Here is a 57,671-nt window from a genome sequence, read left to right as displayed (position 1 = left end):
GCACTTGTGGCGTGTCTTGCGGAATCGGCTCTTCTTCAGCAGCAGGCGCTGCAGCGGCAGTTTCTTCAGACGCGGCCCCATCTACTGGTACAGCAGCAGCTGGCGCATTGCCTTCTGTCGTATCTGCAGCAGCTTTGGTCTCATCACCCACTTTTTGAGGAACATTTTCTACCACTTCCTGCGCTTCTGCGACATCAGTAACGGTTACGGAAGTAACTGCAACATCTTCAGCTTGGCTCACCGCGATACTAGCGATTCCTAGAATGGCAGCTGCCGATAACATAACTACTTTTCTCATTCGTCACGTTCTCTTATTACGTATACAAAGGCTTGCACGGCTCAGACATTCTGTCTGTCCTCCTTCGATGACCTCTCATCATCAATAGCAAACAGCCATGCCGCGTGCCAGCACACTTGTAATCGGTGATTATAAATATGAATTCTCCCTGACATTATAAGGGAAAAGGCAGGTAAATTGCCATGCCTGTTTAATGACTATCCTGTTTTTTCTTAAAAAACATCAATCATAGCCTTCATCCATTGGCTTTATGACTTTTATTTGTTAGACTAAGCGGTCTTTATTTTTCGATACTCATACTGCTTACAACGCTCGTTTAAGCACGGTATTGATTAATAAGGTATGCAATCAATTGTCATAACGCGCTCGTAGCTCAGTTGGATAGAGTATCGGTCTCCGAAGCCGAGGGTCGTGGGTTCGATTCCCGCCGAGCGCACCAATCATCGTATTTTGCCGTCTCTTCGCATTACCCAAAACTTCTAACGCCTTCTACAGTTCTTATGCCTGTTTCTAACCAATTAACCAAACTGAAAAGCGGATAATTGCGTTTTGAGCACTTGCTGAGAATAAACTCTCTTACCTTGATCATTTCCTGCGGCGCCTACTGCAACCATCAACGGCAGTAAATGCTCTTCTGCGCCTAGTGGGTGCGCATCCGAAGCATGGGGTGCTTGTGACCAATCAGTAAGAGCTGCCAGACGCTCCTCGGGATCGGCGTTGATGGTTTTGGTTAACCATTCGTCAAATTTCTTTGAAGGAGCCGTAAAGTTTGCATCACCATAGCCGCGCATATTGTGAAAACTCATGCCGCTACCAATGATCAACACGCCTTCTTCACGCAAAGATGCCAGTGTTTTGCCTGCCATTAGATGGGTTTTAGGGTCTAGATCTCGACGTAATGACAACTGTACTACCGGAATATCCGCATTAGGAAACAACACTTTTAGCGGAATAAATACCCCATGATCAAAACCTCTTATCGCATCCTGCTCATTGTCTAAACCTGCATTCGTCAGCAACTCACTGATTTGTTCAGCCAATACTGGTGCGCCTAGTGCTGGATAAGTCAGTTCGTAAGTATGCTTAGGAAATCCAGAATAATCATAAATCAGCTCTGGTTGCTTGGCAGCAGTGATACTAAACACAGGTGTTTGCCAATGCGCGCTGATTATCAAAATAGCCTTGGGTTGCTGTGGTAAACGACTGGAAATGCTTTGTAAAAACTCTGCCATTTTTTCCCAAGTATCAGCAGGCTGCCAATCCATAAAAAAGCAAGGTCCGGCACCATGAGGTACAAAGAATACGGGCTGCGTGGTTGAAGTTGATTCAGAATTCATGGGCTTTTACCTCATTATTTATAATAAGAGCAACAGATAGGATGACGATAGACATCGCTATTTGGTATCAAAAGACAGTCTACTAAGCGCTTGTCGCCTTTGTTAAATGTGGTTTGATTTTTCTGATAACGCTTTATCTATACTCAAGTAACCGCCACCTTGTATCGCTAAAGAAACCAAAGCCACCATCAAAGTCAATGCATATTCATAGCCACCATTGTCAGCGAATAGTCCGTTACTGATATGAACAGAAAAAATAGCAACCAACATCGTAAAAGCGGCAACCAGTGCGGCAGGACGAGTCAGCAGACCCAATACTAAAGCGATGCCACCAAAGAACTCTGCGCTGCCTGCCAATATAGCCATCAAATAACCAGGTTCCATACCAATACTGCTTAACCAACCAGCAGTGCCTGCTAAGCCACCACCGTCAAACCAACCAAACAGCTTCTGAGCACCATGAGCCATTAAAATAAGACCTACTGGCACACGAAGGATTAAGGCTGCATAGCCTGTTTTTGATTCTAGAATTTTATTTAACAATGAGGTGTTCATTTGCGATTACTCCATAACGTTGGATTCAAGTAAAGGGATTAGCCATCGGGCATAAACCTACTTTACTATCAACGGTAAGAAAGAGTAAGACAGTTTATATTGAATGATTAACAACATATCATTGATAATAATGATTGAGAATAGTGTTGAGTCGCAGGATAGACTATGGTCGATACTGAATAAAATGGATATACGCTATTATAGGGCGAGACTGGGACAAATCGGAATAAGACGTTATGCCTTAACCCTACTCCATATCTTGCAAATTGGCCATTAATTGTGCGCGACTGGGTACGCGGTGATAATTAATTACAGGCACATTCCCAAGACGACGCTGACCGATGGCAAGCTTTTTATCTATGGTAATCATCGCAATTTTTTTGTCTTGCTGACTGAGCAGTAAATGATTGGGTTTACGTGTGACTCGATAATTTGGGAAGTACTGTTTTAGCAACGCTGAAGTTTTTTGCAGGCCATCATGAACAGGGGCTTTTGTGTTTTTTGATGACACATTCTGAGATATCTCATCCGTTTTTACGCCGCGCGATTTTGCTAATAGCCATAAGGCTGCAATAACCACGAACAGTATGACAAGCCACCAAATTCCGTCTATCATAAGAAAGATATCCATTATTAACAAGGGTTGGCTCATGTTAGCAGAATTATCACCAGCGTTAATAGCAGAAGTGCAGGGTGCCGCCAAACTATTGGCCTCGAAACAGCGTATTTGTATTTTAACGGGTGCAGGGATTTCAGCAGAAAGTGGCATTCCAACTTTTCGGGATAAACAAACAGGCTTATGGCAAAATTATAGGGCGGAAGATTTGGCCACACCAGATGCTTTTGCTCGTGATCCAAAACTGGTTTGGTCGTGGTATCAGTGGCGCAGAAAGTTGGTCGCGGATAAAACACCGAATCCAGCACACGATGCCTTAGCGCAGTGGCAGCAACATGCAGAATCAACCTACCAGCAGTTAACGCTCATTACTCAAAATGTCGATAACTTACATGAGCAAGCTGGCAGTACGGTGATTCATCTGCATGGCAATCTGTGGCACAACCGTTGTAGTCAATGTGAGGCGCCCTACCAAGACAAATCAGAAGGCGCATCTAGTAGCAAAGATGTTACTAATTTTGATGAAGCATTACTCACTTGTCAGCACTGCGCTGGGTATATTCGACCGGATATCGTTTGGTTTGGGGAGACGTTGCCATTACAAGCATGGCAAACGGCAGAAGAGGCAGCTGCTCATTGTGAGGTATTTATCAGTATTGGCACATCGAGCCTCGTTTATCCTGCCGCAGGACTGGCACAGTTAGCCAAGCAAAATGGTGCCAAAATTATTGAAATAAACCCTGATCCCACACCAAATACCATCGTTAATATCACGTTAGCAGCGAAAGCGGGAGTGGTCATGCCAGCACTCATAAAGCAAGTCATGACCTTATACTCATGACATTATCATTATGAGTATGACAGACAACAATATTGAGTATCAGCTATATAGTCGATACTCAATAAAATGGATACACGACATTATAACGCGAGACTGGCACAAATTTTTCTTGCTTGCTGTGCCTATGCTAACGGAGGCTGCGAAACTTCTTGTTTAAAGATAAGCATTCCAATCCCGCTGACTCATTTTTATCATGAACGCACTATAGTTAGATTAGGGGATGACACAAAAAAAGCTTAACGGTTTATCTCAACCATTAAGCCTTAGCTACTAAACCACGATCTGATCAAGGCTTATTGCAATGCAAGATCAACTTTTGCCAAATAGGCTTCTTTTAACTCATCATCTATAAATGCTGATCTAAAAGAGTTTTTTACCAATGTAATGATGTCATCTTCCGTTATCGGCAGATTTTCATGTAAGTTAATAAAATTTTGATTTATATAGCCTTTAAAATACGCCGGATCATCTGAATTGACGCTGATATTGAGACCATAATCCAAAAGCTCTTTAATATTGTGTTCTTTGTAATTCTCAAAAACCTTGAGTTCAATATTTGAGTTCGGGCAAACCGTCAGCGGCATTTGCTCTATCTTGAGCCTTTGCATGAGCTCTGGGCTTTTTATGGATTGCACGCCATGATCTATTCTATTGATATTCAATAAATCTAACGCTTCGTAAATATACGAAAAATCGGCCTCTTCGCCAGCATGGGCAACCAATTTAAAGCCTTCTTCTTTGGCTTTTTTAAACACTTCTTTGAACTTCGACGGCGGATTGCCCAATTCTGATGAATCAAGACCGACCCCAATAATATCGTTTTTAAATTTTAACGCTTCTTCCAAAGTATCAAACGCTTCTTCTTGTGACAAGTGACGCAAAAAACACATAATGATGCAAGAAGTGATGCCGTACTTTTCTTTAGCATCCGCGAGTGCTTCTTTGATACCTGTTATCACAGCCTCAAAAGGTACGCCTCGTTCGGTATGCGTCTGTGGATCAAAAAATATCTCCGTATGAATGACATTGTCTTCGACACATTTAAGAATGTATTCCCATGTCAAATCATAAAAATCCTCTTTGGTAATCAGGACATTGGCACCCGCATAGTAAATATCTAAAAAGGTTTGCAGATTGGTAAAATTATAAGCATTGCGTACATCTTCTATGCTTTTATAAGGAATCTCCACCTGATTCTTTTTAGCCAATCTAAACATCAGCTCTGGCTCTAATGAGCCTTCGATGTGTAGGTGAAGCTCAGCTTTCGGTAGTTTCTTTATCAAATCAATCATAATGTTCCAACGATAGTTTTTATCAGACATGCTGTCATAGACGAGATTTATGCTTAACTGTTATAGATAACGCGCTATTTCTAGGAGCGCTATTATATTTGAATTTACGCCAAAACCCCATAGCCTAAAAGCAAACCATTTAATACGATTACGTCGTGTCCTCATAATGCGCCTTACTTATCAGTAATGCTTTTTATACAAACGCATGGACATCAACTCTACTTTAGAAACACCAACGTATCCGACAATTCATTGCCTTCTGGATTGTTTTCAAGATGATAATACTGCCGCAATACTTGCCCCACCTCATCTAACAGCTCAGCCAAACTTTCTTCTGTTTTTTTATGGGCAATGCCCGATACGGCTTTTTCGCACATCGCGCGCCAAACCGTTGGGCTGACGTGAGCGCTGATACCGCGATCAGCCACGATCTCTAACTGATGCTCACAAATATTGACATATACCAAGACACCCGTGTTTTCTTCGGTATCCCAGACTCGATATTCGCTAAATAAGTCAATCGCGCGGTCACGGCAGCCGACGTGATAGGCTTCTTGAATAGGGAGATGGTTTTCTATAATCAAAAACACCTCTCCTTGATGTCCGCGCTCAGCACTTGTTACTTTATCTGTCAGACGTGCCCTTGCTTCTGTTGTCAGCCATTTACTATGTAATAAAGGGACAAATAAAACTTGACGCCACCAGCGGGCAAAACTGGAATGTGAAGCGTTATTTTCTGCCATTGTATATTTCCTCAAATACGTCATTGCTGACGGTCAGTTAGTGAATAAGTCTACCAAGAGCCACCAGCACCGCCGCCACCAAAGCCGCCACCACCACCGCCAAAGCCGCCGCCACCGAAACCACCTCCACCAAAGCCGCCACTACCACCCATGCCAGGAAGGAAAATCATGCCGCCACCTCTGCGTCCACCGCCTTTACCACCCCCGCCTTTACCGCCACCACCGCCGCGTGAAATCAAAAACAACCAGACGAATATCGCCATAATCAATGTCATAAAGAAGCCGCCGCCCAATGCCAATGCACCAGCAAAGAAACCACCAGAGGCAAGGAGAGAACCAAACACACGACCAAAGATACTGGTAATAAAGCTACCGAATATCATCGCCATGACAAATAAGAAAATAGGCAATGGCAGCTCATCTGATCCTTGCTGGGCACTACTACTACGTTCAGCCGCTTGGGCATCAGCACGTGCTAAAACCTCAGGATCAGCGGTCAGGCGCGCTTTTAGTGCGTTTACCCCTGCCAAAATCCCAGCGCCATAGTTGTCTTGTTTAAATAAAGGAGTGATATCTTCACGAATGATACGATTGACGGCAGCATCTGGTAACACGCCTTCCAATCCATAACCTGTCAAGATATACATATCACGATCATTGACCGCGACGACTATCAACAGACCGTCATCGATGGCATCATCACCGAGCTGCCATTTTTCCGCCACTTGCAAGGCGTAATCAAATATGGGCAAACCATTGGTCGTCGGTACGATAACGACAGCAGCTTGGGCTAAGCCTTGCTGATAAATGCTCCTAAGCTGCGCTTCCAAACGTTGTTTTTCTTGAGGATTTAATATATTGGCCTGATCGACAACTGGTTCATTCAATATCAGCTTGTCCGCATCAACACTAGGCGCGCTTGACTGTACAGAAGGTTGGCTTGGTGCTGATGGCTCAGTTGTGGCTTCATCATTAGCCGCATTAGGGTTGATGGCATCATTGCCCAGTATGGCGCCATTGATGGCATCGTTACCCAACACCGTATCATTAATGGCTTCGTTGGACTCACCTGCTTTGGCAATAGCCACCAAATCCTCAACGCTACGATTTTGCATGCTCGAAGTGTTATCTGTAGACACCGCCGCATCTTCAGACGCAGCATGCAGCACAGACGTACCACTCATGCTTAGAGTGACCAATAATGCTGATAAGATTGCTTTTGAATTATTCATCTAATCTATACCACCTCAAGTGACATCTATACTAAATTAATAAGCATTTGCATCCATCAATGCCTTTAAAAAAGTTTGGCAAGGTAATCCAAACCAGTAACGCGGCAAATATAGCGCGCTACTTTTATACTGGTTCAACTATACTGATTCAATATTACTCAGCTGGCGCTGCATTGTCGTCACCGAAGTCAACACTTGGCGCCGTTGAGATAGCCTCTTCATTTGCCACGCTAAAGTTCGGTTTGGCATCCATACCAAATACTTTTGCGGTGATGTTGGTTGGGAACTGGCGCACCGTCGTATTATAGCTTTGTACTTCTTGAATATAACGGTTACGAGCGACAGCAATACGGTTTTCAGTACCCTCTAGCTGTGCTTGCAAATCTTGGAACAACGCATCTGACTTTAGCTCAGGATAACGCTCAGACACTGCCATTAGACGTGATAATGCACCCGTCATTTGCTCTTGGGCAGCCGCAAAACGCTCCATCGCTTCTGGATCATTGAGCACCTCAGGCGTCACTGTGATACCGCCAGCACGTGAACGCGCTTCGGCCACTTGAGTAAACACCTCTTGCTCCTGCTCCGCATACTGCTGTACCACCTTAACAAGGTTTGGTACCAAATCAGAACGGCGCTGATATTGGTTGACCACTTCTGACCATGAGGCAGTTACCTGCTCGTCTTGTGCTTGTAGGTTGTTATAACCACAACCGCTCAGACCAACAGTAGAAGTCGCTAATACTGCTGCCAGCAACAGGGGTTTTGCTATTGATTGACGCGTCATCGTTGTCTCTCCTGATAATGATAAATAACAAATAGCCAGTAACACATTTTTTAATAATTTTTTAAATGTATATTAAAAATTATCTCTAGCGAGATATCTTGACAATAATGGCGCTATCACCGTGTTTTTACAATTCATCGTTACCAAAACACAACCGCAAAACATTATCCTTATTCTATTTCTGGCTTTTGATGTTCATAGATTGTGCGTTGTAGACTTGGTTAACGCATCAGCGTGCGCCTTGACTAGCAAATGCTGTAAATAAACTCGCTGCTATCATCAAAGCTATTTATAAATCGCCTTACCTATCATCTTGCATCAACTTAATACATCTGATTTGTTAGTACATATAAGGTTTTACCGATAGTTATCACTGCCTTCATCTCATCAAAAGCAAATATATATGGTTATATACAAAGAAAATTCTAGTAATTGGTACAAAAATATGGCAAATTGCAGTTACGTAGCCGTACGGTTTGAATACATTTGGTAGTGGACTTATCGTTTGATTAGTATTAGAGAATTATCGATTCCTATATAAACATATCAAGCACCACGCCAAGCATGTCGTCACTCAGTACTGCTCATAGCAAGTTAAACGCTATTGGCATGATCCGTATTTAATTACATAATCGACTATTTTATCCATTGGCCTAGTTATAGTGTATCTCATTTATAACGTGATAATAGGATATCGCAGTAATTGAGACAGCACAGGCATATTGACTGCAACTAGATCGTCAATATTGCTGATAAGCCAAGTGGATAAATACAGACAACTACAGTCCATTCTTAGTGGCTAAGCACGTATGAGACTTAACTTATATACATGAGTCGATGTAGCTAATTTAACTGCTTAACTTAAATAAGTAAGTTAACCAGTTAGCTTACTCCTAGCATACAGAGCCACTTTGAGACAGTACTAGGGATATACATATGGAAGGTTTAGTTAACGTAGTAAACGGAATTATCTGGAGCCCCGCGCTGATCTATCTATGCTTGGGTGCGGGCCTGTTCTATTCCATTATGACGCGCTTCGTGCAAGTGCGTTTATTCGGTGAAATGATCAGATTACTATTCACTGGTAAATCCAGTGCAGATGGTATTTCTTCATTCCAAGCACTGGCAGTAGCCTTAGCTGGGCGTGTGGGTATGGGTAACATCGCAGGTGTTGCTGCGGCTATCGGTTTCGGTGGTCCAGGTGCGGTATTTTGGATGTGGGTCGTGGCGTTCTTAGGTGCATCTACTGCCTATGTTGAATCAACACTCGCACAGATTTATAAAGAAAGAGACGTCATCACTGGCGAATATCGCGGTGGCCCTGCTTATTACTTCGAGCGGGCGCTTGGTCAAAAATGGTACGGTATCCTTTTTGCCATCGCTTCTATCTTAGCTTGTGGTATGTTCTTACCAGGTGTACAGGCAAATGGCGTTCTCAGTGCTTTCACGCAACTTATGGGTGAAGGTACTACCATGAACGTTGCAGGCCTAGAAGTCGGCTCTATGCGTCTGGTCGGCTTAGCCATCATCTTAGTCGTACTAGGTATCATCATTTTTGGTGGTATTAAGCGTATTGCAACCTTTACTGAATTTGCCGTTCCTTTTATGGCAGCCGGTTATATTGTCTTAGCTTTAATTATCATGTTCAGCAACTTCAGTTTGATTCCAGATGTATTTGGTATGATCGTTGGTGATGCATTCACTGCCCAAGCAGGTTTTGGTGCTGCTATCGGTTGGGGTGTAAAACGTGGTATTTACTCTAACGAAGCAGGTCAAGGTACTGGCCCTCACGCTGCTGCTGCTGCTGAAGTTCAGCATCCATCACAGCAAGGCCTAGTACAGGCTTTCTCAGTATATGTTGATACACTACTGGTTTGTTCTGCTACTGCCTTTATGATCTTGTCTACTGGCATGTACAACATCCAAGGTACATTACCAGAGGGTCAATTCATCGTACAGAACGTTGCCGCTACTACTGAAATCAATGCCCCTGCCTTTACGCAAATGGCAATGGAATCAGTATACGGCTCATTTGGTAATGTCTTTATCGCCATCGCTGTATTCTTCTTTGCCTTTACCACCATTTTGGCTTACTACTACATCGCTGAAGTAAACGTTGCTTACTTGACACGTTTTCTTGGTCGCGGTGCTAATAAGACAGGTTTGTTCTTAGTTAAAATCTTAATCATGGCAATGGTTGCTTACGGTGCTCTAAACTCAGCTGGTTACATCTGGGCGATTGGTGATATCGGTGTTGGCCTCATGGCTTGGCTCAATATTGTTGGTATCTTGGTCATCTTCTTTGTGGCTCGTCCAACCCTTACCATGCTCAAAGATTATGAAGCACAGCTTAAAGCGGGTGTTGAGCACTATAGTTTTGATCCTGCAAAATTCGGTATCAAAAACGCACCTTATTGGGAAGAGCGTCATCTAAAAGAGCAACAAAGATTGGCAGCTGATCCATTACGCAAAGAACACAAATAGTTGTCTTTACAGTCGTCAATACTTACTCCCTTAAGCAAAAGCCCGAGACCACCGTCTCGGGCTTTTCTGTTTAGGTGCTTTATTAAACACCTTGGGAGCTTTATATATAATCGGTGAAAAGTAATATCGATACAACACATATTGCTGGTGCGACTTTAAAGTGTTTCAACTATAGTCAAAGCATTTATAAAACACCAACATCATTGCTAAAAACTTCAGTAAGGGCAACGCGTGTTAATGCATTATAAAATGATTACGGTGCTGCTAGAATAAATGAATTTGGCAATCCTAAGCACGTTGTTTGGGATTGGGATCACTATTTTATAAACCCAAAAAAGCCCAGCGCAATGGCTAGGCTTCTTCAATATTATCGTATTATCAATAAATTGTTTATAGAAACAACTTACTCAGGCATTAATACCGCATCGATAGTGTGTACCACACCATTTGTTGCCATGATATCAGTACCAGTAATATTAGCAGTGTTACCAGCTGCATCAGTAATCACGTTAGCATCGCTGATGTTTATAGTAGCACCATTAACAGTAGCAACGTCAGTACCGTAAGGAATATCAGCTGCCATAACTATCATAGGTAATACATGATATGGCAGTACTTTATTTAACAATTCTGTATTAGCCAATAGCTCTTCTTTGGTAACGCCTAACTTTTCTAATACAGGAGCGAACGCATCATCGGTAGGTGCGAACACAGTATAAGTGCCGTCTTCCATCATCATCGTATCAAGACCAGCCGATTGTAATGCAGCGGTTAGAATGGTTAAGTTTTCGTTGCCAGCTGCTACTTCAGCAATCGTTTGTGTCGCCATGCCCTCAGTTTCAGCCATTGGCTCAGCTTCAGTCATTGGTTCAGCTTCAACAGCTGGATCTACTACTACTTCTTCAGTAGCAACTTCAGGCTCAACTGGATCAGCAACGGTTTCAGTGTCATTACAGGCTGCCAATGACATGGCTGCAGTAATGACGGCGATAGATAATAAATTCTTCTTTAACATAGGTGTTTCCTTGTAGATAAACGGTTGAATTATTTGCTTAACAGATAACTTTTCTAAATTGATGCATGTAATAATATAATTTTTACTTATTACAAGTGATACCAAATTAAATAGCAGCGGTTACATCACCTCTGTTACGCCAATAACTCTAATTCTAACTGATTAATTTCGACTTGATGCTTATTTAAGTAGCAACACTGTATCAATCACGTGTACTACCTGATTGTTCTTGTGAATACTCGCTTCAGCACGACAAGTCCTCCGAGCCTTATTTAGGCATCAATACTCTATCAATGACGTGTACCACACCATTAGTAGCGGCAATGTCTGTTTTTACGATATTGGTGGTACGACCCATTTCATCCATCAGTTTACCTTGGCTCGTCACCATTAGCGTGTCTTTGCTAAGCGTCATGACATTACCTGGTTTTACATCTTTGGCATACATGGCCATATTACTATTGATAACGTGGTAGCCTAAGATTTTGGTCAATAGTGGCTTGTTAGCAAATAATTGCGCTTTGGTCATGCCAGTTTCTTGTAATGCTTGTGCAAACGCGGCATTGGTTGGAGCAAATATCGTATAGTTAGCATTTGGATTAGATAACGCACCTGCCAAATCTGCCGCAACAACGGCTTCGACAAGTAATGAGAAATCAGGATTGCTTTGGGCAACTTGTACCACATTCATTTTCGCCATAGATTGACTATGCATAGGTGCTGTCATAGCGGCGCTTTTGGTTGGCATCATATTATTACAAGCACTTAAACCAGCAATTGAGATGGCTAATGTACCGATAGTGGCAATTTTAGTAAGTTTCATAACATTTTCCTTAATGATTGAGTTTTTATTGACTATGATCTTGCAGGTTAGATTGTCTTTCTCTTAAAGCAATGACTTGCTCTAATACTACTGGCAAATGCAAATAGTAAGAGAATAAAAATCATTAATATTTACTAGTAAGCATTACTTACAAAACATTAATCCTTCTGAAATTAAATTAACATATACAAGAGCTTTATCAATTCTTCTTTTCGCTATTTTTTGTAGTAACGATGTAAATTTTGTCTGTCTAACATGATTCATCATCGACTTTACTGGATAAAAGTACGGCTTTATATAAAACTTAAAGGGTTATCTCATTCATTCATGACAATTTATCCATGAATGCAATAGTATTTGGTGTCATCCTCAGTCACTTAACGGGCAACCACTATGGTTATCGTGTTGCCAAAGCAGAATAAGCACTATCCCACGTACTACATATTTTTCATGCTAAAATAATGCGGATTTGCTCGTTTCTTTTATAGATTTTGTACGCTATTCATTACTCCTTCCCTTCATAATATTGACGATATAAGCAGCGCTCCTATGACTCCAACGATGACGCCAAAAACTTCTTCCCCAACGGTTACTACTTCTCAAGACTCACACTCTACAAATGGCTTTATTCTGACGCCACCTGCGGTGTTTCCTTATAAGGAGCAGCAACTGACTGCGCGTGCCCGTATTACCGAGCAAATGGCGTCCAGAATTTTGATGTTGGATGGGGCAATGGGTACACAGATTCAAACCTATAAACTGGAAGAAGCCGATTATCGTGGTGAGCGTTTTGCGAACATTAGCCAAGACGTCAGGGGTAATAATGATCTGCTGGTACTCTCGCAACCGCATATGATTCAAGAGATTCATCACGATCATTTGGCTGCTGGTGCCGATATTATCGAGACCAATAGCTTTAACGGTACGCGTCTGTCGATGGCCGACTACGATATGGAATATCTGGTGCCCGAGCTGAATAAGACCGCTGCCAAACTTGCCCGCGAAGCCGCTGATGCATTTACCGCCAAGACCCCTAACAAGCCGCGTTTTGTCGCAGGCGTCATTGGCCCGACTTCGCGCACATGCTCGCTATCGCCTGACGTCAATGACCCTGCCTTTCGTAACATTACCTTTGATGAGTTGGTGCTCAATTACCGTGAAGCGACACTGGCATTAATGGAAGGCGGCGTCGATATTATCTTGATCGAGACGATTTTTGACACCCTTAATGCCAAAGCGGCGATATTTGCGGTGACTGGCGTGTTTGAAGACATTGGTTTTGAATTGCCCATTATGATTTCGGGAACGATTACCGATGCGTCAGGTCGAACACTATCGGGTCAGACGGCTGAGGCGTTTTATAACTCTATTCGCCACGCCAAACCCTTATCGGTTGGCTTTAACTGTGCGCTTGGGGCTGACGCGCTGCGTCCTCATATTCAAACGTTGTCAAATATCGCCAACACTTATGTATCGGCGCATCCAAACGCGGGTCTGCCCAATGAGTTTGGAGAGTATGACGAAACAGCTGAGGAAACCGCTGCCCTACTCGAAGGTTTTGCCAAGGCTGGTATTTTAAACATCGTGGGCGGCTGCTGTGGTACGACGCCTGAGCACATTCGCCAAATCGCTAATATGGTGGCAAACTATGCTCCGCGTGTCATTCCGGAAATTGCACCTGCCTGCCGTTTGTCTGGACTTGAGCCATTTACCATCAATGCTGACAGCTTGTTTGTCAACGTGGGTGAGCGTACTAACGTCACTGGCTCCAAAAAATTCCTACGTTTGATTAAAACCGAAGCCTATCTTGAGGCGCTCGATGTCGCTCGCGATCAGGTCGAAGGCGGCGCGCAGATCGTTGATATCAATATGGATGAGGGCATGCTTGACTCCAAGCAGGCAATGATTCATTTCATCAACTTGGTGTCTGGTGAGCCTGATATCAGCCGTGTGCCGTTGATGATTGACTCGTCGAAATGGGACATTATCGAAGAAGGCCTTAAGCGCACGCAAGGCAAATCTGTCGTCAACTCGATCTCGCTAAAAGAAGGTCATGCTGAGTTCGTTGAGCGTGCCAAATTATGTATGCGCTACGGTGCAGCCGTTATCGTCATGGCCTTTGATGAAGACGGTCAGGCCGATACCTACGAGCGTAAAATCCAGATTTGTCAACGCAGCTACGATGTATTGGTCAATGAAGTAGGCTTTCCTTCTGAAGACATTATCTTTGATCCCAATATTTTTGCGGTTGCCACTGGTATCACTGAACACAATAATTATGGCGCGGACTTTATCAATGCCACGCGCTGGATCACTGAGAACCTGCCTAATGCCATGGTATCGGGCGGTGTCTCAAACGTCTCGTTTAGTTTCCGTGGTAACCCCATTCGTGAAGCCATCAACTCTGTGTTCCTATACCATGCGATCAAAAACGGCCTGACCATGGGTATCGTCAACCCTGCCATGCTTGAGTTGTACGATGATATTCCTACCGAGGCTCGTGACGCCATCGAAGATGTCATGCTCAACCGCAATCAGGGTGAGACGGGACAGGACGCCACCGAACGCCTGATGACGGTCGCTGAAAACTATCAAGATGGCGGCAAGAAAAAAGACAGCACGGTTGATATGAGCTGGCGTGAAGGGACAGTAGAAGAGCGTATCGCTCATGCACTGGTCAAAGGCATCACCACCTTTATCGAAGCGGATACCAAAGAAGCGTGGGAGAAATATCCCAAACCGCTAGAGGTGATCGAAGGGCCACTGATGGACGGTATGAATATCGTCGGTGATTTATTTGGCGCGGGCAAAATGTTCTTGCCGCAGGTGGTCAAGTCTGCGCGCGTGATGAAGCAATCCGTTGCGTGGCTAAACCCGTATATCGAAGCGGAAAAGGTTGAAGGCGAAGTCAAAGGGAAAATCCTGATGGCGACCGTCAAAGGCGACGTCCATGATATCGGCAAGAATATCGTTGGCGTGGTGCTTGGCTGTAACGGCTATGACATCGTCGATTTGGGCGTGATGGTGCCCTGTGAGACTATCCTTGATACGGCTATCAGAGAAAAAGTCGATATCATCGGCCTGTCAGGTCTGATTACCCCAAGTCTCGATGAGATGGTCTATGTCGCCAAGCAAATGCAAGAGCGCGGTATGACGCTACCACTAATGATCGGCGGGGCGACAACGTCGAAAGCGCATACTGCCGTCAAGGTCGAACCGCAATATCAAAACGATGGTGTCATCTACGTCACTGATGCTTCACGCTCCGTGGGCGTGGTCACCAAGCTGCTGTCAAAAGAGCACCGTCAAGCGCTTATCGATGAGACGCGCGCAGAGTATGTCAAAGTCCGTGAACGCCTCGCAAAGCGTCAACCAAAAGCAGCCAAGGTTACCTATGCCGAGTCGGTCAAGATTGGCTTTCAGTGTGATTGGGAAAATTACGTCCCACCCGTCCCTAATAAGTTAGGACAAGTGATATTTGACGACTACCCGATCACCAACCTGCTGCCTTATATTGATTGGACGCCTTTCTTTATCTCTTGGGGACTGACGGGTAAATACCCGAAAATATTGCAAGACGACGTGGTGGGTGAAGCAGCACGAGATCTGTTTGATAATGCCAATGAGCTGATGCAAAAAATGATCGATGAGAAGTCACTCGTGGCCAAAGGCGTGTTTAAGCTTATGCCCGCCCGCCGCACTGGTACAGATACCGTGACTGTTTATGACAATGCGCCTGCTGATGGCGGCAAACCGACCTATCAGTTTGAACACTTACGTCAACAAAGCGACAAATCTAGTGGCAAGCCAAACTTTAGCTTGGCAGACTTTATCTCGCCATCAGATACGCATACCGACCACTTGGGCGGCTTCACCGTCTCCATCGTCGGTACAGAAGCATTGGCTGAAAAGTACAAAGCCGCTGGCGATGACTATAACGCTATTATGGTACAGGCACTTTCTGATCGTTTGGCAGAAGCCTTTGCCGAGCATCTACATGAACTGATTCGTAAAAACTATTGGGGTTATCAGCCGACTGAGTCACTCACCAATGATGAGATGATTAAAGAAAAATACGTCGGCATCCGTCCAGCGCCTGGCTACCCTGCTTGCCCTGAGCATACCGAAAAAGGCAAACTGTTCGACTGGCTCGGTACGGTAGAGGCGATCGGCACGACCTTGACCGAAAGCTATGCGATGTGGCCTGCGTCCTCGGTCAGCGGATTTTATTACTCGCATCCTGATAGTGAGTACTTCAATGTCGGTAAAATCAGTCGCGATCAGTTAGAGAGTTATGCAGAGCGTAAGGACTGGGATATGAAGACTGCTGAGAAGTGGTTAAATCCGAATTTGTAGGCGTATTGAATTCCATTAACGCGTAGATACTTTATAACTGTTTTTTGGCTTATTCATTTAATATGAGTAAGCCATTTTTTATGGCTAATCCTTTACTTATTACTAGCAAACTTATCGCTACCTTCATAGCAAAATACTTTTATCATTTGTTGACAATAACCATGCTAAATTATTGGCTACTCTATTATTTTGAGACAGGCTATGAATCAGATTGCATTACTCTCTAGTTGGATTGGCAAAACGTTTGCAATCTGGGCATTGGTCAGTGCTGTGTTGGGCTTTGTATTTCCTACATTTTTTGCCTCGTTGGCGTTTTTGATTGTCCCGATACTTGGCATCATTATGTTTGGCATGGGCATGACGCTCAAAACAGAAGATTTCCTAGAAATTGTCAAACGACCAAAGCCTGTATTGGTAGGACTGGTGGCACAATTCACCTTAATGCCGTTGATTGCTTACTTACTAACGGTGGTTTTTAATCTTGATCCTTTGATCGCGGTCGGCGTTATCTTAGTCGGTTGTTGCCCTGGTGGCACGTCTAGTAACGTGATTACTTTCTTAGCCAAGGGTGACGTGGCGTTAAGTGTGGCGATTACCTCTATCTCTACCCTACTTGCGCCCTTTTTAACCCCTATTTTATTAAACGTGTTTGCCGGACAGCTAATCGATATCGACTTGGCCAGTATGATGCTCACCATTACTAAAATCGTCATCTTGCCTATTTTATTGGGTGTCATCTTTCACAAATTTTTGGGCAAAAAGATCGAGTTCATCACCGAGGTATTACCAATGATTTCGGTCTTGGGGATTTCCATTATCATCGCGGCTGTGGTGGCAGTTTCTAAAGCGACTATTTTAGACAGCGGTGCGATCGTATTTGTGGTGGTCGCCTTACACAATATGCTGGGATATACCTTGGGCTATGTGATCGCGCGCTTGTCTGGATTTACGGAGAAACAACGCCGCGCCATTATGATAGAAGTGGGAATGCAAAACTCTGGTCTGGGTGCTGCCCTTGCGGCGACGTATTTTAATCCTGTTGCTGCCTTACCGAGTGCGATATTCAGTGTGTGGCATAATTTTAGCGGTGCGTTGGTTGCGAATATTTTTGCTAAGAGAGATGGTAAGTGACTGGTGGTAAACTCCGTCATGATCAATTAGAAATTTATACTAAACATGAAAGTTATGATATTAAAACGGCTAAGAAGTGGTTAAATCTGAATTTTTAAAGGTTATGCTAGAAATTTTTAAAGAAATATTGGTTGTTTAATTAGCTGATTTCGCTATTTTTTCATGTACTAATTAGAACAAAGCTAATGATAAAATTACCGACCTAATACTATCTTTCAGGATTAAAGCTTACTTTGAAAGTACTTAAAATGGAACTTCTTAAGTACCTTCAAATTTGTCCTTCTAACTTCTTCTCTAACAACATCTGTGTTTGCAGAATGAAATAAGGAACTTCTTTATTTAGTTGCTTTATATATTGAGCCTTTCCCTTTAAGGATAAATATTTATCTTTAAGCTGAGCATATGGTTCATTATCTATATTAATATTTATGTTTTCACATAGTTTCCTTGATTCCTTATAAAACACATTCTTCACATCTACTGTATTTTTGAGAGCAATACCTGTCACAATCGGTATCTGATTTGAATTGTATCTTTTGGTTTTTTCCTCTTTAACAGTATATCCATATCGTTCTATGATTTTTTTCATAACATTATAATGGCTATCATTAACAATTTGACCAGATATAGTTATATCATCTGCATAAACTGTAAACTGTTGCTGAGCTTTATGAGATTGTAGATACATTTCTTGAAACATATCTAGATTCACTAAATTACAAAGATATACACTAATCTGGCTACCTGTAGGCAGTGAGCCTTCAAAAGAACATATTATTGATAAAATATAAGCTACATCCTGTTCACATTTTAACTTATCTCGAAAAAATTTACGTATAGTTTCATTGCCTATGTTCTGATAGTAAGATTTAATATCAAAAGTGATTAACTGTTTAGAATGTAAGTGAGCTTTTGCGTTACTAATATGAGAGCAGCCTTTTTTTGAATAATGTATATATGAAGGCGTTTCAACTCTAGATAATAAGTTAGCAATTCGATTATGAACACGATACATTAGATTAATAGGCTCTTGAATTAATCGTCCTTTTTGATTGACATAGCAATGATAGAACTCACTATTTTTAGATTTATCAATTAGTACCTTAAGGTCTTGATTATTTATGCCAAGAATTTCACAAAGTTTTTTTAAGCTAGTAACTCTGTATAACCTACATTGATCTATAGAATATTTTTTATCAGTTTTCACCTTTAGTTTTTTTCCGCTCATCTTCAGTACTCCAATCTAGGATTTTAAGAATAAAGCTTGCAGATTTTATTCGAAAGGTCTTAGATATCTTTCCTTCGTTCTCAAGTTGTTCTGAAAAGTACAGTAGAGAAGAGACAGGTAAATCGAAATAGTTTGAATAACTCTGTAAAAGCTCGATACTTGGGGATTTCTTACCATTTTCAATTTCAGACAGATAAGAATTAGATATGTTTAGCTCTTGTGAGAGCTCATTTTGCTTCATGTTATGAAACAAACGAATTTTTTTTAAGGCATTGTTAATCATATAAGACTCCGTAAGAATCTGTTGAGGACAACGCTTAAGGGTTACCGTCAAAGTAGTGCTTAATTAAATCAACAATCCTAAGCAAACTATAAATAATTTTAAAAGCTTTCAATAGCAAGAAGATTGACTTCTTTAGCCATTTTTTACTTCCCTTAAGCGGTTGCTGATTATTAGTTGAGTTTTTCATAAAAGTTTCTCCTAGTTAATACTAGTACAATTACTAGTATCCTCATCACAACTAGAAAAATAGACTTAATCAGCGGTCAATCCTAACAGGTGCTTGCTTGCTCTCATTGCAAGCAAGCACCATACCGAACTATTACAATACGTCGAACAAAGGACGCATGAGCCCAGCAAAAGGTAGAGGATTCTAATCCTCCGCAGGTAAAAAAACTTACCTAATATTCATGATGAGTTATTCGTCTATACATCAACTAACATTCAAGATTATACAATAAGAAAAAAATTAATCAACGTTTATTTCGCAAATAGCGAAATAAATATTAGCAAATAGCGAAATAATTATCTAAGCCCATATACTATTTAGTTAGAAACTCTGGCAGACCCCTTATCCTAACTATAATTTAATCTGCTTTACCTTTTGTCCGCCGACACTTCTCCGAACAATAAATCACCTGCTCCCAATCTTTCTCCCACTTCTTACGCCACGTAAATGGACGCTGGCAGACGGGGCAGGTCTTTTGCGGTAAGTTTACTTTTTTATGTGCCATGAGCTTCCCTGCGTTACTTCGTAGTATAAAATTCTGGGTTAGAAAGTCAGCTTACAATTTATTCAAAATGGTGCGCGGGGCGCACCCTACCTTGTTTTCATATATCTTTATTTCGCTATTAACGATTACTTATCTTCTTTTTGATGATCCAACCCTTCATACTTCTTAATTCGGCGGCACTGGTCTGAGCAATACACCATGCTTTCCCAGTTTTTATCCAGCTTTTTAGTCCAACTAAATTCACGCTCGCAGACCGGACATTCTTTTTTGCGGACATTCTTTTTTTTGTGCGCCATACATTTCTCATTAATTTGTTTATGACATGAATCACTTGCCAGTATAGTCTAATCACCTACATACTACTCATAGTCATCGAAGATTTTGTTTAGTCTGTTGAGGCTACTGACGATGAGCTTACCTGATTGATCAGTACTGGTATCAATGGCCAGCTTTTCATCCATCCGCAGCGTCAGCGGCTCTAATGCTTGCTTGAGCGCATTTGCAATGAGTGCGGTCTGCTGATGAATATCAGGGATATCGCTAGCGGCGACTTGACTCTCATCACTCTTTATCAGGCTTTCGGTTAGGCTATTAGACAAGCTATCTGCCATGTTTTGCGCCAATTGCTCAACCGCATTGACCAACTGTACCATCAACTCTTTTTGCACGTCTTGGTTTTGCTTGAGATACTCGCCTTCGGCTTTATGATCGTGCTTATATATTTGCAGCAATTGGCTCACGCTTTTCTCAAAGCCATTATCGATGCTGTCGCTGACGACGTTGGCATTATTGATCACGCTATCGGCGAGGATTTTTTGTGATGCTAGCTGAGTCTCTAACTGGGCTTGGCGTTCTACCTCTCGTAAGCGGGCGATTTGCTCTGGGTTATTTTGCGTTAAGTAAGTTTCAAACTGGCTACTGATGGCATTGAAGCCACTGGCCAAGTCGACCAACTGCGCGACGATGCGCGCGCCCGTATCACCGTCTTCGCCGCCCATGGCTTTGTTACGTAAAAAGTCCGCTTTGATTTGTGCCCAACGTTCTGTTTCTTCTTCGGTCAAGACACCGCGCATCTCGCCAAGCTTGAGCAAGTTACTCTCTGCGCCTTGGGTCAATAGCTGCGACTCACCCAAATAATGATCGTCTATTAACTGGTTAAGCTCATTGTCATTCATGACCGCTGACAGCTTTTCAGTCATCTTATTCATATTACGATAACTGCCTTGCAGCTTAAATATCGGCTCGACGCGATACTTATCATCTTGCGAGGCAGAAGCAATATAAGCTTGATTAACATCGAGGATGACTTCTTGCACCCTAAACATATGACGCAAGATGGCGACAATCTCATTAATCTCTGAGGTGCTATATGGATAAGTCAGATCGCTGCTTTGTGCTTGCGCGAGGTTGGCATTATTCGTTTTTGCCATTTTAATTAGGCGATGCACATCGCTTAAATCACGGTTGGCCAGTGGTGCGAGAACCGTATTAGAAGTTAGTGAGTTTTCGATATAACTCAGCGCAAAGACCTCCTCCATGCCGCTCATGATATCGCCTAAGTTGTAGATATCGGCACGGTTGGCGAGCATGTCAGGGACTTTAAAGGCTTCACCGCTCTCGGTATACGGGTTACCCGCCATGACCACGCAGAACTTTTTGCCGCGCATGTCATAGGTCTTGGTCTTGCCTTGCCAGACGCCATCGATACGGCGTGTGCCATCGCCTAATGAGATAAACTTTTGCAAAAACTCCGCATGGGTATGCTGAATATCATCGAGATAAAGCATGACGTTATTACCCATCTCAAAGGCTAAGTTGATTTTATTTAATTCTTCTCGTGCGGTAGCATTGGGCGCTTTTTCTGGATCTAATGAGGTGACATCATGACCGAGTGACGGACAATTAATCTTCATAAAGATAAGACCAAGACGATTTGCCACGTATTCCATCAAGGTCGTTTTACCGTAACCTGGTGGCGATATCATCATGAGGATACCCATCAAATCGGTACGCTTATCTTCGCCGACCGTGCCCATTTGCTTGGCAAGATTATCACCGATAAGTGGCAAATAGCTCTCGTTAATCAGACGGTTACGCACAAATGAGGACAATGGACGCGGCATAAATTCGTCCAGTCGCAAAGCTTCTTTTGACTCATGTAATATTTCTGAGCGCATCGCCAGATAACGTCTATAAGCAGGGATAACTTGGGTGTGATGGTGATGCAGACGATTTAAGAAATCATCGACGGCAAAGGTTAAAGTCTGCTGATGAATACGTGTATGCTCACCCAATAGATTGTTGACTTGACTCTCAAGCGATACCTTACCCGTGCTACGCTCAAAGCTTTGCACCTGATTGAGCGGATTATTAATACTGGTCAATGACATGGGTGATGAGGTGATTGAGGAAAATGATAAGGCAGATGGCGTAGCATTTGTACCTTGATTGCCTAGACCTTGATTACCTAGACCGTTATTGTTCTGACCTTTATTAAGCGTCCCTTTATCAAAGCTCGCGCCTGAATCAATGAGGCGCTGTACCAAGGCTTCACGCTGAGTATCATTTAATTGAGTGAGTAAAACAGCAATGGCTTCGGGCACATAATGACGACCACTATCTAGCTGTTGCTTGCGTAGCGCCTCTTTTCCCTTACTCTCAGCAAGCTGCTCTTCACTGAGTGCGCCTTCACCATCTGTTTGATCGCTGGCCGTCTCGCTATTACTGTAAGTCTTATCAAGTAAGGCATGGAACCATGTTGCCAATAGCTCATAAGCGGATTTGGGTTGAAAGCCAAGCTTACCGATTGCAGATTGTAATTGCTCAAAACTGGCAGTATGTTGCGTGCTGCTGGATGAGCTACTCAGCGTTTGGCTTAGCTGCTCACACAACTGCTGCGCTTGTTGACTGGTTTGCCAGTTTATTGGGTTGTATGCGCCTGCATTCGATTCAGCCGACTGCCCCATGACGCTAACTAAGTATTCACTAGCCAGCTGCACATAACTGGGTTTAAAGATGTTGGTGTTATGAATGTCGCTGGTATTTGAATCTGGTTCTGAAGCCAACTCTGAGTTTGACGGCTTTTTAGCATCATTATTAATGCTAACACTGTCATCATTATGAGCTATGACGAAGTGACGCATGACTTGGCTCATGTCTTCAACTAGCAAATATTTCGCCGTGTCACTGCCGAGTGTACGGCGCAGTTGCTCAGCGGTAGCCGCTCTATCTGTCCAGTTGCTCGCGCGGGTCAACACTGACTCGTTCAGCCAACTGTCATAACCAAATTGACGCAGACTGTCTAAACCAAGTGCTTGTACGATATTCAACTGCCAATAGAACAATTGCGCCAAGGCACGTACTTGCGGCGTATAAATCAGTAGCCCTGCCGCGCGTAATGTCGGCAGTATTTGCATCAATAATAGCGTGGCATCATGGTCATGAATGCCCTTGTCATAACCAAGCTGATAACGAGGGATGGCGTAAGTTTTGACCAATTTGGACAATGGGCTATCATTGTCGATATCGCCATTAACATCAAGGGTAATGATGGTTTCGTCATACGCTCTATATAGACGTGTTTCGGTCAGGCCGTCTTGGCTGTTTTTGGCGCTCTCGATAATGCTATAAGCTAAGTACTCGGCGCGGTACACCTTGTCGGACTCGGAGGCGATATTCATGTCCCAATACGGGCGCAAGGCGTTTAGCTCAGCATTATTAAGCACTCCATAATAATCTGTGCCCGTTAGATGCAAATTCAGCACACGCTTGCCATCTGACTGTTGACGGCTGAGCAAGGTCAAATCTAATGGCTGAGTATTGACCGAAAAACGGTGCTTGCCCAGCTTGATGATCTGACCGCCGTCTTCAAACAAGTCCGACTTATCTTTTAGACTCTTATAGCTCTCGATCTGAATAGCTTTTAGACGCGCATCGATATCATCGGCTTTGACGCTAAAGCCCATCGCTTGTAGCTCTTTTGCGATGTGACGTACTTTTTGTACCAGACCATCTGAGGCAAAGTAAGTATTTAACGCCTCTTCCTCTGTAAAACCAGTGACGCCTGTGCTTTGCGTGCGTTTTTTGATACTCTCAAGCATTCGCAGCGCACCATCGCCTAAGTTTTGCGCTTTGCGATTACGGGCATCGAGCAGTTGCTGCTTATGATTTTCAAAGGTTTCGTAAATCTCTTCACGTTTGCTAATGATATCGGCTAAAAACTGATCGCCACTATTGGTCTCTGGATCAGCGAACTGGCTTTCCAATTCTTCTAGCTGTACCAGCAATTTTGCCATTTGCTCATCTGATTTCTCAGGGGTATTAGCAATGGATAACGCATTGGCAATCGACTGCCCGAACAGCTTAAACTGCGCGCCAAATTGTGCGACGGCCTCAGCCGATCCTAAGTTTTTGCGTTTATGATTGAGCTTGGCTTTGCTCTGGTTGAGGCTGGCATAAATGGTCGATATGTCATCGATGATTTGCGTACGCACTGTGGCATCAGCTACATCCAACGTGCCTAGCAACTCGGTCAATAAATCTAAACCCTGTGCTGTCTCATCAATTTTTTCTAGTACAGGTTTCAGCTCAGCATTGGTTTCTGCTGTATTCAAACGCTCACTGACATCTATCAATATGCCTTCATAGCTTGATAGTGCCTCTGCCCCACTTAAAAACAGTACGGTCTTTTCGGCAAGCTCACTTTCTGCTTGTTCTAATTGCTTTTGCAATGCCTGTAGCTTGTCACTATCTAAATAACGCAAATCCTCCAAACTGACCAAACGACCTTTTTGCCGTCTTAATGCCGACAGTTGATCGACATAATCACTGGCGGATTCAAACGTAGTGACGCGGATCTGCCGTAAGATCTCATTTTGCTGAGCTTCAGCATCAGCTAAAGCAGTTTGCGTTTGCTTTTGGATACTTTGTACCTTAGCAAACTCATCAATGACCAACTCTGCCGTCGCTGTCACTTCTTTGATACTACTGGCGATTTCGCTCAGCTCAGGCTCAGACAGCCAATAATAGCTATCAAACAATCTGCTGGTATTATTAGCTAGCTCTTCATAGAGCTTTTGCGACACGCTTTGATTGTCAATGAGGCGAGTAATGCTATAGAGATCAGAGATGCCACGTACCAGTTCTTTATTACCGATTTTTCCGTAGAAGCTCGTACTTTCAGGTAATTCGCTAACATACTCAGGCGAGGCATAAGGCGTATGCCATATCTGCATCGGATGAATGCGCGACGGCTCACTTTGGTCACTAAATAGCACCAAGCGCCCGTTGTCTGCCAATGCCATACCATTACAATAAATGGGATTTGCCAGTTGTTTTTTGATCAAGTTATAAGGAAATAACCCAGTGACACCCAAATCTCTATCATAAAATAAGAATAAAACATCCTCACCATTCGTCGATATGATTTTGCGTTTAAACTTTAAATTTTTGGCGTCAACGCTATTGGCATCGAATAGCTTATATTCGCCCGTTTGCAGATAATATCCACCCGGAAATATAATGCCGTGATCTTCTGGTAGCTGCACACATGATTGACCAATGGCATCCAAACGTAATACCGCCTCGGTCAAGGTGTTATAAACGAAATAACGATAACTGTCCTCGCGGTAAGGCAATATTTTTAGCAGTATGAGACTGCCCACTTTGGCATAAGCAATCTCAGCATCGGTCAGCGACTGCGTACGATCATTCACAGGCTCGCTATAGATACCTTGCCCTGATTGCGTATTGTCCTCAATCTTAATGGTCAAATCGCCACCGACCGTTTCCACAAATATCGTGTCTAGGATATTCATGTGTGGATACTTACCATTGATCATCTGATCACGCGTGGTATCGATCCAATCAAAGTCATAAGCAGGCGGCAACTCAATATCACGCTCGCCTCGATTGTCCACGTAGGCGACTTGTGCTGACTCTGTGTGCCTTGACTAAAATCTAACGCAAAACGGAAGACCCGAATATCGGTGATGCGCTCACCAATCTGAAACGCCAATAGCAGCTTGCTGTCTTTGACCTTCAACTGAATCAGGCGTGTTTGCTTGTAATATCGATATAGCTCGTTGAAATCTTGGACAAAGGCATCTTGATCTAAAAAGGTTCCTTTTAAATCGACTTCTTCGAGCTGATAGTCTTGATCAGCGCTTTCCGTATCAATGCTAGCATTAGCATTAGCATTGTCATTACCTTCCTTGTCAATACTGCAATCGGTTGGCTCAATCAGGCGATACAATGACAGCACATCTTTAATGTTACTTGCCCGCTTCAGACCCATAAAAACATTGTAGCCAAATAGCAGATAATCGCCGACTTGCACCATGTCTTGCGCCACACAGTTGTGCTCGGTACGAATCCGAGTGCGAGCAATCACTTGCATCTGTGTGCTGCCAAACTCTTCGAGGCGAGCATTATTTAAGGTAGCCGTTTGTTGCTCTAGACGACTGCCTTGCTCGGTCAGACGTTTTTTTATGAGCTCATAAGCATTGCCTGAGGCAACCGCCTGATCGGTTTGGTTTGCTTGGTTAGAATTAGGATCGCCTTTGCTATCTGAATTGCTTGAGTTTTGCGTGTCCGCCATCGTTGCTTGTCCATTTTTATTGTTTGGCAATAAGGAAAATAAGAAGCTATTTATATTAAAGAAGTATTAAGAGTAAAAACGCACTTGGCTAATCTAAAAAAACGAGTCACCACTGCTGGTTTTTTTAGATTAGCCAACTCATTATTAATGGCATTTATTCAATATCGCTCTGTTAAAGCGCTTAGAGTGATTTGATTAAAACAATCTACCACCTAAGTGATAGATTGCGTATTGATGGTAAATTTATAAGGTAATCTTGCCAAAAATCATTCATGTCGATTGAATTGAGGGCACACCCTAGTATTAAGCTGATTTATCATCACTGTGCTGATTCGCTTTCATAACCTGATTGGCCATCACACCGTTGATGATACCGCTCAACGTATCTGACTTCCCCGCTAGGCCATCAATGGCTTTACCGATAGACAATGACTTGGCAAAGTTATCAAAGAAGTGCGCTTCACCGCCAACGATGTCGATTTTGGCTTTTTGTAGCGCCACTGCCAAGACTTCAGCGTTTTCTTTGGCAATCTCTTTACCTGCTTCGATCGATGCCAGCGCTTCTTGCAAGGCCGTCTCAAGACTCATGCGGAACTCTTCGTGCTCGCGTGCCTCTTTGCTCATGCTACCCATGGCATTGAATTTTTCGACCAGACCATCTGCTTCGGCTTGGAAATGTGCACGAGTAACTTCGGCTTTCGCCAGTCCAACTTCACGTTCTGCCTTGGCATTTGACTCACCGCGAGCGGCGATGACCTGAGCATTTGCCATACCGACATCGCGCTCGGCTTTGGCATTAGACTCGCCACGAGCCGCAATAATCTCAGCATCCGCCATGCCTTTTTCACGCTGTGATTGCGCCTCAGCTTGTCCAGTTGCTCTGATGATATTGGCTTTGGCAATGCCTTCTTTTTCCAAAGAAACCGATTTGGCTTCTTGGATAGCGGCTTCAGCAAAACCATGTGCAGACTCTTCGGCCTTGATACCTTCAGCCATTCTGATTTTGGCTTCTGACTCTTTAGCAGAGGCTTCAAGATTGGCAGTAGCAAGCGTGGTAATCTCAACAGCTTTATGCTTGGCAGATAACTCTTCTGCTTCTGCTTTTTTCACCTGACGTACTTTGATTTCTTCAGCGTCTGCTTCGGCAGCCAGTACACGCGTTTGCTTAGAGCGCTCGGCTTCGCTGACTTCGCGAACTTCTTTGATACGCTCTTCTTCTTGCGCCACCGTTTTGTCTACCGCGATGCGCTCACGAATGACGTTGGCGATTTCTTTTTTCTCAAGCTCAATCGCGCGTTCGGCCTCGATACGTTGCAAGTCAACTTCACGCTCACGAGAGACAATTTCTAAGTCACGAGCACGCGTGACTTTCTCTTCTTCGATGACCACGGCACGTAGGCGATTCTGCCCAGCCACTTCGATCTCACGTTGCTGATTCTCACGCTGAATTGCCAAGTCTTGCTCAACCATGATAACGGCGGTTTCTGACTTCTTGCGCTCTTCTTCTTCAATCTTGCGAGTTTCAGCCGTTTCACGCGCAATCACCGACGAGATTTCACGCTTCTGCTTGGCTTCAGCATCGGCTTGTTGACGCTCAAGCTCCAGCATCGCCTCTCTGGTTTCAACGTTCTTTTTCTTAACAGCCAGCTCTTCGTCACGCTCAAGCTCATTGGTGATAACGTTTTGAAAGGCGGTTAGCTGCGTAATCTTTTTGATACCTTCAGCATCTAAGATATTACTTGAATCTAATGATGTCTTTGGCGTTTGCTCCAAGTAGTCAATCGCCACATCTTCTAGGACATAACCGTTCAGGTCGTTACCGATTTCTTGAACAATACTGTCACGGAACTGGCTGCGGTTTTCAAACAACTTAACGAAATCAATCTGTTTCCCAACCGTTTTTAGTGCTTCTGAGAATTTTGCATTAAATAGCTCGTTGACCGCTACCTTGTCTGACGCTCTGTCTACGCCAACTGACTTGGCCACTTTAAGAACATCTTCTTCGGTCTCATTGACACGCAAATAAAACGCCACTGTGATATCAGCACGCATATTATCAGCGCAAATCAGCCCTTCTTTACCACGTCTGTCCACCTCTAGAGTGAGCAGCGAGATTCTCATGAGTTCTTTTTTGTTGATGACTGGCCACACAAAGCCACCATCAAAGCGTACAGCAATTTTATTGACGCCGTTAATAATAAGTGCTGTGCCCTGATCCACCTTGATATAAAAGGCTTTGAGCATCAAAAGTGCTGCCATAATAAAAACAAACGCCAGCACCACAACCACGCCGACGATAATGAGTATGTCCATGTTCATTCCTTTAATGAAAACATTCTATAGTCAATCCTATATAAATCAGCTACGGTGTTAGGCTTGTTTAGTCTACTGTTTGCAGTACTCTTACTCGCCTTCCTTGTATCTGAATTATCTTGAACCGCCTATAACCAAATTGAAAACCGTTAATGTTTTTTGCCAGTCGATTATTTTTCTTTTTTCATCGCTGTTGATGTGTGCTAAAAGTAATGATAAAAATTATCAGGGCTAAATTATTAGGGCATGTTATTTGTCTTTAACAGGCGTTACGCGATAGGTATTGGCTTCCTCTAAATATTCTACCAACACCACTTTATCGCCTTGTTTTAGTAAATTGTCATTGATGTCTGATCGGATTTTGAGTATCAATCCTGCGCTGCCATCATTCAGCTCTGCTTCGCCATGTTTGTCTGTCACACTAAGCGTGCGTACCACAGCGACTTTACCCACATTATTAGACGAATTACGTTTGGGAATTTTGGCGATATTTTTGCGGATAGGTGAAATAATAATTCCTGTCAGCCACATGGATACGACCAATACAAAAATGAGCGCCCCTGTGCCAAAGACATAATATAAAATGCCCGAGTCAAAATTTTGATGTAGAAAACTGGTATATAAGTAGCTCAATAACCAACCAATTAAACTAACTAAACTTAGTATGATGATTAAAGGCACGCCATAAAGACCAAATTTGAGCATGAGACCTGTAAAAAAGCCCGTTGAGGATAAGTCAGCAACTTCCCCTCCTGACTCCCCAAGGTCTACGGTATCCATATCTGCCATACCGAGTAAAGACACCACCCAATATAAGGTGACGAACATCACAAGCCCCGTAAAAATAATCGTGGGATATAAACTGATTTTAGTGATAAATACTAAAAAAGATTCCTGCATGGCACGCTCCTTTTGTTCATCTAACTGGCTATCTTTATGACTCGGCAATACCACTGGTAGGATACAAATTGAGGTGATTGGGCATTGTAATAATTGGCTTAGGCGACTTTGGCACCCTATATCTTTAACCAAACGAACTTAAAAACTTAGAGTCATAGAATCAACTTATGTTTCTTTACGGATGATTATATATACATTTAATTACATAATACATAGGTTTTACTATTAACGTCCCCACACTGGTGAGCGCACGACTCCACCAGCCTGACTGCTAATGGCATAGCTGGTATTACCAGACAAAGAATGAATAACCAAACTGCCGCCACTTTGTCCGCTCACGCGTGAGGTGCGCGTTGGATAAACTGCATACTGTCCAGAGGGTGACAGACGGGCTGGCTCATCCAATCCAGTTTCTGCCAGATTAGTAATCTGCCCTGTGTCAAGCGTCATGACTGCCGCCTTGCGACCATTAAGATAGGCCATACGCTGACCATCTAAACTGAGCTGAGGACTGGCCGCATAACTGCCTGTCGATATGGGTACAGCATTACCAGTGCCGAAATAGTAACGATAAATGCTGGGACGACCCGCACGCACTTTATCACTGGTATAAACGAAGCTTTTGCCATCAGCGGCATAGCTCGGTTGTACTTCGGTACTGGGTAAAGTTGTGAGCTGCTTGGTGCTGCCGTTGCTCAGATGCATCTCATAAATATCAGCATTGCCGCCGACGGTTGAGCTGTAGAGCAATTTTTGTCCATCGGGTGAGAATGAGGCCGACAGATTACTGCCCTCCGCATTTACGATTAAATGACGCGCATTGCTTTTGCGGTCATAAATATAAATCTTAGGATGCTCACGCGGGGCTTGCTTACTATAAGCAAGCATTTGACCATCTGCTGACCACGCTGGCGCATAAATATAACCATTTAATTGATCTATCAGTTGGCGGACGCTGCCATCAGGACGAATGCTATACAGTGTCGATATCTTGGCAGTGCCGACCCCTTGCTCCTCCACATACGCAATATGTCCTTGGCGATCCGGTACGGACATTTGAGCCGTCAGCGGATTACTGATGGCAGTGTTTACAGTATTGGCAGTAGGGATATTTGATAAGGTCTGACAGCCAGTCAAAACGCTAAAAGTGGCAATCACAATCGTGCTGCTTGTTATATTTATAGTCGATTTTATAGGGGTTTTTAGCATAAGTTACCGTCCAATAGAGTCTGAGTGAGTGGGTTGTAAGATCTTTTTAGAGACGTGCCTTGTCTTTAGTGTAGCGTATATCAGGCGAGGGTTTTGGACAAAAAAATGCCCCACTAAACAGTGAGGCATTTTAAATCTGATTTGAAAGTTAAAGTTTAAAAACTAAGATTTGAAAACTGACATCAGCTTTTTATCTGTGAGGACTGAGTTATTTGGCAATGGCTTTAAAATACGCGACTTGACTGTCATTTTTGATGGTCAAAACAGGTGTGTTATTGGCATTTTTATTGAGACTGTATTTGCCTTGTACGGTTGCCAATGTCGCGGTATCAAAGCTTGCTTGTGGCTCAGGACACGCCATTAACGTACTGATGCCGTTTTTGATCTGCACATTACCATTCACAACACTGTACTCAGCGCCCATGTTATTACACGTATTTATGAAGCTGACACGGTTACTACTATTATCTTTGAAAAATCTTAGCGTTAATGGCTTAGCAGGATTAAAGAAAAGCTGGCTAACTTTATCACCGTTGGTGCGTTTGGCATCAACAAGCTGCCAGTTATATGTTTGTAGAATATCAGAAGTCACTGGCTGCGTAACGGGAGCCGTCACATTGGGGATAGTTTGGCAACCAGCTGCAAACGTACCGACAGCAAGGGTTGCTGCCATCATCATTTTAGTCATATTTTTCATCTTAATTCCTCTATTATTTTATTTAGGGCGTGTCCTAGTATAAAAAACTGTCATATTTTTTATAGTCAATCCACTATAAAAGAGTTACAGCGTTAACCTCGCTTGAAGTATTACATATACATCTGCACTCGGTTGCCTTGTAACACTTTTAAATTGAATCAACTATATGCAGAATGGCTTCTATTATTATGATTTGTTTATTGTTTTATTCATATACCTAAACAATATGGCTATTATGCACAGCACTTGTCTTACCGTCCTTATAGGTTGGGTGTATGATTGCGATATGATTTGTTTTACTTTATGATTTTTTGCTAATGGGCATTGCGAGACAGTGCATTTGCTGCTAACTGATTTTTTGAATAAAATTTTCGACGCTTTAGTTGAGATTGGCAGCTTCTTGTTGTTGCAGCGCTGCATACCCTGCCAAACGTTTGCGCTCACTGTCATTAAATAACTGCTGTTCGATTAGCTCAATCTGAGCTTGAACTTGTGCATTATCCGTCTGTTGGCTCAAAAGGCGCTGTTTTTGTGTTTCATATTGGGTAAAACGCTGGTCAAAATTGGCATCTTCTTGATCTACTTGGGCAAGCCTTGCTGCTGCTGGCGCACCTACCAACTCACGGCGCATACTATACAAGGCTTCAGGCGTTGCGCCTTTGGCTTTCATCTGTTCTGTACGATTTATCAATTCATTTAAATTCGCTTGTTGCTCGATATTGGCTTTGGCGGTATTGGCTGGCATACGGCTGATATAGTTTTGTCTTTCGGCTTGTTTTTGACTGTCAGACATTTGCTCGTTTTGCTCAATTCTAATCATCTCTATACTATAATCATCGTATTCATCTTCAGCGCCAAAAAACGCCGTGATGGTTGGTTTTTCAAAATACTGCTGACGCAAAGTGGCAACGTCTTGCTTTTGCTGAGTGACGACGCTCAAATCCAGCTCGCCGTTTTTGGTTGCTTGTAGTTGGAGATTGCCATAGCGCGTCTCTATCTCTGGGAGCGCTTTTAGATAGGCAATATATTGCTTAAATATAGCGACTGCTTGACTGGCGGCAGGCTCTGGCGTGTGGTGGCGAATATAACTCTCGACACGCGCTGATATCACGGCTTCGTTCTCCTCTCCAAGTGCCGATAAAAAATAATCAAACAGCCGCCGTAAGCCTTCGGTGACGACCAGCTGTTTGTTTTCGTCAATGATAATTTCACCATCCACCTCTGCCCCTCGTAGAGATTGTGGCAAGCTCTCTAAACCTGTGGTGAGTCTGGTAAAGTTTTGGGTATCAGAGGCTTGGATGGCTTTATCCGTACCAGACAAGATAGGCACTGCGCCATCCGCTTTATTATCGAACGCAAGAGAAAGAGGAATGACTTTCGCCAGATCCTTCCCAGCGCTGGGTTTGAACCACAGAATAATCGCCGCCGTGACTATGACAATCATGGCGATGATAGCAATCAATAAATAAGCGGAACGGCGACCATTTGACATAAGTGAGAGTTCTTATTTTATCAGTCAGTTTAGAGGTTTGCGTTTTTGAGGCGATTGACCTGAGTGCGATAGATAGACTTTGGCTCAGACTCTCCCCATGCGGTCAAACCTAACACTTGATCGGCAGAATCTAAGTGATTCATTTTATAATTATCACGAATCACATAACCAAGACGACTTGAACAGGCAGAGACCAAACCGTCGTTAGACTCGCCTGCAAACGGTACACCTGTTGCTGCCAATAAATAGTCGCTAGGATCGAGTGCGCTAGTGAGCTGTCCAACTCCACTAAATGAGTAATATTTAATGCCATTAACATTGGTACTCGCGGGCTGACCACAGTACGCTCTTGGCATCGCTGCTGGGAACTTTGCATTAAAATTGGCAGCGCCACTTGTTGATAAAGCAAGGAGCGCTTGCCAGCCATCTTGCTGTTGTATCTGATTGAAACTGATACCCGAACCGACGTCGGTAAAGCCTCCAATTAAATTAAACACACCTGATACCAACTCTGTCGTGACGTTTGATGGGCTGCCTGATGTGTTATTTGGCTCAAGCGTATTTTTGACAAAATCTGCTGTTTTTGAACCTTGTTCTGGGCTAGACACAGCTGTGACGGAGGCGACATATTTTGGTGCCACGCCAGCCACATAACGAATATCTATACCGCCTTGACTGTGCCCAAATAAATTGACTTTAGCTTTGCCTGAAATGGCCGTAATGGTTTTGACTTGTTGGAGCAGCTGCTCACCGCGAACCTCGCTGTTATTGACAGCTGACGTTTTGGTGGTATAGACCTCTGAGCCACCTTTTATCAGTTCACCCGGAATTCCATTGAAGTAATCAATGACCCCAAATAGCTTAGTGAAACCGCCAAGCCCGTGCGCCATAACAACCGGATATTGGGTTTTTGTATAGCTAGAAGTAAAATATTTGCTATCAACGAGTTTACAACCATTGGCATTGGCACAATTATAATATTGACCTGCCGCTTGCGCAGAAGTGGTTTGTAGCGTCAGCAGTAAGACACCTGCGCCAATGGCACCCAGTGATGGTAAAAATAGGCTTGGCTTTAGTGCCGTGCAGAGATAGGTTTTAATAGTCATCGCAACGTCCTTGTCATCATTGAGTATTGTCATTAAGTGTAATTTTCTTTACCTTGCCTCTGTACTTACAAAAGCGGTAAAGAATGCTGTTAATTCCTTTAACCAGCAAAATTACATTACTTATATATTCTGTAACATTCAACCCATTTATCAAAATATGAATATATTAGTATGACTAATGAGTCATATAAGCATTAACCGCGTTGTAAAGTAATTATTATTAATAATAACGATAAATTTACTATCATCTAACTCAAAACTGCCCCTAATCCATTTATGGTATAATTGGTTCACTTTAATTTCATAATTATAAGACAGATGACGATGACTAAAAAATCCCTTATCCAGTCCGCCGATGCCATAGAAAAAATGCGCGTGGCCGGTAAACTTGCCAGTGACGTCCTTGTGATGCTCGACGAACACGTTAGAGTAGGAATCAGTACCGAAGCCCTGAATCAAATTGCTCATGACTATATTGTGAATGTGCAGCAAGCCATTCCTGCGCCGCTCAACTACAATGGTTTTCCGAAATCCATTTGTACCTCAGTCAATCACGTGGTTTGTCATGGCATCCCAACTGAGAGCAAGCTGTTAAAAGATGGCGATATTATCAACATCGATGTGACCGTCATTAAAGACGGCTACTATGGCGACACCTCAAAAATGTGGATCGTTGGCAATGGTTCTATCATGGCACAGCGTATCTGCAAAGTGGCTCAAGACGCCCTGTATGCTGGCATGAGTGTGGTAAAAAATGGCGCACGTCTAGGTGATATAGGCGCTGCCATTCAAGAAGTGGTCGAACCTGAACGCTTTAGTATCGTGCGCGAATTTTGTGGTCATGGCATCAGCAATGAATTTCACCATGAGCCACAAGTCATGCACTACGGCAAAAAAGGCACAGGATTTGAGCTAAAAACCGGCATGACTTTTACCATAGAGCCGATGATTAACCAAGGTACGTGGCAGACCAAGATTTTGCCAGATGAATGGACGGCGATTACCAAAGACCGTAAGCTGTCTGCTCAGTGGGAGCACACCATGGTGGTGACCGACAATGGCTGTGAGGTGTTTACCACTCGCCCTGAAGAAGATTTGAGTTTTTTGACTCAGTAATGTCACAAAAGATCGCCTAGGCGGTCTTTTTTTTGACCTACAATTAGGGCATATTGAGTACTGTGCTTATTGATTATTTACCTTTATACTTTTGATGGTATAGTTTGAATCGCATGATGCTTTCATAGTTTTATCGTTTTAATATGCTCTTAGTTGTCACGCTCTAGTTAGTTGTCTCGCTCTATTTAAATTCTTAATTGGATAACACTCATGTTTACTTGTGATGTCGCCTCTATTGATCTGACGCCCTTACCTCTTTTGCTATCAAATAATGTGGCGACAGATGCAACTCTGCTAGCAGACACCAATGCACCAGAAAAATCGTTACTGGGTATTCCTGAGTGGCTGGCACAAATCAATGACGATATCAGTCGCGCACTTGAACGTGGGGTCAATATCCGCCAATTGGTCGCGGCACGTGCCTGCGCTATCGATAGCTTACTCATTGCTTTGTTTAATTGGTTTGAATTAGACAAGACAGACTTGGCATTATTTGCTACTGGTGGCTATGGTCGTGGTGAGCTGTCGCTGTATTCAGATATTGATATTTTATTGCTCTCTCCAGATGAGATTGACAACGACGCTAGTGGCAAAATTGATCGTTTGGTGGCGCTACTCTGGGATATAGGGCTAGAACCTGCCCTCTCAGTGCGTAGCGTCAATGATGCGTTAGAAGCAGCACTTGACCACACCATTGCCAGTGCTCAGTTAGAAGCTCGGCTACTGATTGGTAATGCAGATTTACAAGAAGTGCCCATTCAAATTGTCAATAAGCAGTGGTCACCCCGTGCCTTTTTTGAGGTAAAAATCGAAGAAGCCAGAGTACGTTACTTGCAGCACAATGCCACAGAGTACAATCTTGAGCCAAATATCAAAACGGCTCCTGGCGGCCTGCGTGACATTCATATCGTGGGTTGGGTGACCAAACGCTATTTTCGCGTTAGCAAGCTTTATGATCTCGTCCAACAAAACTTTTTGACCGAAAAAGAGTTTGATGATTTGAGCTTTGCTGAAGGTTACTTATGGCAAATACGTCATTATTTGCATGTATTAACGGGTCGTAACGAGAACAAGCTACTGTTTGATTATCAACGTGAGATTGCTCAATTGATGGGCTATGAGACTCAGCCAGATGACGAACCGAATGCGGCAGTTGAGCGTTTTATGCGCGATTATTATCGCTGTGCCATGCGGATATCAACGTTGTCTGAGATGCTTATCAATCACTATTATGAGACGATTATAGAGCCGCAACTGCCAGACGAGGAACGCCCCAAAAAGCAGCCGATCAATGCCCGATTTAACCAAGTCGGTGACCAAATTGCCATATCGCATCACAGGGTCTTTGCCCAACATCCTGAATCGATTTTGGAAATGTTTTTACTAATGGGTCAATACGGTATCAAAAACGTCCGTACGCATACCTTGCGCGCCCTAAAAATCGCCGCTCGCGGTATTGATCAGGTTTATCGTGATAACCCCACTCACCAAGCACTGTTTTTGGCCAACTTAAAAGAACAAAATTATCTCTTTCATCGCTTACGTACCATGAATCGCTGTGGCGTATTGGGCAACTATATTCCTGCGTTTGCTCAAGTCACGGGTCTCATGCAGTACGATTTGTTTCACCGTTATACGGTGGATGCGCATACGTTGTTTTTGATTCGCATTTTGCACCGTTTTACTGACCCACGTTTTTATGAAGACTTCCCACTGGTTAGCTCTATCTTTCAACGTATTGAGCGCAAAGAAATCTTAGTACTGGCTGCCATGTTTCATGACATTGCCAAGGGTCGCGGCGGCAATCATAGTGAGCTTGGGCAAACGGAATCGGTTGATTTCTGTTTGGCTCATGGCATGAGTTTGGCAGATGCCAACTTAGTCGGCTGGCTAACTCGCTATCATTTATTGATGTCACTAACTGCCCAGAAAAAAGACATCTCAGACCCAGAAGTCGTCACCGTTTTTGCCAACTTGATAGGCAATGTTACCCACCTCAATCATCTGTACGTATTGACGGTCGCAGACATGAACGCCACCAACCCACAGTTATGGAACAGTTGGCGCGCCACACTCATGAAACAACTATACTCGCAAACTCGGCGTATTTTGCGCGCTGATATCGATGCGCCCACCAATCGCCAAGACATGATCAGCGCCACACGGCAACAAGCTCTGGTGATGTTAGACAAGGTTGATAACCAGCATATGAATCGCGATGAAGTATTGCGACTATGGGACGATCTGGGTGATGAGTACTTTTTGCGCGAGATTGCTGAGGATATCTTATGGCACACCGAAGCGATCTTGAATCATCCGCCGATTGGGCTTGCCTCCAATGCAGACAGCCCGCCATTGGTCGTACTGCGTGAGCATCGCGAGCTGGCGCTTGATGCAGTACAGGTTTTTGTGTATACCCAAGATCAGACAAATCTGTTTGCCGTTACCATGGCGGTATTTGACCAGATGAATCTCGATGTTTTAGATGCCCGCATCATTACGGCCACTCGTGATTTTGCGTTGGACTCTTATGTATTGCTAGATCCTAGTGGCACGCTATTGGTTGACGAAGACAGTCAGCAAGAGCTTAAACAGCGATTGATTGATGCCTTTAAAGACCCGACCGTACTAAAACTCACGAACAAACGTATGCCGCGCCAGCTCAAGCATTTTGAAGTGACTACGGTGATTAATTTTGAGTTTAATGATGCTTCAGATCAGCATATTATGAGCTTAGAAACGCTAGATCAACCAGGGCTATTGGCACGAGTGGGACAGGTATTTTTGCAAGAACAAATCGAGGTACATGCTGCCCGTATTACTACTTTGGGCGAGCGTGCAGAGGATATGTTTTATATCAGCGACCAAAATGATGAGCCACTATCTGCCGACCGGCTTGAAACATTGAAGTCCGCATTGATTGCGAGTTTGAGTGTGCAAAAAGACACTCGTGTGGCTTAATTGATATTACGGTTCAAATATAACAAGTCACTATAGATAGCATTATTCGGGCATGTTGAGCATGCCCTACCGTTAACGAACCAAACTGATTGCTTAAATATGGGTTAGCAGGCGATATTTTCGTGTTCGTTCTGTCTCTTTCGTCCTGTCTCTATAGTAGAAGCAAGCCGTTTATAACGTACTTTTATATATCATCTCGCTGGCATGTTCATCAAGCTCATCGTCAGCAAGATCTGGTGGCAAAATTTTGGCATCGATCTGCTGTTCCCCTAACACAAGGCGTCCCGCATCGACTTCTTTCTGTAATAAACAATGTAACGTGGCAAGATGAAAGCGACCGTCAAAATACTCATGCAACTGTCTTAAAGAAATGGGTGAGTTAACATGGACATCTGGATACAAGCTGTCTTCTGCTAAAATAGCCATCTCATTAAATGTCTCTTCGCGCACCATTTCATCTTTGTCAATTTTGCGTTGTAAGGTACTTGCCGTTCGTCCTTTGGCCGCTAACATAAAGATGAAAATCACGGTCTGTAAGACAAATAAGGCAAAGTAATGCCACAAAGTCAGTGAGATATCTAACACATTATTGAGCAACATCAGCACCATAGCCACGACTACATAACCGACCAATTGCCACAGCAACCACATCATTAAACTGTTTTCGCCATACCAAACTATTTTTCGTTCTTTCTGGGTAATTAGTTGCTGGCGAGCCTGCCACCAACATTGTTCCCGCTGTTCCAATAGTTCGTACAACTTTGTACGTTGTTGGCTATTATCAACGTAGGCATTTCTGATAGTGTTCGCACGACTATTTTCATTATGGATATCTTCGTAAGTATTGCTATCTTCGACAATATTAATTTCTTCGACATTACTATTTTCAATATTGATATCTTCAGTTCTTAACATACTCGGCATATCAAATCATCCTTACAATACTCTATTATTAGGGCTGACAGCGATATTTTGTATCGTTATAAGTTACCAATTTATAGGCTTTATTTAACGTTTTTGCGCACTTCCAAATCCATCTTATCTCAATCAATGAGGGTGGTTCACAGTTCTGCCGTGGCAACATAAGAAGAAAAGGACAAAAAACAAGAGAAGTGCTACACTGCTCAAATGTAATTTTTCTTTATAACTTTATTATTAATTGTCTATTATAGTTACCATACTTATGAATCACAACTTAACGCATTTGCACCCTTACCCCTTTGCCAAGATGGCAGCACTGCTTGCCAACAGCACGCCAATCAATGGCTACAGCGAAATCAAGCTGGGTATTGGAGAGCCAAAACATGAGCCGCCAGCCTTTGTACTGGACGTACTACACGAAAACTTGGACAAAATAAGTCATTATCCAACCACCAATGGGATGTTCGAGCTGCGTCAAACCATTGCGCACTGGCTTGAAAAGCGATTTTATCTCAATCACGTTGATGCCAATACGCAAGTCCTACCAGTCATGGGCACGCGCGAAGCCATTTTTAGTCTGGTGCAGGCGGTTATTGACCATAAAGACGCTGACTCTGAGAATCATCAGGTATCCTCAAGCAAGCAAATACAACCGCCAACGATTGTGATGCCCAATCCGTTTTATCAAATATACGAGGGCGCAGCGATACTCGCACAAGCGACCCCTTATTTTGTGCCTTGTACATTCGATAATGAATTTAAAGGTAACTACCGCGCTGTCCCAAGTGACGTTTGGACTCGTACACAGTTATTGTTTGTCTGTAGCCCCAACAATCCGACAGGTTCAGTCATGACTATGGAGGATTGGGAGCATCTGATCCGTCTGTCAGACCAATATGGTTTTGTCATTGCGAGTGATGAGTGTTATAGCGAGCTGTATTTTGATACCGCGCCCATTGGCTTGTTACAAGCTTGTACGGCTCTTGGTCGGCATGATTTTCATAACTGTATCGTGTTTCACTCTTTATCCAAACGCTCAAACTTGCCCGGTCTGCGCTCAGGGTTTGTAGCGGGTGATGCGCAGATTTTGCAGGCGTATTTGCAATATCGCACCTATCAAGGTTGTGCTATGCCGATACCGCATCAGCTCGCTTCTATCGCGGCTTGGCAAGATGAAAAGCACGTGGAGCACAATCGTCAGCTTTATCAAGAAAAATTTGCGCTATGGATGTCTGAGCTTGGTGAGTTATTAGAACTGCGGATGCCTGAAGCTGGGTTTTACTTTTGGGTAAAAGCTCCTGAGCAGTTCGATGGTGATGATGAGCTATTTGTCAAAGCGCTCTATGAGCAGGCCAACATTCACGCCTTAGCCGGACGCTATTTGTCCCGTGACATTAATGGCTATAATCCTGGGCAAGGTTATGTCCGTATTGCGTTAGTCGCTAGTGTCGATGAAAGCCGTGAAGCGATTGATCGTATTCGTACATTGCTGGGTGCATAAGCAGTCGCTTTACACGCGTAAAATTTCAAAAAAATACCAGCCTCTAATAACCACAATTTAAATATGGTTATTAGAGGCTTTTTGTCTGGATAATGCTATAGTGAATAGTGCTATAGTCGATCCATTCTAAAATCGTTATCGTTCTGCTGGTATGGATTTTATGAAGCATCTTTCACGCTTGCGAACAGCCAGCGAGGAAAATTTATACCAGTAGAACGTAGTTAACGTATGTATCATTTTTATTCTAGATTGACTATATAGTAAACTGTCTTTTAAATGCGCCATCAAGGATGATGCCATGCCCCATCTTGACTTTACCCAACCGCCCTTTGATGTACTGAGCTTAGCTGAGCGCCAAAGCATCAGAAAACATACTCAAATCCGCTATCTTGCCAAGGACGAAAGCTTATCTGCAAAAGAGTCCACTTACCTTTATGTGGTCATAAAAGGACAAATTGAGCAATTACTCAACGGAGAGTTTGTGGCCGCTTACTTGGGTAGCAACCACTCTGACAACCCCAATAATAATGACTGGTTTGATAGCCGCCGCTTGCCTGAATCCGTCAGCAAAAACAGCTTACCAGCAGGTGATTCTAACACTGAGGCCGTACAGATCTACCAGTTTCGAGCGGCCGAAGATACCTTGCTGTTGCAAGTAGCAGGCGATGCCATTGATAAAATCAGTGCACAAAACCATCTGGTACGCCAGCTATTATCAGACAAACTGCCCGAACGCCTAAAAGCTTTACAACAACGGCGTCGTGGCAAGGCCATCGATCCCTCTCATTATAATGAGCAGCAAGAAGTGCAGCAAATCATGCTGCAACCAGTGATTGATGTGACCTTATTGCCAGTACATATTGTCGATGCCCACGCCAGTCTTTATGAAGCCGCTGCTATCATGACAAAAGCGGGATTAAAGCACGTACTGGTGCGACCATCAGGTCATCTAGATGATCTAGAAAGTCCCGCGTCATTGCCACAGCGTACAGGTCATCTGTTAGGTATTTTGACCGACACCGATATTTGCCGCGCGGTGAGTGACCAGCAAAATCCCGCAACGACACCTTGCCAGCGCTATGCCAGCTTTAACCTGCGTACGATCAGAGCGAATGATGAAATTGGTGATGCTCTACTCATCATGACCCGTTATCGCATCCATAGATTGCCAGTCATTGACCATGACGGCAACGTTGTAGGCGTGCTTGGACAAAGCGACATGCTCGCTCATATTAGCCACCATTCACAACTCATTAGTATGCAGATTGAGCAGGCAAAAGACCTATCGAGCTTAGATACTGCGGTCGAGCTTATCGGCCGCTATATTCGTGCTCAACATCAAAACGGTGTCAAAATTGGTAACATCAGCCGCATGGTACAGACACTCAATGCACAGGTATTTACCAAGCTTTGGCAACTGATCGTGCCTGATGAAGTCATGACAAATACGTGCCTCATCGTGATGGGATCAGAGGGTCGCGGCGAGCAAATCATGCGTACTGACCAAGATAACGCGCTCATCCTGCGTGATGGCTACAGCCATCCTAATTTGGCACAGTTTGCTGACACTTTTAATCACCATTTAGAAAAACTGGGTTATCCACTGTGTGACGGCAATATCATGATGACCAACCCCATGTGGCGGCAACCACTAAAGCAGTTTAATGCCCAAATTGGCTTATGGTTTAAAAACACTGATCCGATGCATGGTATTTATTTGTCAGCCATACTCGACGGCGAATACGTCTGCGGTGATGAGTCTCTCCTGACTCAAGTACGTCAACATTTAAAGGTTGCCCACCGTCAGTCAGATCCCATGTTTGTCCGTCAGTTCGCACGGGCAGCGCTACAGTTTGGTGATATCAATCAGTGGTGGCAAAAATTTGTACCTTTATTAGCAGGCAAATCAACCTCGTCAGATCTCGATCTAAAAAAAGCCGGTATTTTTCCGTTGGTTCATGGTGTTCGTACTTTAGCATTAGAAAATGACATTTTAGAAGTACCCAGTACGAAAGACCGTCTAAAGGCATTGGTACAAGCGCATGTCATCAATCAAGAACGTGCTGATACCTTGTTGGAAGCGTTGGAATTTTTTATGGCACAGCGTTTATCAGTGGCACTTTCGACCGATGATAAGCAGGCACGGCAAGTCGATCCAACCACCTTAACCGCACTTGAACGTGACTTGTTAAAAGAGTGTCTAGCCGTGGTCAAAAGCTTCAAAACGCAGCTACGCCAGCACTATCAACTAGAGATTTAATAAGTATAAAAGTATCGTAGAGGGATGAGTAACGGATATGAATTGGCTACAGCAGTTATCGTGTCATTGGCAAAAGACGCAGCTACAACGTCCAGAGTTGGCATCAATGTTTGGTGATCCCTTGGTTAAGCAGTGGGTGGCGATTGATTGTGAAATGACTGGTCTTAACCCAAAAAAGCATCATTTGTTGTCGGTAGCAGCGATTCATATCAATGGCGATACAATCGATACGGGTAATGGTATGCATTTGGTGTGCAGACCCCCTGTGATGCCAGACCGCGACACTATTGTGATACACGGTCTGCGCACGGCTGATGTTGAGCATGGGATGAGCTACGATGAAATGCTGGCGCTCTTGCTGCCCTTTATAGACAATCGACCAATCGTTGGGTTTTGTCCCCAAATAGATATTGGGTTTTTAAACCCTGTGGTCAAACGCTATATGGGCACGACATTGCCAAATAAAGTCATTGATGTGCGGCAGTTGTATAGTCAGCGAATGGGCGATCGTACTCAAGGTATCCCCAATCAATCGCAGCATTTAACCAATATTTTAGCGCATTATAATATTCCTGAGCTGGGTGCGCATGATGCTTATAATGATGCCATTATGACAGCGATGGCGTTTTTGCATCTGCGCTCACGCCCATGATGGAAGCTATAGTCGATACTATATAGACCGACAGCACAGACGGCAAACGAAGCGCCGCATCTACGCGCAAACAGCAACTCGTGTTACCATAAGCTATTTTTTTACCTGATAGACAGATGCTTATGCCGCCCACCTCTACACGATGTCCCACCAACCAAAAAACCGACGCCCTTCATGCCAAAACTGGCAGGCAATCACAGCCTGCTGAGCACTATTTGCGAGCATTTTTTCAATCGGGCAAACGCTTGTCGTTGCCTGTCATATTAACCACCCTTATGGCAACACCGCTCTCTGCGCAAGCAGCGCTACCAGAGGCCATACAAGCGGCTTTATTACGTGCAGATTTATCAGCGTCTGACATCAGTATTGTCATCACACCAGTCGGTGACAAAAACGCCAGCCACCTTCCATCGCCCATCAAAGTGATCGATAGCGGTAGCGCCACAGAGACGACAGCTGCTAAGAAAACCAGCAACACACACACGAATAACCATCATAGCGCTCTGACGATCATCGAAAAACGAACGATCGAAAAGCACGAGCAAAGGCTACACGCTTATACGGACGACCCTTATATTTATCAAAGCTTGGAGAGTATCCCAACGCTAATACCTGACAGTCATCAATCAGCTCATCAATCGGCTCATAATCAATCAACCAATAAACAAGCAACACTGGATGATAGCAATAATGGCACGGGAAATAATAATACCAAAACTAATACGAGTCCCTCATCTATCAAAATCTCGTTTTCTCCGTTATTGAATCATCAACCTGATATCGCGCGTACCCCTGCCAGCACCATGAAACTCGTTCCTACTCTCATTGCGTTAGAGACACTCGGCGCTGACTTTGTGTGGCATACGCGTGTCTACCATACGGGCTTGGTTATAGAAGATACGCTGTATGGCGATTTGGTTATTCAAGGAAGTGGCGACCCAAAAATGACTCATGAGCGCCTGCAACAGCTGCTCTATCAAGTACAAACCTCAGGAATTCGCCATATCAGCGGTGATATGATTGTCGATAGTGCCATTTTTCACAACGTGACTAAAGACCCTGCGGCCTTTGATAATGCGCCCCTCCGTCCTTATAACGCCAGCCCTGATGGTTTTTTGGTCAATTTTAGCACCATTGGTATCAAAAGTTATCCGGCGGACAACGGTACAGCAAACCTCACCTATACACCGCAATTGGCAAACTATCAAATGCCCAGTAAGATAGATGTGCGCCCAGCGGCCTGTGGTCAAGCACGCTATAGTCTCGCACCAAAGTGGCAACCCAATCGTTTGGTACTCAATACCGATCTGCCAAACAGCTGTCAAGAGCACGCTTTTTATATCGCGTATCCCGATGCCAAGGAGTTTGCTGCACGGGTCATCGCCGCTAAATGGCAAGAACTGGGCAACACTCTGAGTGGCAAGGTCATTACCCAAGAAACCCCTTACGATCCAGCAAAAAAGACAAAGCCAGCACAAGGTCTATCCGCTCTGCCTATGTCACCCTTGCCCATTGTTAGCTATGTTTCGCTAAATTTAAAGCAGCAGGTTCATGACATCAATCATTTCTCAAACAATGTCATGGCTGAGCAAGTGGCACTATCGATCGGCGCTTATCATCAAGAAAATACTCCTAAAACTGACGCTGATAAAAGCATGGATGATAAAGAATCTCATGACCAAACGGCTAATCCTAAGAACTTTAGCCATAATGCCAGCAGCTTATATCGATTTGGCAAACCACCAGTAACGGACTATCCTGCGGCATTACAGACGATCAATCAATGGTGGAAAAATCATCTAGACACCCCGCCGCCGCACTTAACCAATGGCTCAGGGCTTTGCCGAGATTGCACCATTACTGCCGCTAATTTAAGCGAATTGCTAACCTATGCTTATAATCAGCCAAGTTTTAACGCATACGTCCACTCTTTAGGCGTGGCTGGTGTCAGTGGCACTATTACTACTCATAGTGAGCGTCTACCTGAGTCGGCAGCCATTGGCCGCGCGTGGATAAAAACAGGTACTTTGAACAATGTCACTTCTGTGGCAGGCTATGTCAAAGGGCTTTCAGGACAGGACTATGTTGTCGTTGGCCTTATCAATAGTGAGCACGCGTTAAATACCTATGCAGCCAGAACTGTGTTAGATACCATGCTTGACTGGACAGCAAAGCATTGATTTTTCTATCGGAAATACCTGTTGGTGAATGTGAAACACACCCTATTTTAATCCCTTATTTTTACCCTTTATAAAGGTCAGATTATGTCACGTAAGACAACCAATCTCAGCAAACCTAACACGCATTTAGGTCCTAATGGCTTGCCGCAAAATCACCGTACCACTCACTCTAAAATGGCGTCGTATATTGGGTTTTTCGCGATCGGTTATACACTAGCCAGCGCAATATTTATGATGATACAAACCCAAATGGCGCTAAACTCACAACTGGTCACGGTACTATCCATCATTATTGGCGCTTATATCGCAGTACACAAGTTTGTCAAACATCAGCAGCGCGCATTGGATGTCAATGAGCTCAATCGGTTGATGTTTGGCGGCGTTGCGATCGTTTGGTTGCTAACCATTATTTATTTCTTAGGCATATGGTTTTGGTTGTTTGATGCAGTGAGCCGCGAAGTCTTGTTTGAAATGGCAACACAACGACCGCTACCGCTGCTCTCGTCACTTATTATGATAATGATACTGACATTGGTAAGTGCTCGAATAAGCATTTGGGTATTCAATCGCTTGCTTGACCCTAAACGTAAGACGCTTTAAATATAGCGAGATTGCTATAGTCGATACCAAATAAAATAGATAAACAATATTGTGACGCGAGACTGGCACAAATACTTTCCTATTACGGCACAAAATCCGTTAGGCTAAATTTTTAGGCATAAATTTTAATAAAGTGCTGTTTTATTTATAATAGGAGCAATTGCCATGGATATGATTTTTTTTGATAGCATAGAAAAGCTTGGACGTATTGTTCTGACGACGGTCATGGTTTATGTCTTAATCGTGCTGGTTACTAAAGTCTCAGGTAAGCGCTCTACCTCACAGCTCAACAATTTTGATTGGATTGTCACCGTCATGATTGGCTCTTTGGGTGCCAGTACCATTTTTCTCAAAGCAATTCCTTTTATTGAAGGGGTTTCTGCTATTCTGACACTCTATTTATTGCAGTTTTTGGTTACCAAATATGCGTCTATCTCACCGCAATTCAGCAACTTTATTTTGTCTGAGCCACGTATTGTTTTTTATCAAGGACAGTTTTTGCCAGACGCTATGCGTGCTGAGCGCCTGACTCGACAAGAGATGGAATGTGCGATGCGTGCTGATGGGATAAACAGCTTCGATGATGTGGAAGCCATTGTCTTTGAATCTGATGCCAAGCTTACTATTATTCCAAAACCCAGCCCGACCGATAGCAGCCAAAATGCAAACAATGAAGTCTCACAAACCATTGCGCCGTTGATGTAGATTACAGACCGTAAAAGGCTGTTGGTTAAATTGGCTGAGACGTCGTATTTTTTGTGATGTTTTTCAATTATTGAAGTGGTAGGAGTGACAGGTACTATGAAGGTCAGAATTTTGAGCGTGGGCAATAAAATGCCTAGTTGGGTACAAACAGGGTTTGATGAATATCACAAGCGTATTCAACCCATGCTCAGCACAGAAATTATAGAAATTGCCGCCGCAAAAAGGGCAAAAAACCCTTCAGAGGCCAATTTGGCGCAGTACCGTGAGCAAGAGGGTCAGGCAATTTTGGCCGCCCATAACGCTGTAGGGCGTGAGCAGTTGTGGGTATTGGATGTTAAAGGCAAGATGATATCGACAGAAGGGTTGGCAGATAAATTGGCAGAGGGCATGCAACAAGGTGACGACATTGCGCTAGTCATTGGCGGCGCAGATGGTGTCTCGCCAGAAGTTTTGGCAAAAGCCGATGTAAAGTGGTCATTGTCCGCGCTGACATTGCCACATCCTTTGGTACGCGTCGTGTTGATGGAACAATTATATCGAGCGATGAGTATCAATAACAACCACCCTTATCATCGCGGCAATTAAATCGAGCAAAAAGCTAGGATTGCTAGGGCGTGTCCTCAATTCAATCGTAGGGCATGTCCTAAATTCAATTGACAGTCATCTAAATGGGCTAAGAGTGAGCACACACTCTAGTCTAAAAATATCCATCATAAAACAGATTGAAAAACAAGCGCGTGCCCTAATACAGGAAACATGAAATATCCAAAACACGCGACATCCAACGCCTCTTATGCCCATCTTCAACGTGACAATTATCGCGGTAATACGTCGCAGCCTATCACAGCTGCTGCCGCTTGGGCAGAGACACCTGCTGTTGTATCCAATGCCACCAATTTAGCCAAACTACCAGCATTATTTATTTCGCATGGCGCACCCACGCTTGCAATTGAGCAGTCTTCTACGACCAGCGCACTGGCTCGTATCGGGCAAAATTTACCCAAGCCTCGTGCCATCGTCATTATGTCAGCGCATTGGCAGTCCGCAAAACTCGAAATCAGCAGCAACCCGCAACCAAAGATTTGGCACGACTTTTCAGGTTTTGCAGCAGAGCTGTACGAGTTACAGTATCCTGTTGCTGGGCAGCCAGCGCTTGCGGAAACGCTTGCGCATCAGCTCACGACACGCGGTATCACTTGCAGAGTCAATCCGATGCGTGCTTGTGACCATGGGGTTTGGGCGCCGCTCAAACATCTGTATCCACAAGCAGATGTGCCTATCGTGCAAATATCATTACCGCAGCATTATGACAGTATGGCTTGCTATCAGTTGGGCGCGCAGCTTGCCCGCCTGCGCGAAGAACAAATACTTATCATCGGCTCCGGTAGTATCACCCATAACTTGCAGGCATTACGCTGGCAAGCGGACAGTATTGATCAGACAGCAAAAGACTTTAGACTGTGGTTATTGCGGCAGCTCAAGACAGACATTCCTACTGCACTAGACTGGCAACAGTACCCTGATTATAAAAACATCCATCCAAGCGATGAGCATTTACTGCCATTATTTTTTGCACTGGGAGCAGGTCAGCGCGTCTCAGTCGTTCATCAAAGCATGGCTCATCATAGTTTGGGCATGGATATCTATCGTTTCGATTGAGCCACCCTCGTCAGAGCAATACTAAAAAAGCAAACCTACTTTTCAAAAGCAGGTTTGGTAAACAGACCTGCCCGTTCCATCTCACCTGCCACACTAAATAAAGTCGCTTCATCATTCATACGCCCGATCAATTGCATACCAATGGGTAGGCCTTTTTTGCTCATGCCTACAGGCAATGACATCGCTGGCAACCCTGTGACATTACCCAATAACGTAAAGGCCATTTTACCCAGCACAGGTTGGCTTAGCTTTTCGATCATACCTGATTTAACGGCATGCTTACCGATATCCAAGCCTTTATTGAGCACTCCTGCGCTACGCATCAGCATCTCATCTATACGACTTGGGGGTAATACGCCGTGTTTTACAGCAACAGTCGGAACGGTTGGACACAAGATCATATCGTAGGTTTCGAGCAGCAAACCTGTCTGATACTGACTATGGTGCCAACCGTGCTTAGCGTGGGCTAAATCTACCGCTGACAATGAACGACCGAGTAGTGCCATATTGTAGGTTTGCGGCTCTAGGTTTTTGATGTGCTTTGCACCAAACTCACGCTCGATATTGTCAATGGTAAAGGCCGTGTGCGCACAGACCACGACGATAAAATCATGCCAAAACTGTTCGATATTGATGTTAGGCTCAGCGGGTATCACACGGTGACCCATGGCTTCCAACTGCTTTGCCGTCTGCTCAAGTACGGCGAGCACTTCTTTGTCCACCACCGTATTGGCGATCAATGGCTGTTGATGTAGCGCGATGGTCAACTGCCGCGGTGCGCGCATCGCTGCTTGCAAAAACGTCCCATCTGGTGGGGCGATAATAAATGGCGCACCGATTTCTGCGCCACTCGTCGCATCGAGCATCGCGGCACTATCACGTACCGAACGGGTAATCACGTGATCCGCAACCGCACCCTCCCAGCTTTCACCAAATTTGGGGCCCATTGGATTACGACCACGGCTCGGTTTTAATCCAAACGCACCGCACCAAGCGGCAGGGAAACGTATCGAGCCACCGCCGTCACCCGCACCTGCCATTGGTACTATGCCACTCGCCACGGCCGCCGCGCTACCGCCTGACGAGCCGCCGGAGCTATAGCCTTTTTTGAAAGGGTTGTGAGTTGCGCCATGGGCTTTTGGTTCAGTAGTGATAATCAAGCCAAACTCAGGGGTGTTGGTCTTACCAAAGATATTGACACCAGTGGCTTTCATACGTTTGACGATTTCGCTGTCATTCTCTGAGATGATATTGACGCTACGGCTGCCCATGGTTATAGGTTCACCAGCGAAACTAAAGGATAAGTCTTTGAGCAAATAAGGTACGCCATGGAACGCCCCTGTCGGCAATCCTGCTTGCGCAGCATTATAAGCACGCTCATCAAAACGATGAATGATGGCATTTAATTTTGGATTCAGTTTATTGGCTTGAGAAACGGCAGCGTCGAGCAATTCTTTGGCGCTGACTCCACCTGAATTGACCAAGGTCGCCAAACCTATGGCATCGTACTGGGTATACTCTTTAAACATAATAAACCTTCCCTAGTAAATGATTTTACTTAGTATATCGGCTTACTGAAGATGCGGACAGATATCCTGCTCATATTTGTTTCTTTAATAACATTTAAAATTGGTACTAAAAAAGCGAGCCACTGTCGCAACTCGTTTTTTTATCATGTTTATCACTCAATCAAACTTATGAGTTGCTACATCAATAGTTCGCGCTTACCACTTTTGCCCATTGAGCTGACCAATCCAGCCTCTTCCATCGAATCCACAATGCGCGCAGCACGGTTGTAGCCGATGCTGAATTTACGCTGAATACTAGACGCAGAGACCTTACGCGTTTCCATAATAAAGGCAACCGCGTCATTATATAAGTCATCGTCTTCACCAGACGCATTGGCAGTACTACCGCTACTTGGGCTAGACAACTCAAAATTACCTGCCATGTTGTCAATATAATCAGGTGCACCGCGCTCACGCCAAGCATCGCAGACACGGTTGACTTCTTCATCACTGACATAAGCGCCATGCACACGGTCAGGCTCAATCTGTCCTGGTCCTAAGAACAACATATCACCGTTACCTAGCATATCTTCAGCACCGCCACTATCCAGAATCGTCCGTGAATCGACTTTTGAGTTCACTCGTAGTGCCGCACGTACCGGAATATTGGCTTTAATCAAACCCGTGATGACATCTACTGACGGACGCTGGGTGGCAAGCATCAAGTGAATACCAGCTGCTCGTGATTTTTGTGCCAAGCGGGTGATCAACTCTTCGGCTTGTTTACCAACTTGCATAATCATATCGGCAAACTCATCCGCGACAATAACAATCATCGGTAAGGTTTTGAGCTTTGGCGCTTGGCTGATACTCACGCTGTCGTTCGGTCGCCATAGAGGGTCGAGCATTGGATTGCCTGATTTTTCAGCTGCGATGACTTTTTTATTAAACTCGTTCAGCTTGCGAACCTTAAGCAAGCTCATTAGCTGATATCGACGTTCCATCTCTGCCACACACCATGACAAGGCACTGGCCGCTTCGGTCATGTCGGTCACCACCGGCGTCAGCAGATGCGGAATGTCATTGTAGTTGGCAAGCTCGAGCTGCTTTGGATCAATCAAAATAAGCCGCAGCTCATTTGGTGTGTATTTGAGCAGCATCGATAACAGCATCGAGTTGACCAATACAGACTTACCGGAACCAGTCGTACCAGCAACCAACATATGCGGCGCGCGAGCAAGGTCGGTGATGATTGGATTGCCACCAATGTCTTTACCCATCGCCATACTGATTTGGGCTTTGGGGTCATTGAATTTTTCGGTATTGAGCAGTTCAATCAAACGCACCATTTCCCGCTGTTTATTGGGAACTTCGATGCCAATATAAGGTTTACCAGGAATCACCTCGACCACACGCAAGGACGCCATTGATAGTGAACGTGCCAAGTCACGCGAAATGCCCGTGACCTTGCTAGCCTTTACCCCAGCAGCAAGCTCTACTTCGAAACGGGTTACTACAGGCCCTGGAATAGCATTGACCACAGCCGCCTTTACATTGAACTCTTGCAATTTAATCTCTAATAGCTCAGATAATTGCTCAAGCTCTGCAATGGTATAGCTAGGCTGACGGTCAGGATCTGGTTTATCGAGTATAGATATTTCTGGAATAGGCGTTAAGCTGCTTCGATAGGCAGCAGTTTGCATCGAGCGCGATTTTTGACTAAACGCTGCATCGTCACTAATATGCGGCATTACTGGTGCATCATTATAATCATAATCGCTCAAATCATCGTCTGGCATCATATTGGTGATATGGTTGCTGCTATCACCCTCTGGCACGGCAAAGCTGACGGTTGGTTTGGCAGTCGTGGCGGGCTGTGTGATTGTGGTAGGATTGACCGCCCCCGCAGCTTTTGGATTGGCAGGTGGGGTATTGGTCGGCGTCATATCTGAGACAGCGGATAGCGATACAACCGCTTCTGATGCGGGTGAAGCAACTGCTGTCGAGGCCAAAACAGCTGGGGTTTTAAATACTGTCGGTGACTCAGCATGATGAGACGGTTCAGCTCTGTTGTCAGACACGTGATGTGACGGCTCATTTGAAAAATCACTAACCCCTTCTAACTCAGGTTCGGTTTCTGTTGCTGGCCACTCAGCTATGCTGTCTGTCTGAGCGATTTTATCAGCATCTATATCAGCAGGTTTCAATACGTCAGCATGCTCTGTTAACCATGCATCTGCCAAGGTATCCACACCTATCTCTTTTGATTCAGATGAGGTAGGTTCGGTAACCGCTCGATTGGTGGTCTCGATGTCTTCCCATTCCTTAATAGGCGGCTCGATGATTTTTGTTTTTAGCCTCCCAGTCGATTGAGCCACCAACTGCTCGGCAGCGGACGTAGTAACTGATGATGGTGACTCATCTAATGACTCGGTGCTTATTGATTCATTGCTTAGTGCCTCGGTGCTGGCATCATTATTAGCAACCGAAGCAGCATTAGAATGACTTATGCCATTCGCGCTATAAGCCGTTTGCTCACTTGCTAATAAATCATCCACAGTATTGGCATCATTCCATGCAAAGCTTGGCTCAACTTTACGAGCAGGCAGCATGGCAAGGTTAGCAGTCACCGATGCATTGGTCTGGCTAACTGTATTAGCTATATTTCCGTTAGCCATATTTCCGTTAGCCACAGCCCCTTTAGTGATAGCCCCGTTAGCGGTTGCTGCCGTATTTAAATCTTCACTCTTGTCACTGCTAGACATAGCGGCTTGCGTCGCCGCCATAGAAGCTTTCACACTATCGGCAAGTCCCGAATTGACTAAAAATTCTGACAATACATTACCAAATCGACCGTTGTTGTCTGCCGCTTGAGCGTGGTCAGCAGATTGCAATTCAAGGGGCAACTGCTCATACTCTGATGCGGCCGCTTCTGTAGTCGCCTTTGCTGTATTTTTATCATTCTGCTTGGTGACGGCATTTTCTTGAGTCGTTGACACAGTGTCAGGTGACATGTCTGTGTTTTTTATACCTGAGCCGAGCCATGATAACGCCGTAATCTTCTGATAAATCGCCAGCCAATGAATATTAAAGGCAAAAGTGGCGGTAATCACGACAAATACTGTCAAAAAAACCACACTCCCCCACTGCGATAAAAGCTGTGCCAAACGTGCCTGTAACTCAAGACCAATAATACCACCAGCCAAACCTTCCAGTTCTGTCGACGCTGGATTGGTAATTTGCTGCACTAGCGCTAAAATTTGTGCAAATAATGCACTGGCACTCAATAGCAAAAATACATATGCCACCAAGCGCATCAGCCAAAACGTAGGCTTATTGTCCCACCAAATAAGGATAGACTCATACACCAAAAATGCCAGCAGCCACCATGCACCAAATCCAAAGAAGCTATAAAGCAAGTCAGACAACCACGCACCTGTCTCACCGCCCACATTATTAATCGTGGTCATATCACTGCTGATGTGCGACCAGCTTGGATCATTACCTGTGTAAGTCATCAAAATGACAAACAGATAAACGGCCAGTATTAACCCAAGGAGGGTAAATATTCCTTTCTTCAAATACTCAATAAGCGGTGCTGATATCACGTAAGATCTGCCTTGTTATTAATACTAAATGGTCGTCAACGCATGACTAAGTCTAATCATGCTGACATAAAGTGCTGACATAAATGTACCTAGCGAAATGTTTAAGAGGCTTTATTTATTCAAACAGTTGTACAGACCTGTTATCTTTTAGCCCCGCGCACACTTGGCATAACTTCTTATAATAACAAATACATAGCTATAGTGGCGACCGTCTTCTAAAGAAAGCGTGTAAGAAAGTAAGTCAAGATACGATTTGGGCAAAAAATCGTACTGTTAAATAAAACAGCTAATCGCATCCTACTAACCATTTTGCCTAAATACTGTAAAAGACTCGCGCTTTTTCGTCATTGTATTTCAAGGCAAACATGCTTTGATTCTAATGATACTTGTGTTTGTTTTAGCAAACTTGCACTTTTTGCCGTATGCCCTTATGTTATTATCACACAGCAATTAGAAAAACTATATTAGCCGATTCTTTTGTCACGTATCTTTTATTATATTTATAATGCACACTTTTCATTATCATCTTTAGCAAGGAACAACTCATGGTTACTGCCACTACAGCTCCACGTCACGAAAAGCTCATCATCTTAGGCTCAGGCCCTGCAGGTTACTCTGCCGCTGTCTATGCCGCACGTGCTAACTTAAAGCCTGTCATGGTTACTGGTATGGAAGTGGGTGGTCAATTAACCACCACCACCGAAGTTGACAACTGGCCGGGTGATGCTCATGACTTAACGGGCCCTGCTTTGATGGAGCGCATGAAAGCCCATGCCGAACGCTTTGGCACGGAGTTGGTCTATGATCATGTCAATGAAGTCAATTTGAATGAACGTCCTTTTAAGTTGACGGGTAATAATGGCAATTACACTTGTGATGCTTTGATCATCTCAACAGGTGCCTCTGCTCAGTACTTAGGACTAGAATCAGAGACCAAGTTTAGAGGTTTGGGTGTGTCAGCTTGTGCCACTTGCGACGGCTTCTTTTATAAAGATCAAAAAGTCGCTGTCATTGGCGGGGGTAATACCGCGGTCGAAGAAGCGTTATATTTATCCAACATTGCTTCTGAAGTTACTCTAGTCCATCGCCGTAATGGTTTACGTTCTGAAAAGATTTTACAAGATAAGCTGTTTGAAAAAGTCAAAAATGGTAACGTCAAAATCGAGTGGAACCACAAAGTTAAAGAAGTTGTTGGTGATGATATGGGTGTCAATGGCGTGGTCATCGAATCTATGATCGATGGTAGCACCAAGACACTAGACACGATGGGTATGTTTGTTGCGATCGGTCATAAGCCCAACACAGAGTTGTTCAAAGGTCAGCTAGACATGAAGGACGGCTATCTTATTGTCAACAGCGGCCTAAATGGTAATGCCACACAGACCAGTATCGAAGGGGTGTTTGCTGCAGGTGATGTCGCAGATCATGTTTATCGTCAGGCCATTACATCTGCGGGTACTGGCTGTATGGCAGCGCTTGATGCTGAAAAATATTTGGACGCTATTGGTGAAGCGACTGCGACCGACCATACCTACGCATCAACATTGACTGCCGATAAAGAAGACTAAATGGGCAATTTCTCACACCAAAATGATAAAAGCATCACGCCTGAGGCTCTAAAAAGTCTTGGGCGTTATGACTTTCCTGACCCTATGACTATCGATCCTGATGGCATTGGGGTCGTCGCTATGGGCGGAGATTTGGCACCTGAAACACTGATTTCTGCTTACGCGCAGGGGCTATTTCCTTGGTTTAATGAAGATGAGCCTATCGCATGGTGGTGTCCTGAACCTCGCTGCGTGATAGCACCGACTGGCTATCAGCCAAGTAAATCTCTACGTAAACAAGCAAACAGCGCCCGTTGGCAATTAACCCTCAATCAAGCGTTTGATGAAGTTATACATGCCTGTAGTTTACCGCGCAGCAATGGCCTGCCCGAAGGTGAACATACTTGGATTCATGAGGAAATGATTGCAGCCTATATTGAATTACATGCCCAAGGTTATGCCCATAGCATCGAAGTTTGGGATGATAAAGGGCAGCTGATTGGCGGACTTTATGGATTAAAAATAGGCGGTATCTATTTTGGTGAGTCCATGTTCCATAAGGCCTCTAATGCGTCAAAACTCGCATTTTGGGGCTTAATGCGCTTGTGTGGACAAAGCAAAGTAGCACTCATTGACTGTCAATTACCAAACGACCATCTTATGAGCTTAGGTGCTACCACTCTACCGCGAGCAGATTTCCTCACTCAATTGGATGTACTACTAAGTCATCAACCAGTAAAATGGCACAACCATTCTCACAAGCCATTGGCGGTATCGCTACTTGATACGACAGAACCGTGGCGGCTCAAATGAGATGAGCGTGACTGCTATACAGCTTATAGCACTCTACTACTCATATCGCCTACTATTACTCATATTATCTAACAATAATAGTTACCTACCGACGAGATTATTATGGCACCTGATACATCCTTCTTATTAATTGGCACATTAGCGACAAAAGCCAATACCACCAAAGATACGGTTCGCCATTATGACCAGCTGGGCTTGCTGAAATCCCGTAAACGGCAGGCAGGCTCTCGTCTATATACAGAGTTTCATCCACAATGCATCGAACGTATCGAGCTGATAAAAAGCGCGCAAGCTATCGGCTTTACGCTCACTGAAATCAGAGAAAACCTCAATGATTATTATGATGGTCAACTTGATATTGATTTACAACTGACACTTACTCAGCAAAAGTTAGAACAAGTCCGCAAGCAACAAGCCAATATCAGCGTGATGATAGAGTTGCTAAGCGAACGAATCGACGTGCTAGAACGTATGAAAATAGACAGTGACTACCAGCTTGATATGGAAATATGCAAAAAGAAAATTTCCGATCATGTCCAAAATCACTCTAGCTAATATCCAGTCGATATAGTCAGGTCGATATATAGCGAGTTCAGTATAAAAATGAGTCAGCGGAACTGGAATGCTTATCTTTAAACAAGAAGTTTCGTAGCATCGAGACTGCGAAGGCACAGCAAGCAAGTAAAATTTGTACCAGTCATGCGTCATAATATCGTGTATCTATTTTATTTAGTATCAACTATATAATGAGGTCAATATAAAAAAGAGTCTACTGAGCCCTACTCAATCCCCTTGAGTATAAACGCGCTGCATAATTAGGGCATCCACAGCAGGCTGATCTAGTAAGTGATAATAACCTTTGCGCTTATGGATCACGGCAAACGCTTGCTGCTCATATAAAGCGATTGCCGGAACGTTATCTGCACGTACTTCGAGCAAAAGACTCTCTACTTGGCCTTGAATTAGTTCACTATTCAACTTGGTAAACAGTCTTGACGCAATACCTTGTCGTTGATAGTCAGGATGGGTGCCAATACGCAAAATCTCTGCTTGCTCAAAAACCAGCTGATATAAGCAATAGCCAATTACTTTATTATCGATGATGATAGCAGACGGTGCTTGCTCATAAACGATCAGCATATTGATACTGTCTTGTTCAAGCAATTCAGCCAACGTCTGATAAATCCACATATCGTGCTGTTGAACCAATGCTTCAATATTTGCGACCGCTTGAATGACCTGCTGACGCTTTGCTGTACTAATGGGTAAATGCGCTATCGTAAACACGCCGCCTCCTTTTATTTTTATCATTTGGTTATGCTTAGATTATATAGGCAAAGCTTATCGCAAGTATGTTCACAAAGCTGTGCGGCCATATATTTGTATGAACAAATCACTATTTTCATATCCAAAAAAAAGCCACCCTCTTAGAGGGTGGCTTTTTCATGACTAACTCATAATCTCATTACTGAGACTTATAGATTAGTTCAATACGTTAGCAACAACACCAGCGCCTACGGTACGGCCGCCTTCACGAATTGCGAAGCGAAGACCTTTGTCCATAGCGATTGGG

45 protein-coding genes and 1 tRNA gene (1 of these 46 running past the window's edge) are annotated in these 57,671 nt (G+C 43.9%); 18 read left to right on the top strand and 28 right to left on the bottom strand.

The features are described 5' to 3' along the window. Nucleotides 1–298, bottom strand: the start of a protein-coding gene (locus M917_RS03240; protein ID WP_040641827.1) for a c-type cytochrome. The gene continues 365 nt to the left of window position 1, outside the view; the window shows 298 of its 663 coding nt (coding positions 1–298); its start codon is at nt 296–298; its stop codon lies beyond the left edge, outside the window. A 362-nt stretch (nt 299–660) separates the two neighbouring features. On the opposite strand from M917_RS03240, the gene M917_RS03235 reads away from it, so the two are divergent. Then, nucleotides 661–737 (top strand) — tRNA-Arg (locus tag M917_RS03235). Nucleotides 738–816: 79 nt separating this feature from the next. On the opposite strand, the gene M917_RS03230 is transcribed toward M917_RS03235, so the two are convergent. The 3 genes from M917_RS03230 to M917_RS03220 form a co-directional block, all read right to left on the bottom strand. Beyond that, nucleotides 817–1,635 carry a DODA-type extradiol aromatic ring-opening family dioxygenase gene (locus M917_RS03230; protein WP_021813337.1) on the bottom strand — a complete coding sequence of 273 codons (819 nt, stop codon included), beginning with the start codon at nt 1,633–1,635 and terminating at the stop codon, nt 817–819. Nucleotides 1,636–1,737: 102 nt separating this feature from the next. Continuing rightward, nucleotides 1,738–2,190: a DoxX family protein gene (locus tag M917_RS03225; RefSeq protein ID WP_021813336.1), complete on the bottom strand. Its 453-nt coding sequence runs from the start codon at nt 2,188–2,190 to the stop codon at nt 1,738–1,740. 247 nt (nt 2,191–2,437) lie between these two features. Beyond that, nucleotides 2,438–2,806, bottom strand: a complete 369-nt coding sequence (locus M917_RS03220; RefSeq protein ID WP_021813335.1) for a hypothetical protein — start codon at nt 2,804–2,806, stop codon at nt 2,438–2,440. Nucleotides 2,807–2,840: 34 nt separating this feature from the next. Between M917_RS03220 and M917_RS03215 the strand changes: the two genes are divergently transcribed. After that, nucleotides 2,841–3,647 carry an SIR2 family NAD-dependent protein deacylase gene (locus tag M917_RS03215; RefSeq protein ID WP_021813334.1) on the top strand — a complete coding sequence of 269 codons (807 nt, stop codon included), beginning with the start codon at nt 2,841–2,843 and terminating at the stop codon, nt 3,645–3,647. 293 nt (nt 3,648–3,940) lie between these two features. Here M917_RS03215 and M917_RS03210 read toward each other — a convergent pair whose 3' ends face one another. From M917_RS03210 to M917_RS03195, 4 genes are all read right to left on the bottom strand, one after another. After that, nucleotides 3,941–4,939, bottom strand: coding sequence for an adenosine deaminase (locus M917_RS03210; RefSeq protein ID WP_040641843.1), 999 nt, complete (start codon nt 4,937–4,939; stop codon nt 3,941–3,943). Between the two features lie 218 nt (nt 4,940–5,157). Further along, nucleotides 5,158–5,682, bottom strand: coding sequence for a TPM domain-containing protein (locus M917_RS03205; protein WP_021813332.1), 525 nt, complete (start codon nt 5,680–5,682; stop codon nt 5,158–5,160). Between the two features lie 50 nt (nt 5,683–5,732). After that, on the bottom strand, nt 5,733–6,914 hold the full coding sequence (locus tag M917_RS03200; RefSeq protein ID WP_021813331.1) for a TPM domain-containing protein: 1,182 nt from the start codon (nt 6,912–6,914) through the stop codon (nt 5,733–5,735). Nucleotides 6,915–7,068: 154 nt separating this feature from the next. Continuing rightward, the gene (locus tag M917_RS03195) at nt 7,069–7,701 is read right to left on the bottom strand and encodes a LemA family protein (RefSeq protein ID WP_021813330.1); all 633 of its coding nucleotides are present in this window, start codon (nt 7,699–7,701) and stop codon (nt 7,069–7,071) included. 936 nt (nt 7,702–8,637) lie between these two features. Here M917_RS03195 and M917_RS03190 point away from each other — a divergent pair. Next, nucleotides 8,638–10,185: an alanine/glycine:cation symporter family protein gene (locus M917_RS03190; RefSeq protein ID WP_040641822.1), complete on the top strand. Its 1,548-nt coding sequence runs from the start codon at nt 8,638–8,640 to the stop codon at nt 10,183–10,185. Nucleotides 10,186–10,588: 403 nt separating this feature from the next. Here M917_RS03190 and M917_RS03185 read toward each other — a convergent pair whose 3' ends face one another. Next, nucleotides 10,589–11,200, bottom strand: coding sequence for a fasciclin domain-containing protein (locus M917_RS03185; RefSeq protein WP_021813327.1), 612 nt, complete (start codon nt 11,198–11,200; stop codon nt 10,589–10,591). 268 nt (nt 11,201–11,468) lie between these two features. Continuing rightward, entirely contained in the window at nt 11,469–12,023 is a 555-nt protein-coding gene (locus tag M917_RS03180) for a fasciclin domain-containing protein (RefSeq protein ID WP_021813326.1), read from the bottom strand. Nucleotides 12,024–12,584: 561 nt separating this feature from the next. On the opposite strand from M917_RS03180, the gene metH reads away from it, so the two are divergent. Together metH and M917_RS03170 are read left to right on the top strand one after the other, a co-directional pair. After that, on the top strand, nt 12,585–16,379 hold the full coding sequence (metH, locus tag M917_RS03175) for a methionine synthase (protein ID WP_021813325.1): 3,795 nt from the start codon (nt 12,585–12,587) through the stop codon (nt 16,377–16,379). A gap of 201 nt (nt 16,380–16,580) precedes the next feature. Continuing rightward, entirely contained in the window at nt 16,581–17,510 is a 930-nt protein-coding gene (locus M917_RS03170; protein ID WP_021813324.1) for a bile acid:sodium symporter family protein, read from the top strand. Between the two features lie 268 nt (nt 17,511–17,778). Here M917_RS03170 and M917_RS03165 read toward each other — a convergent pair whose 3' ends face one another. The 13 genes from M917_RS03165 to M917_RS03125 all read right to left on the bottom strand — a co-directional run bounded on the left by M917_RS03165 (nt 17,779) and on the right by M917_RS03125 (nt 34,067). Beyond that, nucleotides 17,779–18,738, bottom strand: coding sequence for a reverse transcriptase family protein (locus M917_RS03165; RefSeq protein WP_021813323.1), 960 nt, complete (start codon nt 18,736–18,738; stop codon nt 17,779–17,781). Continuing rightward, the gene (locus M917_RS03160) at nt 18,707–19,021 is read right to left on the bottom strand and encodes a helix-turn-helix domain-containing protein (RefSeq protein WP_021813322.1); all 315 of its coding nucleotides are present in this window, start codon (nt 19,019–19,021) and stop codon (nt 18,707–18,709) included. The genes M917_RS03165 and M917_RS03160 overlap by 32 nt, the downstream gene beginning before the upstream one ends. Before the next feature lie 34 nt (nt 19,022–19,055). Further along, nucleotides 19,056–19,208, bottom strand: coding sequence for a hypothetical protein (locus M917_RS14180; RefSeq protein ID WP_161626689.1), 153 nt, complete (start codon nt 19,206–19,208; stop codon nt 19,056–19,058). Nucleotides 19,209–19,605: 397 nt separating this feature from the next. Next, nucleotides 19,606–19,752 (bottom strand): DUF2256 domain-containing protein, encoded by a 147-nt coding sequence (locus M917_RS13865; RefSeq protein WP_084606132.1) that lies wholly within the window; start codon nt 19,750–19,752, stop codon nt 19,606–19,608. 125 nt (nt 19,753–19,877) lie between these two features. Then, nucleotides 19,878–20,048 (bottom strand): DUF2256 domain-containing protein, encoded by a 171-nt coding sequence (locus tag M917_RS13860; RefSeq protein WP_021813321.1) that lies wholly within the window; start codon nt 20,046–20,048, stop codon nt 19,878–19,880. Between the two features lie 63 nt (nt 20,049–20,111). Beyond that, nucleotides 20,112–25,670, bottom strand: a complete 5,559-nt coding sequence (locus tag M917_RS14485; RefSeq protein ID WP_051354212.1) for a DNA repair ATPase — start codon at nt 25,668–25,670, stop codon at nt 20,112–20,114. Then, a complete protein-coding gene (locus M917_RS14480) occupies nt 25,589–26,350 on the bottom strand; it encodes a DNA repair ATPase (RefSeq protein WP_021813319.1) in 762 nt (253 codons plus the stop codon). The genes M917_RS14485 and M917_RS14480 overlap by 82 nt, the downstream gene beginning before the upstream one ends. A 303-nt stretch (nt 26,351–26,653) precedes the next feature. After that, complete coding sequence (locus M917_RS03150; protein ID WP_021813318.1) at nt 26,654–28,663, bottom strand: flotillin family protein; 2,010 nt, start codon at nt 28,661–28,663, stop codon at nt 26,654–26,656. A gap of 249 nt (nt 28,664–28,912) precedes the next feature. Further along, the gene (locus M917_RS03145; RefSeq protein ID WP_021813317.1) at nt 28,913–29,563 is read right to left on the bottom strand and encodes an OB-fold-containig protein; all 651 of its coding nucleotides are present in this window, start codon (nt 29,561–29,563) and stop codon (nt 28,913–28,915) included. 225 nt (nt 29,564–29,788) lie between these two features. Then, nucleotides 29,789–30,772 (bottom strand): PD40 domain-containing protein, encoded by a 984-nt coding sequence (locus tag M917_RS03140; protein ID WP_021813316.1) that lies wholly within the window; start codon nt 30,770–30,772, stop codon nt 29,789–29,791. Nucleotides 30,773–30,980: 208 nt separating this feature from the next. Then, nucleotides 30,981–31,469, bottom strand: coding sequence for an META domain-containing protein (locus M917_RS03135; RefSeq protein ID WP_021813315.1), 489 nt, complete (start codon nt 31,467–31,469; stop codon nt 30,981–30,983). Nucleotides 31,470–31,848: 379 nt separating this feature from the next. Next, on the bottom strand, nt 31,849–32,961 hold the full coding sequence (locus M917_RS03130) for a lipase secretion chaperone (RefSeq protein ID WP_021813314.1): 1,113 nt from the start codon (nt 32,959–32,961) through the stop codon (nt 31,849–31,851). A gap of 29 nt (nt 32,962–32,990) precedes the next feature. Then, the gene (locus M917_RS03125) at nt 32,991–34,067 is read right to left on the bottom strand and encodes an esterase/lipase family protein (protein WP_040641813.1); all 1,077 of its coding nucleotides are present in this window, start codon (nt 34,065–34,067) and stop codon (nt 32,991–32,993) included. 324 nt (nt 34,068–34,391) lie between these two features. Between M917_RS03125 and map the strand changes: the two genes are divergently transcribed. Both map and glnD read left to right on the top strand, forming a co-directional pair. Next, on the top strand, nt 34,392–35,183 hold the full coding sequence (map, locus tag M917_RS03120) for a type I methionyl aminopeptidase (RefSeq protein ID WP_021813312.1): 792 nt from the start codon (nt 34,392–34,394) through the stop codon (nt 35,181–35,183). A gap of 210 nt (nt 35,184–35,393) precedes the next feature. Continuing rightward, on the top strand, nt 35,394–38,144 hold the full coding sequence (glnD, locus tag M917_RS03115; protein WP_021813311.1) for a [protein-PII] uridylyltransferase: 2,751 nt from the start codon (nt 35,394–35,396) through the stop codon (nt 38,142–38,144). Nucleotides 38,145–38,315: 171 nt separating this feature from the next. Here the strand turns inward: glnD and M917_RS03110 are convergent, their stop codons facing one another. Further along, complete coding sequence (locus M917_RS03110; protein ID WP_021813310.1) at nt 38,316–39,068, bottom strand: hypothetical protein; 753 nt, start codon at nt 39,066–39,068, stop codon at nt 38,316–38,318. Between the two features lie 259 nt (nt 39,069–39,327). Between M917_RS03110 and dapC the strand changes: the two genes are divergently transcribed. The 8 genes from dapC (at nt 39,328) to M917_RS03070 (ending at nt 48,622) form a co-directional block, all read left to right on the top strand. Then, nucleotides 39,328–40,566: a succinyldiaminopimelate transaminase gene (gene dapC / locus M917_RS03105; RefSeq protein ID WP_021813309.1), complete on the top strand. Its 1,239-nt coding sequence runs from the start codon at nt 39,328–39,330 to the stop codon at nt 40,564–40,566. A gap of 298 nt (nt 40,567–40,864) precedes the next feature. Then, nucleotides 40,865–42,826, top strand: coding sequence for a DUF294 nucleotidyltransferase-like domain-containing protein (locus M917_RS03100; RefSeq protein WP_021813308.1), 1,962 nt, complete (start codon nt 40,865–40,867; stop codon nt 42,824–42,826). A 37-nt stretch (nt 42,827–42,863) separates the two neighbouring features. After that, nucleotides 42,864–43,478 (top strand): 3'-5' exonuclease, encoded by a 615-nt coding sequence (locus tag M917_RS03095; RefSeq protein ID WP_021813307.1) that lies wholly within the window; start codon nt 42,864–42,866, stop codon nt 43,476–43,478. A gap of 122 nt (nt 43,479–43,600) precedes the next feature. Further along, the gene (locus tag M917_RS03090; RefSeq protein WP_021813306.1) at nt 43,601–45,658 is read left to right on the top strand and encodes a D-alanyl-D-alanine carboxypeptidase/D-alanyl-D-alanine-endopeptidase; all 2,058 of its coding nucleotides are present in this window, start codon (nt 43,601–43,603) and stop codon (nt 45,656–45,658) included. 84 nt (nt 45,659–45,742) lie between these two features. After that, nucleotides 45,743–46,258 (top strand): ABZJ_00895 family protein, encoded by a 516-nt coding sequence (locus M917_RS03085; protein WP_021813305.1) that lies wholly within the window; start codon nt 45,743–45,745, stop codon nt 46,256–46,258. Nucleotides 46,259–46,423: 165 nt separating this feature from the next. Further along, nucleotides 46,424–46,963, top strand: coding sequence for a DUF421 domain-containing protein (locus M917_RS03080; RefSeq protein WP_021813304.1), 540 nt, complete (start codon nt 46,424–46,426; stop codon nt 46,961–46,963). Nucleotides 46,964–47,059: 96 nt separating this feature from the next. After that, nucleotides 47,060–47,548 (top strand): 23S rRNA (pseudouridine(1915)-N(3))-methyltransferase RlmH, encoded by a 489-nt coding sequence (gene rlmH, locus M917_RS03075; protein ID WP_021813303.1) that lies wholly within the window; start codon nt 47,060–47,062, stop codon nt 47,546–47,548. Nucleotides 47,549–47,719: 171 nt separating this feature from the next. Further along, nucleotides 47,720–48,622, top strand: coding sequence for a DODA-type extradiol aromatic ring-opening family dioxygenase (locus M917_RS03070; RefSeq protein ID WP_021813302.1), 903 nt, complete (start codon nt 47,720–47,722; stop codon nt 48,620–48,622). Between the two features lie 35 nt (nt 48,623–48,657). Here the strand turns inward: M917_RS03070 and M917_RS03065 are convergent, their stop codons facing one another. Both M917_RS03065 and M917_RS03060 read right to left on the bottom strand, forming a co-directional pair. Further along, entirely contained in the window at nt 48,658–50,151 is a 1,494-nt protein-coding gene (locus M917_RS03065) for an amidase (protein ID WP_021813301.1), read from the bottom strand. Nucleotides 50,152–50,327: 176 nt separating this feature from the next. Continuing rightward, nucleotides 50,328–53,738, bottom strand: coding sequence for a DNA translocase FtsK (locus M917_RS03060; protein ID WP_021813300.1), 3,411 nt, complete (start codon nt 53,736–53,738; stop codon nt 50,328–50,330). Nucleotides 53,739–54,283: 545 nt separating this feature from the next. On the opposite strand from M917_RS03060, the gene trxB reads away from it, so the two are divergent. The 3 genes from trxB (at nt 54,284) to M917_RS03045 (ending at nt 56,653) form a co-directional block, all read left to right on the top strand. Beyond that, nucleotides 54,284–55,306: a thioredoxin-disulfide reductase gene (trxB, locus tag M917_RS03055; protein ID WP_021813299.1), complete on the top strand. Its 1,023-nt coding sequence runs from the start codon at nt 54,284–54,286 to the stop codon at nt 55,304–55,306. Then, the gene (aat, locus tag M917_RS03050) at nt 55,307–56,098 is read left to right on the top strand and encodes a leucyl/phenylalanyl-tRNA--protein transferase (protein WP_021813298.1); all 792 of its coding nucleotides are present in this window, start codon (nt 55,307–55,309) and stop codon (nt 56,096–56,098) included. 102 nt (nt 56,099–56,200) lie between these two features. Further along, nucleotides 56,201–56,653 (top strand): MerR family transcriptional regulator, encoded by a 453-nt coding sequence (locus M917_RS03045; RefSeq protein ID WP_021813297.1) that lies wholly within the window; start codon nt 56,201–56,203, stop codon nt 56,651–56,653. 228 nt (nt 56,654–56,881) lie between these two features. Here M917_RS03045 and rimI read toward each other — a convergent pair whose 3' ends face one another. Both rimI and M917_RS13855 read right to left on the bottom strand, forming a co-directional pair. Continuing rightward, on the bottom strand, nt 56,882–57,385 hold the full coding sequence (rimI, locus tag M917_RS03040) for a ribosomal protein S18-alanine N-acetyltransferase (RefSeq protein ID WP_021813296.1): 504 nt from the start codon (nt 57,383–57,385) through the stop codon (nt 56,882–56,884). Between the two features lie 195 nt (nt 57,386–57,580). Beyond that, nucleotides 57,581–57,671: EF-Tu C-terminal domain-related protein (locus tag M917_RS13855; protein ID WP_454557312.1), on the bottom strand; the 91-nt coding region annotated here is incomplete at its 5' end.

The organism is Psychrobacter aquaticus CMS 56 (assembly GCF_000471625.1).
GTDB lineage: Bacteria > Pseudomonadota > Gammaproteobacteria > Pseudomonadales > Moraxellaceae > Psychrobacter > Psychrobacter aquaticus.
Note: the sequence above shows the minus strand (reverse complement) of the source record. Positions and strands in the feature narration are given on the sequence as shown.

What these genes read in the sequence shown, in the direction of transcription:
- M917_RS03230 (WP_021813337.1), bottom strand. Translation starts at nt 1,635, where the DNA reads ATGAATTCTGAATCAACTTCAACCACGCAGCCCGTATTCTTTGTACCT.
- M917_RS03225 (WP_021813336.1), bottom strand. Translation starts at nt 2,190, where the DNA reads ATGAACACCTCATTGTTAAATAAAATTCTAGAATCAAAAACAGGCTAT.
- M917_RS03220 (WP_021813335.1), bottom strand. Translation starts at nt 2,806, where the DNA reads ATGATAGACGGAATTTGGTGGCTTGTCATACTGTTCGTGGTTATTGCA.
- M917_RS03215 (WP_021813334.1), top strand. Translation starts at nt 2,841, where the DNA reads ATGTTAGCAGAATTATCACCAGCGTTAATAGCAGAAGTGCAGGGTGCC.
- M917_RS03210 (WP_040641843.1), bottom strand. Translation starts at nt 4,939, where the DNA reads ATGATTGATTTGATAAAGAAACTACCGAAAGCTGAGCTTCACCTACAC.
- M917_RS03205 (WP_021813332.1), bottom strand. Translation starts at nt 5,682, where the DNA reads ATGGCAGAAAATAACGCTTCACATTCCAGTTTTGCCCGCTGGTGGCGT.
- M917_RS03200 (WP_021813331.1), bottom strand. Translation starts at nt 6,914, where the DNA reads ATGAATAATTCAAAAGCAATCTTATCAGCATTATTGGTCACTCTAAGC.
- M917_RS03195 (WP_021813330.1), bottom strand. Translation starts at nt 7,701, where the DNA reads ATGACGCGTCAATCAATAGCAAAACCCCTGTTGCTGGCAGCAGTATTA.
- M917_RS03190 (WP_040641822.1), top strand. Translation starts at nt 8,638, where the DNA reads ATGGAAGGTTTAGTTAACGTAGTAAACGGAATTATCTGGAGCCCCGCG.
- M917_RS03185 (WP_021813327.1), bottom strand. Translation starts at nt 11,200, where the DNA reads ATGTTAAAGAAGAATTTATTATCTATCGCCGTCATTACTGCAGCCATG.
- M917_RS03180 (WP_021813326.1), bottom strand. Translation starts at nt 12,023, where the DNA reads ATGAAACTTACTAAAATTGCCACTATCGGTACATTAGCCATCTCAATT.
- metH (WP_021813325.1), top strand. Translation starts at nt 12,585, where the DNA reads ATGACGCCAAAAACTTCTTCCCCAACGGTTACTACTTCTCAAGACTCA.
- M917_RS03170 (WP_021813324.1), top strand. Translation starts at nt 16,581, where the DNA reads ATGAATCAGATTGCATTACTCTCTAGTTGGATTGGCAAAACGTTTGCA.
- M917_RS03165 (WP_021813323.1), bottom strand. Translation starts at nt 18,738, where the DNA reads ATGAGCGGAAAAAAACTAAAGGTGAAAACTGATAAAAAATATTCTATA.
- M917_RS03160 (WP_021813322.1), bottom strand. Translation starts at nt 19,021, where the DNA reads ATGATTAACAATGCCTTAAAAAAAATTCGTTTGTTTCATAACATGAAG.
- M917_RS14180 (WP_161626689.1), bottom strand. Translation starts at nt 19,208, where the DNA reads ATGAAAAACTCAACTAATAATCAGCAACCGCTTAAGGGAAGTAAAAAA.
- M917_RS13865 (WP_084606132.1), bottom strand. Translation starts at nt 19,752, where the DNA reads ATGGCACATAAAAAAGTAAACTTACCGCAAAAGACCTGCCCCGTCTGC.
- M917_RS13860 (WP_021813321.1), bottom strand. Translation starts at nt 20,048, where the DNA reads ATGGCGCACAAAAAAAAGAATGTCCGCAAAAAAGAATGTCCGGTCTGC.
- M917_RS14480 (WP_021813319.1), bottom strand. Translation starts at nt 26,350, where the DNA reads ATGGCGGACACGCAAAACTCAAGCAATTCAGATAGCAAAGGCGATCCT.
- M917_RS03150 (WP_021813318.1), bottom strand. Translation starts at nt 28,663, where the DNA reads ATGGACATACTCATTATCGTCGGCGTGGTTGTGGTGCTGGCGTTTGTT.
- M917_RS03145 (WP_021813317.1), bottom strand. Translation starts at nt 29,563, where the DNA reads ATGCAGGAATCTTTTTTAGTATTTATCACTAAAATCAGTTTATATCCC.
- M917_RS03140 (WP_021813316.1), bottom strand. Translation starts at nt 30,772, where the DNA reads ATGCTAAAAACCCCTATAAAATCGACTATAAATATAACAAGCAGCACG.
- M917_RS03135 (WP_021813315.1), bottom strand. Translation starts at nt 31,469, where the DNA reads ATGAAAAATATGACTAAAATGATGATGGCAGCAACCCTTGCTGTCGGT.
- M917_RS03130 (WP_021813314.1), bottom strand. Translation starts at nt 32,961, where the DNA reads ATGTCAAATGGTCGCCGTTCCGCTTATTTATTGATTGCTATCATCGCC.
- M917_RS03125 (WP_040641813.1), bottom strand. Translation starts at nt 34,067, where the DNA reads ATGACTATTAAAACCTATCTCTGCACGGCACTAAAGCCAAGCCTATTT.
- map (WP_021813312.1), top strand. Translation starts at nt 34,392, where the DNA reads ATGACTAAAAAATCCCTTATCCAGTCCGCCGATGCCATAGAAAAAATG.
- glnD (WP_021813311.1), top strand. Translation starts at nt 35,394, where the DNA reads ATGTTTACTTGTGATGTCGCCTCTATTGATCTGACGCCCTTACCTCTT.
- M917_RS03110 (WP_021813310.1), bottom strand. Translation starts at nt 39,068, where the DNA reads ATGCCGAGTATGTTAAGAACTGAAGATATCAATATTGAAAATAGTAAT.
- dapC (WP_021813309.1), top strand. Translation starts at nt 39,328, where the DNA reads ATGAATCACAACTTAACGCATTTGCACCCTTACCCCTTTGCCAAGATG.
- M917_RS03100 (WP_021813308.1), top strand. Translation starts at nt 40,865, where the DNA reads ATGCCCCATCTTGACTTTACCCAACCGCCCTTTGATGTACTGAGCTTA.
- M917_RS03095 (WP_021813307.1), top strand. Translation starts at nt 42,864, where the DNA reads ATGAATTGGCTACAGCAGTTATCGTGTCATTGGCAAAAGACGCAGCTA.
- M917_RS03090 (WP_021813306.1), top strand. Translation starts at nt 43,601, where the DNA reads ATGCCGCCCACCTCTACACGATGTCCCACCAACCAAAAAACCGACGCC.
- M917_RS03085 (WP_021813305.1), top strand. Translation starts at nt 45,743, where the DNA reads ATGTCACGTAAGACAACCAATCTCAGCAAACCTAACACGCATTTAGGT.
- M917_RS03080 (WP_021813304.1), top strand. Translation starts at nt 46,424, where the DNA reads ATGGATATGATTTTTTTTGATAGCATAGAAAAGCTTGGACGTATTGTT.
- rlmH (WP_021813303.1), top strand. Translation starts at nt 47,060, where the DNA reads ATGAAGGTCAGAATTTTGAGCGTGGGCAATAAAATGCCTAGTTGGGTA.
- M917_RS03070 (WP_021813302.1), top strand. Translation starts at nt 47,720, where the DNA reads ATGAAATATCCAAAACACGCGACATCCAACGCCTCTTATGCCCATCTT.
- M917_RS03065 (WP_021813301.1), bottom strand. Translation starts at nt 50,151, where the DNA reads ATGTTTAAAGAGTATACCCAGTACGATGCCATAGGTTTGGCGACCTTG.
- trxB (WP_021813299.1), top strand. Translation starts at nt 54,284, where the DNA reads ATGGTTACTGCCACTACAGCTCCACGTCACGAAAAGCTCATCATCTTA.
- aat (WP_021813298.1), top strand. Translation starts at nt 55,307, where the DNA reads ATGGGCAATTTCTCACACCAAAATGATAAAAGCATCACGCCTGAGGCT.
- M917_RS03045 (WP_021813297.1), top strand. Translation starts at nt 56,201, where the DNA reads ATGGCACCTGATACATCCTTCTTATTAATTGGCACATTAGCGACAAAA.